Genomic DNA, 57671 nt, shown 5'->3' on the forward strand with positions numbered 1-57671 from the left:
GTTGGAGAGGGTCTCGCGGCGGCGCGCTGCCAGGGCGTGCGGGGACGCCGACAGCTCGACCTCCAGGCCGGTGACGGCGAGGACGCGGTGCAGGACGTCCATCAGCGGGTCGGCCAGGGAGCGGCGCAGCTCGCGCAGTTCGGTGGCCAGGCGGGCGAAGCGCACGCGCGCGTCGGGCGAGAAGGGCAGTCCGTCGTCGTCCCCGTGACCGTCCAGCGGCGTCTCCAGGAACGTGTCGAGGGCGTCCGCGAGCGAGATCACCTCGGAGGGGTCGACTCCCTCGACGGCCTCGGCGAGCCGGCGGTCCGGGTCGTCGTCGCCCTCCACGCGCGCGTGGGACACCAGGAGCCGGGCGCGCCGCCCCAGCAGGGCGAGGTCGCGGGGGCCGATGCGCCATCGCGGGCCGGTCAGCAGCCGGACCAGGGAGGCGTTGGCGCCGGGGTCCTGGAGGACCTCGCAGACGGCGACGAGGTCGGCGATCTCGGGCAGGTGCAGCAGCCCGGACAGGCCGACCACCTCGACCGGGATGTCCCGGGCCACCAGGGCGGCCTGGATCTCGGCGAAGTCGGTCGCCGTGCGGCACAGCACGGCGATCTCGCCGGGTGCCGTCCCGGTCCGTACGAGGTGGGCGACGGAGTCGGCGGCCCAGTCGATCTCCTCGGCGTGGGTGGGCAGCAGGGCGCAGCGCACCATGCCGTCGCGTTCCGCACCGGCGGCCGGGCGGAGTGCCTCCACGCCCGCGTGCAGGGCACGCAGGGGCTCCGCGAGGCCGTTGGCGAGGTCGAGGAGGCGGCCGCCGCTGCGGCGGTTCTCGCTGAGCGCCTGCCGGGTCGCGGGACGGCCGTCGGCGTGGGGGAAGTGCTCGGGGAAGTCGTCGAGGTTGGCGACGGAGGCGCCGCGCCAGCCGTAGATCGCCTGGCAGGGGTCGCCGACGGCGGTGACCGGGTGGCCGGTGCCCTCGCCGAACAGGCCGGCCAGGAGGACGCGTTGGGCGACCGACGTGTCCTGGTACTCGTCGAGCAGGACCACCCGGAACTCGTCGCGCAGGTCGCGGCCCACTTCGGGGATCTTCGCGAGCCGGGCCGAGAGGGCGATCTGGTCGCCGAAGTCGAGCAGGTCCCGCTCGCGCTTGGCGGCCCGGTAGCGGGTGACCAGCTCGGCCAGTTCGCGGCGGGCGGCCGCCGCGTCGGGGACCTTGCGCAGGTCGGCATTGGTGAGCTTGGCGCCGCGCAGGGTCAGCAACAGCTCGGCGTCGTACGCGCGCAGCGATTCCGGGCGTACGAGGTGCTCGGCGAGCTCGGCGTCGAGGGCGAGGAGGTCGCCGACCAGGTCCGGGAAGGAACGGGTCAGGGCCGGATAGGTCCCCGGGGCCTCGCGCAGCACGCGCGCGGCGAGCTGGAAACGGGTGGCGTCGGCGAGCAGCCGGGACGTGGGCTCGAGGCCGATGCGCAGGCCGTGGTCGGTGAGCAGGCGGCCCGCGAAGGCGTGGTAAGTGGAGATCACCGGCTCGCCCGGCGGGTTGTCCGGGTCGATGGCGTCCGGGTCGGTGACGCCGGCCTTGACGAGCGCCTTGCGGACGCGCTCGGCGAGTTCGGCGGCGGCCTTGTTGGTGAAGGTGAGGCCGAGCACCTGCTCGGGTGCGACCTGGCCGGTGCCGACCAGCCACACCACGCGTGCCGCCATCACCGTCGTCTTGCCCGAGCCGGCTCCGGCCACGATCACCTGCGGGGCCGGCGGCGCCGTGATGCAGGCCATCTGCTCAGGGGTGAAGGGGATACCGAGGAGGTCTTTGAGCTGTTCGGGATCGGCGATACGGGCGGACACGTCAGAGAGGCTAGCGGCGGCCACTGACAGTGGCGGCCGGATCTCTTTCCCGGGCAGAAGAAGCGCAGGTCAGCACAGGTGGTGCGATAAGTCACTCCACGACATGACGACCCTCCTGCCGCGCGCTGCACGACGCCCGGAACGCGCAGTGCGTGCAGTGCTGGCCGGCGGTCGGGGTGAACCGTTCGTCGAGGACCTTGCCGGCCGCGGTGGCCAGCAGGTCGCCGACCCACTCCCCCTCCAGCGGCTCCTGGGCCTGCACCTTGGGCAGGGTCTCGCCGCCGTCGCGCTGGGCGGCGCCCTGGCGCAGGTGGACGAGCTCGGCGCCGCCCGGCTCGGGTCGCGGACCGTCGAAGACGTCGTCGACGGCGCCCTCGCGGACGGCCAGCTGGTAGACCGCGAGCTGCGGGTGGCGCTCCACCTCCTTGCCGGTGGGCGCGTGTTTGCCGGTCTTGAAGTCGACGACGTAGGCACGGCCCTCGCCGTCCGCCTCCACACGGTCCATCTGGCCGCGGATGCGCACCTGGTAGTCGCCGGCTTCGAGGGTGACGTCGAAGTCGTGCTCGCTGGCCACCGGGGTACGCCCGGTGCGGTCCATCACGTGCCACTTCAGGAACCGTTCGAGCGCCACGCGCGCGTTGTCCTTCTCCTGGTCCGACTTCCACGGCGCGTCGAAGGCGAGGGCGTTCCACACGGAGTCGAGCCGTTCCATGAGGACGGAGAGGTCGGCCGGGGTGTGCCCGGAGGCGACCTCGTCGGCGAGGACGTGCACCACGTTGCCGAAGCCCTGGGCGGCGGTCGCGGGCGCGTCGGCCTTCACCTCGCGGCCCAGGAACCATTGCAGGGCGCAGGTGTTGGCGAGCTGGTCGAGGGCGCTGCCGGAGAGCACGACGGGCTGGTCGCGGTCGCGCAGCGGCACCTTGGACTCGGTCGGCTCGAACATGCCCCACCAGCGGTAGGGGTGCGCGGACGGCACCAAGGGGCGGCCGTCCTCGTCGGCGAGGGCGGCGAGCCGGGCGAGGCGGCGGGCTGCGGCCTCCCGGAGTACGTCGGAGACGCGCGGGTCGACCGTCGTGGCGCGCAGTTCGGCGACGAGTGCCGCTACGGACAGCGGGCGGCGCGGGCGTCCCGTGACGTCCTTGGGTTCGACGCCGAGTTCGGCCAGGAAGCGGGAGGGCTGGTCGCCGTCGTCCGCCGGGGCCTTGACGGCGGTCACGACGAGACGTTCACGCGCGCGCGTGGCGGCCACGTAGAACAGGCGGCGCTCCTCGGCGAGCAGCGCGCCGGGGGTGAGGGGTTCGGCGAGTCCGTCGCGGCCGATGCGGTCGGCCTCCAGCAGGGAGCCGCGGCGGCGCAGATCCGGCCAGAGGCCCTCCTGGACGCCCGCGACCACCACGAGGCGCCATTCCAGGCCCTTGGAGCGGTGCGCGGTCATCAGGCGGACGGCGTCGGGGCGGACGGCACGGCGCGTGAGGGTGTCGGCGGCGATGTCCTCGGCCTCGATCTCCTCCAGGAAGTTGAGGGCGCCCCGGCCGCCGGTGCGCTCCTCGGCACGGGCCGCGGTCGCGAACAGCGCGCAGACGGCGTCCAGATCGCGGTCCGCGTTGCGCCCGGCCGCGCCGCCCCGGCGGGCGGACCGCTCCAGCCGCGTGGGCCACGGTGTGCCCTCCCACAGGTCCCACAGCGCCTCCTCGGCCGTGCCGCCGCCCGCCAGCCGCTCACGTGCCTTGCGCAGCAGCGCGCCGAGGCGCTGGGCGCCACGCGCGTACGTGGGGTCGTGCACGGCGAGGCGCTCCGGCTCGGCGAGTGCCTGCGCGAGCAGCACGTCGGAGGGCGGCGGCAGCGGGTTGCCCCCGGCCCGTTCCTCGTCGCGCAGGGCCCGGCCGAGGCGGCGCAGATCGGCGGCGTCCATGCTCGCGAGCGGGGAGGTGAGGAGGGTGAGGGCGGTCTCGGTGTCGAGCCAGGAGGTGCCCGGCTGCGCGGAGGGGGCGTCCTCAAAAGAGGTGCCCGGCTGCGTGGAAGGAGCGTCCTCAAGGGATGCGTCCGGCTGCGTGGAAGGGGCGTCCTCAAGGGATGCGTCCCGCTGCGCGGAAGGAGCGTCCTCAAACGAGGTGTCCCGGGTGTCCCCCTCGGAGTCCTGAGGCTCGGCAGCTGCCGTCCCGGAAGTCCCCGCCTCCGCCGTGGCCACCGCCCGCAGCGCCGTCAGCAGCGGTGCCACCGCCGGTTCGTGGCGCAGGGGCACGTCGTCGCCGTCGACGTCGACGGGCACGCCGGCCGCCGTGAGGGCGCGGCGGACCGTCGGAACGGTGCGGGAGCCGGCGCGCACCAGGACGGCCATCTCGCTCCAGGGGACGCCGTCTTCGAGGTGCGCCCTGCGGAGGATGTCGGCGATGTTGTCCAGCTCCGTCCCGGGCGTCGGGTAGGTGTACGCCTCGACGCGGCCGCCGTCCCGTTCGGGGGCGAGTTCGCGGTGGGCGCGCACCTTCTCGGCGGGCAGTCGGGTCAGTGGCATGCGCTGCGTCAGCAGCCGGGTGGCGGCCAGCAGGGCGGCACCGGAGCGGCGGGACGTGCGCAGCACCGCGACGGGGGCCGGGCGGCCGTCCGCGCGCGGGAAGGCGTGCGGGAAGTCGAGGATGCCGTTCACGTCCGCCCCGCGGAACGCGTAGATCGACTGGTCGGGGTCCCCGAAGGCGACGAGGGTGCGGCCGCCGCCGGCCAGCGCGTGCAGGAGTCGCACCTGAGCGGGATCGGTGTCCTGGTACTCGTCGACGTAGACGGCGTCGTACCGGGCGGCGAGCCAGGCGGCGACCTCGGGCCGGCGGGTGAGGAGCACCGCGCGGTGGACGAGTTCGGCGTAGTCGATCACACCCTGGAGGTCGAGCACGTCGAGGTACTCGGCGAGGAAGGCGGCGGCGGCGCGCCAGTCGGGGCGCCCCGTGCGGCGGGCGAAGGCGTCCAGCGCGTCGGGGCCGAGACCCAGTTCACGGGTGCGGGCGAGGACCGCGCGGACCTCGTCGGCGAAACCACGCGTGGTCAGGCAGGCGCGCAGCTCGTCCGGCCACCGCACGTGCGCGAGGCCCAGCCGCTCCAGGTCCACCTGGCCGGCGAGCAGTTCCCGGACGGAGACGTCCTGCTCTGGGCCGGACAGCAGCCGCAGCGGCTCCACGAACAGGTCACTGTCCTGGTGGGCGCGGACCAGGGCGTAGCAGAACGAGTGGAAGGTGGTCGCCTGGGGAGCGCGGGCCGCGCCGCTCCGCAGGGCCATGCGGTCGCGCAGTTCCACGGCCGCCCTGCGGCTGAAGGTGAGCACCAGGACGCGCTCGGGATCTTGGCCCCGGGCGATGCGCTCGGCCACGGACTCGACCAGCGTCGTGGTCTTGCCGGTGCCCGGGCCTGCGAGAACGAGCAGCGGGCCGGTGGTGTGGTCAACCACGGAGCGCTGCGAGGCGTCCAAAAGAGGGGGGTCCACCCGGACAGGAGGGGTACGTACCAATCGGTAAGCGCCACGGCTCCCCCGGCGCACACGGGGGTGCGACAGGCCGCTGATGGAGGAAGAGGAGCTCACGTGGTTCGCCGGTCCTGGTGGAAGTGCTGGTTGGCGGGCCACCGCGCGTGGCGGGCGGTGACCGCGGGGTGACGGGGACGCGTGCAGCCGACGCTACGCCGACGGATAAGGCGGAAGCAGGGCTTCCCCTTCTTCCCGCCGGTCACTCGTGGCGCTCATGGCACTCATGTCCCTCATCTCACGAACGTACGTCATACCGACTCCGTGCCCAGGTTCCCCCGTACGGATCACGGGTCACACGGGAGGGCCTCCGATGGCGGAAGCTGTCAGGTGTGACCCTCCGCGCGTTCGCCGCCGTCCCAGCGCGCCCGTCTCATGTCGAGGCGCGGCAGGTGGCCCTCGGTGGCCCGGCTCGCCTCCTTCAGGGGGGTGCCCTCCGCTCGGTAATGGCCGAGCGCCCGCTGTTCGTGCCCCGGGAGCAGGACGCCGTCCGCGCGGACGACGCGCCACCACGGAACGGCCCCGCCGTAGAGGGCCATCACGCGGCCGACCTGCCGCGGACCGCCCTCCTCCAGCCACTCGGCGACGTCCCCGTATGTCATGACACGGCCCGGCGGGATCAGTTCGGCGACGTCCAGAACCCGCTCGGCGTACGCGGGCAGCGCTTCCCCGGGCTCCTCACGGGTGCCGTCGTACCCCGCGCGGGCGCCCTGCGCGCCGGCGTCCTCCGGAAGGCTCAACTCGCTCATCCGCCCCATCCTGCCGCACCCCACCGACAACGGGACGGGTGTGCTCCGGAGCGTTTCCCTCACCCGGAGGGAGCACGTCGGGCAGACTGTCCGCCCCCGCATGTGCACCCTGATGCCCCCGTGTGTCGGTGCGGCATGCCACCATCGTGCGGGCGGTGACCGGTGATACGAGACCAAGAAGAGACGATGAAGCAGCAGGGTGCGCACCCCGAGGACACGGAGGGCACCTCCGACGCTTCGTCGCGCCCGGGCACTCCTGACGACGGCCCCGAGCCGGCCGGCGAGAAGGCCGGGACGGCCGCCGAGAAGGCACCGACGGCAGCCGGAAAGTCCGCCGAGCAGGCTCCCACGGCAGCCGGAAAGTCCGCCGAGCAGGCTCCCACGGCAGCCGGGCAGTCCGGCAAGAAGACCCCGGCGGCAGCCGAGGACGAGGACACCGTGCACATCGACGAGGTGGAGGGCGACGAACCGCTGCTCCCCGCGCGCGTGCACCGCCCGTCCGATCTGATGCGGCTCCTGGTGGGCGTGCTCGCCGTCGCGCTGCTGATCGGGATCGCCGCGTTCGCGCACGGCACCACCTCGGGCCTCGAACAGGACATCAACAAGGGCACGGGCCAGGCGCCCGACCTGCTCATCAAGATCGCGGGGCTGGCGTCCAGCATCGCGATCCTGCTGGTGCCGGTCGCCTTCGCCATCGAGCGGCTGATCAAGCGGGACGGGCTCAGAATCGCCGACGGCGTGCTCGCGGCCGTCCTCGCCCACGGTGTGACCCTCGCCACCGACCTGTGGGTCGCCCGTGCCGCCCCCGGCTCGATCCAGGAGGCGCTCACCCAGCCCTCCCCCGGCGACATCCACGCGCTGACCGACCCCGTGCACGGCTATCTGGCGCCGGTCATCGCGTACATGACGGCCGTCGGCATGTCACGCAGGCCCAGGTGGCGCACGGTGCTGTGGGTCGTGCTGCTCCTCGACGCCTTCTCGATGCTCGTCACCGGGTACACGACACCGTTCTCGATCATCCTGACGGTGCTGATCGGCTGGACCGTGGCCTACGGCACGCTCTACGCGGTCGGCTCGCCCAACGTCCGGCCCACCGGGCAGACCCTGATGGCGGGCCTGCGGACCGTCGGCTTCCGACCCGTCAGCGCGTCGCGCGAGGACACCCCGGACCACAACCCGGACACCGGGGACCGCGGGCGGCGCTACTTCGTCACGCTCGAGGACGGCCCGCCGCTGGACGTGACGGTCGTGGACCGGGAGCAGCAGGCCCAGGGCTTCTTCTACCGCGCCTGGCGCAACCTGACCCTGCGCGGCTTCGCCACCCGCAGCAGTCTCCAGTCGCTGCGCCAGGCCCTGGAGCAGGAGGCGCTGCTGGCGTACGCGGCGATCGCGGCCGGTGCCAACGCGCCGAAGCTGATCGCCACCTCCGAGCTGGGTCCCGACGCGGTGATGCTCGTCTACGAGCACAGCGGCGGCCGCACCCTTGACTCGCTGCCGGACGAGGAGATCACCGACGACCTGCTGAGCGACACCTGGCACCAGGTGAAGGCGCTTCAGTCCCGGCGCATCGCGCACCGCAGGCTGGTCGGCGACGCGATTCTGGTGGATCGTTCCGGCACGGTGATCCTCACCGACCTGCGCGTCGGCGAGATCGCGGCCGGCGACCTGCTGCTGCGCATGGACACGTCCCAGCTGCTGGTGACCCTCGGCCTCCGGGTGGGCGCGGAGCGGGCGGTCGCCTCGGCGGTGGAGGTGCTCGGCCCCGACGCGGTGGCGGACTGTCTGCCGATGCTCCAGCCGATCGCGCTCAGCCGCTCCACGCGCGCGACGCTGCGCAGACTGGCCCGGGAGCGGGCACAGCGCGAGCGCGAGGCGGTCCTGGAGGCATCCCACCAGGCCAAGCTGACGCGTCTGGAGGACACCTCGGACGACGCCGTTCCGGTCCTGGAGAAGCCCGACAAGAAGGCCGTGAGGGCGGAGCAGCGGGCCGAGAAGCGGGCCATCGACGAGGCCCTGGAGGAGGCGCGCGAGGAGGACCTGCTCACCCAGATCCGGCACGAGGTGCTGCGGATCAGGCCGCAGGCGCCGGTCGAACCGGCCCGGCTGGAACGGGTGCGGCCACGCACGCTGATCAGTTTCATGGCCGGCGCCATCGGCGCGTACTTCCTGCTGACGCAGCTCACGCACATCGAGTTCGGGCCGCTTATCGCGAACGCCGAGTGGGGCTGGGTCGCCGCAGCCGTGCTGTTCTCGATGGGCAGCTACGTCGCGGCCGCGATGGCTCTACTGGGGTTCGTGCCCGAGCGGGTGCCGTTCGTGCGGACCGTGGCGGCGCAGGTCGCCGGTTCGTTCGTGAAGATCGTCGCCCCGGCGGCGGTGGGCGGGGTCGCCCTCAACACGCGCTTCCTCCAGCGCGCGGGAGTGCGGCCGGGGCTCGCGGTGGCGAGCGTCGGAGCGTCACAGCTGTTCGGGCTCGGCTGTCACATCCTGATGCTGCTGTCCTTCGGCTATCTGACCGGCACCGAGAAGACGCCGTCGCTGTCGCCGTCCCGGACGGTCATCGCCGGTCTGCTGACGGTGGCGGTGCTCGTGCTCGTGGTGACCTCGGTGCCGTTCCTGCGGAAGTTCGTCGTCACGCGCGTGAGGTCGCTGTTCGCGGGTGTCGTTCCGCGCATGCTGGACGTGCTCCAGCGGCCGCAGAAGCTGGTCACCGGCATCGGCGGCATGCTGCTGCTGACCGCCTGTTTCGTGATGTGCCTGGACGCGTCGATCCGCGCGTTCGGTGACGAGTCCACGTCGATCAGCCTCGCCAGCGTCGCCGTCGTCTTCCTCGCGGGCAACGCCCTGGGGTCCGCGGCACCGACCCCCGGCGGTGTGGGCGCGGTCGAGGCGACCCTGACGGTCGGTCTGATCGCCGTCGGCCTGCCGAAGGAGGTCGCGGCACCGGCGGTCCTGCTGTTCCGTCTGCTGACACTGTGGCTGCCCGTGCTGCCGGGCTGGCTGGCCTTCAACCACCTCACTCGCAAGCAAGCCCTCTGACGGACCGGCCCAGAAGCAGGCCCTTCGGCACCACCAGCCCCTCTTACCTCGTACGGCACGCGTCCCGCGCGGGCGGCCCCCCGCCGCCGCAGGATGGAACCATGCCAACGCTCCTCCGGCTGCGCGCCGCCGCCCTGACCGTCACCGCCGTGCTGCTGTCCACCGTGCTGGCCGGCTGCGGTGACGACGGCGCCGAGGACGAGGACCTGACGCGGCAGGAGCTGAGCTGGGAGGACTGCCCGACGCCGTCCGATGCCCAGGGAGGAGGCGCCGCGCCCTCACCGCTCCCGGAAGGCGGCGAGTGGCAGTGCGCCACCATGAAGGCCCCGCTCGACTGGGACGACCCCAAGGGCGACACGATCGGTCTCGAACTGATCCGGGCCGGGAGCACCGGCGACGCGGGCGCACGCATCGGCTCGCTGATCTTCAACTTCGGCGGCCCCGGCGGCTCGGGCGTCACCTCGCTGCCGTCCTTCGCGGAGGACTTCGAGACCCTGCGCACCCGCTACGACCTGGTCAGCTTCGACCCCCGGGGAGTCGGCCGCAGCGCCCCCGTGGTCTGCCAGAACGACCAGCAGCTCGACGCGTACTTCCAGCAGGACGCGACCCCCGACGACGCCGCCGAGCGCACCGAACTCCTGGACAGGATCAAGGAGTTCAACGACGCCTGCGAGCAGAACTCCGAGAAGGTGCTGCCGCACGTGCGCACCACCGACGCCGCCCGCGACCTGGACCTGATGCGCCAGGTCCTCGGCGACGACAAGCTCCACTACTTCGGCATCTCCTACGGCACCGAACTCGGCGGCGTCTACGCCCACCTGTTCCCCAAGAAGGTCGGCCGTGCCGTGTTCGACGCCGTCGTCGACCCCACGAAGAACGGCGAACAGGGCTCGCTGGCGCAGGCCAACGGATTCCAGCTCGCGCTCGACAACTTCGCCGAGGACTGCGTGTCGAAGACCGAGGAGTGCCCCGTCGGCGACAGTGCGCAGGACGTGAAGGACCGTATCGCCACGCTGCTGAAGGACCTCGATCGCAGGCCGATTCGGGGCGTCTTCCCACGCGAACTGACCCAGACCGCGGCGACCGACGGCATCGTGCAGGCGCTGTACTCGCAGGAGCTCTGGGAGTACCTCACCCAGGGTTTGCAGCAGGCGTACGACGGTGACGGCACGATTCTGATGCTGCTGTCCGACTCGATGAACGGGCGCAGTGAGAACGGCGAGTACGACAACTCGACCGCCGCCCACACGGCCATCAGCTGCGCCGACGCCAAACCCCGCTACGACGCCGCCTACGTGGAGCGGAAGCTGCCCACGTTCCGGGCCGCGTCCCCCCTGTTCGGCGACGCCATGGCGTGGGGCATGATCGGCTGCACCGACTGGGCCGTGGCGGGCGCCGCCGACCATCCGGACGTGAGCGCGCCGGGCGCGGCGCCGATCCTGGTCGTCGGCAACACCGGCGACCCGGCCACCCCGTACGAGGGCGCACGGAAGATGGCCGACGAGCTGGGCAAGGGCGTCGGTGTCGAGCTGACGTACCGGGGGCAGGGACACGGCGCCTACACCAGCAAGAACAAGTGTGTGCAGGGCGCGGTGAACGGCTATCTGCTGGACGGAAAGGTGCCGCGGGCGGGGACCGTCTGCACCTGAGATGAACCCCGGTTCGGCGAACGCGCAGGTCAGAGGGTTATCCACAGGCTGCAACGGCCGAGGCGGGATCTGCCTACCATGGCCTGACCGCCATCCGCGGCCTGTGCGGACGGCCTGCGAGGGGGGATGGGCACATGACGCGTTTCGCACGGTGGACCGCTCTGGCGGCCGCCTCGGCACTGCTCGCCGCGGGGTGCAGCGGCGGCTCGCCGGACGACGGCAAGGGCAAGCTCTCCTGGGGCCGCTGCAAGGCCACCACCGACGGCCCCGCGCCGAGCAGCGACTGGCAGTGCGCGACGCTGAAGGTGCCGCTGGACTGGTCCGAGCCGGACGGCGAGACCATCGGGCTGGCCCTGATCCGCGCCAAGGCCCGCGGTGGCGACCGCGTCGGCTCGCTCCTGTTCAACTTCGGCGGCCCCGGCGCCTCGGGCGTGTCCATGATGCCGTCCTACGCCCCGACCGTCTCTCGACTGCGTGAGCGGTACGACCTGGTGAGCTGGGACCCGCGCGGCGTGGGTGCCAGCGAGGGCGTGCGCTGCCGCGGCGACAAGGAGATCCAGGCGGCCGAGTCGGTGGACGTCTCGCCGGACACACCGGCCGAGGAGAGGGCGTACTTCCAGGACGCCGCCGACTTCGGCAAGGGCTGCCAGAAGGACGCCGGGAAGCTGATGGCGCACGTGTCGACCGCCGACTCGGCCCGCGACATGGACCGCATCCGGGAGGTCCTCGGCGACAAGAAGATGCACTACTTCGGCATCTCCTACGGGACCGAACTGGGCGGCACGTATGCGCACCTGTTCCCGAAGAACGTGGGGCGGATGACCCTGGACGCGGTCGTCGACCCCGGCGCCGACGCGGTGGGGCACGCCAAGAACCAGGCCAGGGGCTTCCAGCGCGCGTTGAACGGCTACCTCGAGTCCACGGGCCAGGACCCGGCGGAGGGCTCGCGGAAGATCGCGGACCTGCTGCGGCGGATCGACGCCCGGCCCCTGCCGGCGGGCACGCCCGGACGGAAGCTGACGCAGACGCTCGCGGCCACCGGCATCATCCTGCCCTTGTACAGCAAGGACAGCTGGCCCACGCTGACCAGCGCCCTGGATGCGGCCGAGCGGGGAGACGGCTCGGAGCTGCTGGCCCTCGCCGACGGCTACAACGAGCGCGATTCGTCGGGGCGTTACGGCACGACGACGCATGCGCAACGGGTCATATCGTGCCTGGACGACCGCCAGCGGCCGACCGCGGCGACCACCAAGAAGCTGCTGCCGGAGTTCGAGAAGATCTCCCCCGTCTTCGGGACGTTCCTCGGCTGGGACACGGCCGGCTGGTGCCACGACTGGCCGGTGCCCGGGCAGCGCGACACCCCGGAGGTGAGCGCCCCCGGCGCCGCACCGGTCCTGGTCGTCGGCAACACCGGCGACCCGGCCACCCCCTACGAGGGCGCGCGGAGGATGGCCGACGAGTTGGGCAAGGGCATCGGAGTGATGCTCACCTGGCGGGGCGAGGGACATGGCGCGTACGGCAGTGGCAGCGACTGTGTCGACTCCACGGTGGACGCGTACCTGCTGGACGGGACGGTGCCGAAGGACGGCAAGGTCTGCTCATGACGACGGCGGGGGCTCCGGGCACCCGTGGTGCGCGAAGCCCCCGCCGCTCGGGAAGGAATGCCGGATACGGCCCGGTATGCCGGCCCGTCCGGTCAGTACACCGGCTTGTCCGGCTCGATCTGGTTGACCCAGCCGATCACGCCGCCGCCGACGTGGACCGCGTCCGAGAAGCCCGCGGACTTCAGGACCGCGAGGACTTCCGCACTGCGGACACCCGTCTTGCAATGCAGGACGATCTTCTTGTCCTGCGGGAGGCTCTCCAGGGCGGTGCCCATGAGGAACTCGTTCTTCGGGATCAGCCGGGCGCCCGGGATGGAGACGATCTCGTACTCGTTCGGCTCGCGGACGTCGATGATGTCGACGCTCTCGCCGTCGTCGATCCACTCCTTGAGCTGCTTGGGAGTGATCGTGGAGTCGGCGGCCGCCGCCTGGGCCTCCTCGGAGACGACGCCGCAGAAGGCCTCGTAGTCGATGAGCTCGGTGACGGTCGGGTTCTCGCCGCAGACCGCGCAGTCCGGGTCCTTGCGGACCTTGACCTGGCGGTACTGCATCTCCAGGGCGTCGTAGATCATGAGTCGGCCGACCAGCGGCTCACCGATGCCGGCGAGCAGCTTGATGGCCTCGTTGACCTGGATGGAGCCGATGGACGCGCACAGCACGCCCAGGACGCCGCCCTCGGCGCAGGAGGGGACCATGCCGGGGGGCGGGGGCTCCGGGTACAGGCAGCGGTAGCAGGGACCGTGCTCGGACCAGAAGACGGAGGCCTGGCCGTCGAAGCGGTAGATCGAGCCCCACACGTAGGGCTTGTTCAGCAGCACGCAGGCGTCGTTGACCAGGTAGCGGGTCGCGAAGTTGTCCGTGCCGTCGACGATGAGGTCGTACTGGCTGAAGATCTCCATCACGTTGTCGGCCTCGAGCCGCTCCTCGTGAAGGATCACGTTCACGTACGGGTTGATGCCCTTGACGCTGTCGCGGGCGGACTCCGCCTTGGGGCGGCCGATGTCGGCCTGGCTGTGGATGATCTGACGCTGCAGGTTCGACTCGTCGACCTCGTCGAACTCCACGATGCCGAGGGTGCCGACACCTGCGGCGGCCAGGTACATCAGCGCCGGCGAGCCCAGGCCGCCGGCGCCCACACACAGCACCTTGGCGTTCTTCAGCCGCTTCTGCCCGTCCATCCCGACGTCGGGGATGATCAGGTGGCGGGAGTACCTGCGGACCTCGTCTACGGTGAGCTCGGAAGCCGGCTCGACCAGGGGTGGCAGCGACACGGGGACTCCGTTGGTCGGTCAATCACTACGGTTGTTCTCCCCGTAACAGTGCCATGCGCTTTTTCATTCCGAGACACCTGTTCCGACCAGCGAGACGATTTCGTCCCAGTAGCCGGGCATGGCCTCCCAGGGGTCGGTGCGGCCGCCCTGGTCCGTGCGGTCGGTGCGGTCGGTGAACCAGATCGTCGCGGCGCCCTGCCGACGGGCGATGCGCAGTGCCTCCTTCAGGTGCGAGCGGGGCACGCTGTGGACGAAGTGGCAGAAGCGCTCCGGCGGATGGTCGGCGGTCCACTCGGCCACCGGCGACCAGCGGTAGTCGCTCCACGGGCCGGAGAAGGTGACCAGCTGGTCGGCGAGCTGGGCGTAGCCCGGGTGCGGGTGGATGCCGTGTCCGAGGACGATGTGGGCATCGTCACGGATCACGCGGAGCGTCGCGACCGTGCGGCGTACCTCGGGCAACCCGCCGTGATCCGCCGGGCAGCGGTCCAGGAGGAAGCCGTCGACCTGGTACCAGTCGACGAACCGGTGCGCGCCGGAGACCAGCTCCTCGAAGTTCCGGGTGCCGTACCGGGTGTCGAGGTGGCCGAGGACCCGGATCCCCGCGTTGCGCAGGCGGCCGGCCGCCTCCAGGCAGTGCGGGTCGGGTCGGGCGCCGGGGCCGTCGGCCACGTTGAGGACCACCCAGTGCAGCGGGGTGCCGGGGCGGGCGAGTTCGCCCCACTCGGTGCGGGCGAGGAGGGGGTGCGCGTAGCCGGGGACGCCGACGCCGGGGCGGAGTTCCGTGCCGGAGGTGCGAGGTCGTGTGCTGGTCAGATGCGGCATGCCGCCTCCATCCAGATGTCGGCGAGGGACTCCTCCAGGCCGATCCGGGGACGCCAGCCGAGCCGGTCGCGGGCGGTGCGCACATCGGCCTGCTGCCAGCTGCCGCAGCCGTCCGGGTACGGGTACGCGACCGGGGGCGCGTGGTCCGGGTCGGGTCGGGGGTGGCCGATGGCCGGGCGCAGGGCGCCGGGAGGACCGTCGAGTTCGTGGAGGGCACCGCCGTATCCGGCCACGCGGGCGAGGACCGCGGCGGCGTCGCGCAGGCGTACGGCACGGCCGGAGCCGATGTTGATGACGCCCTGCGCGGCGGAGAGCGAGGCGGCGTGGACGGCGCGGGCCACGTCGCGGACGTCGACGAAGTCGCGCTGCGCGCCGAGGCCGCCGAGTTTCAGCTCGCCGTCGCCGGACTGCATGGCGCGGCGCATGGCCTCGGCGAGCCGGCCCAGCGGGGAGCCGGCGGGGGTTCCGGGTCCGGCCGGTGAGAAGACGCGCAGGACCACGGCGTCCAGGCCGGAGCCGAGGACCAGTTCGGTGGCGGCGAGTTTGCTGACGCCGTACGGGCCGCCGGGCCGGGGGACGGCGTCCTCCGCCGTGGAGGAGCCGGGCTGGCTGGGGCCGTACTCGGCGCTGCACCCGATCTGCACCAGCCGGGCACCGCAGCCGCTGCGGCGCAGGGCCTCGCAGACGGTGGCGACGGCGACGGTGTTGTGGCGGGTGAGCTCCCGGGCACCGCCCCTGGTGGCGCCGGCGCAGTTGACGACGACGCCCGGGTGGACCGCGTCGAGGAAGCGGGTGAGGGCGCCGGGGCTGCCGGACGCGAGGTCGAAGCGGACGTCGGCGTCGTCACCGCGGCCGAGGGCGGTGAGCTGCACGGCCGGGTCGGCGAGCAGGCGGTCGGCGACGAAGCGCCCGATGTAGCCGTTGGCTCCGATCAGCAGGACTCTCATCGCGCGGCTCCCGGGGCGGCAGGGGCTGCTGGGCGGGTGGTCATGCGCGTTCTCCTTGAGGCGGAAGGAAGGGATGTGACGAGTGCTGCCGTGGCGACGGGGCCGGTGGCGAAGGGGCCGGTGGCAGCGGCATGGTCACCGGGAGGGTTCCGGTGGCGCGTGGGCCGAGGCCCTGGTCAGCTTGCGGCCCGCGTGGATCAGGAGGGCCAGGGCCGCCGCGCCGCAGGCGAGGGTGGGGACGCTGCCGGCACCCCAGGCGGTGACGAGGGTTTCGACGGGGGCGGCCAGGAAGCCGCAGCCGGGCAGGCGTGAGGTGAAGACCGCGGCGAGAGCGGCCGCCTGGATCGTGGCCGTGGCGGTGAGGACCACGGCCGGGGCGTAGGCGAAACCGTGCGTGGTGAGGAGGCGGGCCAGGAAGAGGAGGGCGCCGAGGGTGAGGGCCTCCGCGTAGGCCGCGGGCTCGTCGAGGACCGCGGCGCAGAGGGTGAGCAGGGCCGCCAGGGCACCCAGGAAGAGGGCGAACGCGCCGAGCAGGAGCGGTCGTACCGCGGCGGCGAAGTCCTCCAGGCCGCGGCTGGCCGCGAGTTTGCGGCGGGCGCGCGCGGTGAAGAAGTGGGCGGTCCAGGCGGCGGGCGCGCAGGCCAGGGCAAGGGCCAGGACGGGGGAGGCCGTGAGGGGCCAGGGGCCGTCGGCCGTGCCGGTGGGCAGACCGTCGGGGCCTCCGGCGATGGCGCTGCCGAGCAGGCCGTTGCCCAGGACGGCGTAGGCGAGGAGCCATGCGGTCCAGGTCGTGCCCCTGCCCGGGGCTGAGCGGTCGGGTCTGCTCAGGGGGCCGCGGCGCAGGGCCGCGCGGAGGGCCAGGGCCACGGCGAGGGCGCCGGCCGCCGCCGCGAACAGGCGCGACTGGCCGTGGGTGAGGTGCACGGCGGCCACGGCGGCGGCGCACAGCGTGCCCGGCAGGAGCGTCAGCAGGGCCCAGTCGGCGCGTGCCCGTGGAGCGGCGGGCGCGGAGGACGGGGGCGCGTCACCGTCGCGGGAGACCCGCGCGTACATCTCCTCCGCGAGGGAGAAGACGTCCCGGTGGCGGAATCGGGCGGCGGTGCGGTCGGTGATGCCGTGCGCCTCCAGGCCCGCCGCGATCTCGAGGGGATCCACCGCGCGTTCGCAGAGCTCCCGGTGACGGTGCATCAGCGCCTTCACGGGATCGGCGGCACCGCGACGCGGGGAGGAGGGCTTGCGGTCGGCGGCCGCCTCCGGTGCGGACGCGGGCGTGGTCGCGGGCGTGGCGGCGGGGCTCAGCGCCTGTTCCGAGCCGGCGTCCCACGCCCCCGGGCTCGTCGGGGTCTCCGGGCGGTCCAGTTCGCCCAAGCCGGTCATCGTGCTCCCTCCGGGGCGGGGACGGGAGTGGTCGCGCGTACGGGTCTGCCCGTCGCCCAGCCGGGGCCGTCGCGGGTGACGAGGCTGGGCGACGGGGCGGCCCAGCGGATCGGGACGTGGTCCTCGGCGGGAACCGCGAAGGGCAGCGGCGCCCCTGCTGCGTCGAGGACCACGCGGCGGATCGGTGCCCGCGAGACGATCTCCAGGTAGATGCCGTGAAATGCCTCGATGTTCTGCTCGACCGTGAACAGTTCGAGGGCGCGGGCGCGGGCGGCGGCACCCAGACGCGCACGGCGCTCGGGGTCGCGCAGCAGCGCCACGCACGCCTCGGCGAGCGCCCGCGGATTGCGCGGCGGTACGACGAGCCCGGTGCCGCCGATCACCTCCACGACCGCGCCGACATCCGTCGACACCGTCCCGCGTCCGCAGAGCATGGCCTCGACGAGGTTGACCGGGAAGCCCTCGACGACGCTGGAGAGGACGGTCACGGCGCCCGAGGCGTAGGCGTCGGCGGGGGCCGGGAGTTCCGGCCCGCCGATCTCCTCGAAGGACACCGGGTTGTCGCCGTCGGCGTGCGGCCCCTCGGCCTCGTCGGGGAAGAGCTGGGCGGCCAGGGTCCGGCAGTGGCCGAGGTAGGCCGTGCCCTCGGAACCGGCGGGGGTTCCGACGATGCGCAGACGCGTCTTGGGCTGCCGCTTGCGGATCTCCGCGAAGGCGTGCAGCAGCGAGACCAGGTCCTTGGCGGGCTCGACGCGTCCGACCCAGACGAGCGTGTCCGGGTCGGCGCACTCGGGCGATTCGCCGGCCTCGGCGAAGGGCCGGGCGTCCATGCCGGGGTAGACCGTGCGGAGCTTCTCGCGGTCGGCGCCGCAGCGCTCCTGCCAGCGGCGGGCGTGCGTGTTGCCGGACGTGACGATCTCGGCCCGTGCGTAGGCCTCGGCCGCGAGCCTGCCGTGGAAGGCCGCCAGCAGGGACCGTACGGCGGGCGGGTCGTCCGGGGCGGTCAGGTAATGGGTGCGCAGGCGCACGCCGTACTCGGTGACCAGCAGGGGCACGCCGGTGAAGTGGCGGGCCATCAGGCCCGGCAGGGCGGCCGGGCCGCCGGACGCGGCGTGGCAGAGGTCGACCGCGCCAAGTCCGGCGTCCTCGTACCAGTCGAGGGACAGGGGGCGCAGGGCGCGTTCCAGGTGTGCGGCCACGGCGAGCAGATCCGGTACGCGTGCCTCGCGCGCCGCGCGATGGGCGCCGGGCGCACGGCAGGCGCGCTCCAGGGTGCGTACGGCGGCCTCGGAGCGGAGTGCTCCCACCAGGCCGCCCTCCTCGCGGGCGAGTTCGGCGAGCCCGTACAGAGCGTTGGCGAAACGGTCCGCCTCAGGGGTCGACGTACCCGCGGAGGAGCCCTTGGCGGCGGTCGGCGCACCCCCGGTACCCCCACTCAGCACGGCCGCCAGTTCGCCGAAGCACTCGGTGAACCGCCGGCGCGCGCGGCGGCCCAGGACCGCTTCGTCGTCCTCGGCCATCCACAGCGGTGCGGTGCGCACCCTGCGGACGTTGGGCGGCAGCGGGATCCAGCCCTCGTCCTCCTGGTGCTGGCTGCGGCTGAGTGCGTAGACGTCGAACTCGTGTTGTCCGAGCCCGCGCACGAGCCGGTCGCACCAGAGCCTGGCGTCACCGCTCACGTACGGATAGCCACCCTCCGTAAGCAGTCCGATGCGCACGAGTGCACCCCCGATCTCCCGTATGGGGAGCCGCCGTTGCCCGGCGGCTCGCAGCGGGACGAACGTATGCGGACAAGGCGGTGGGGGGGGGGGGGGGGGGGGGGGGGGGGGGGGGGGGGGCCGGCGCTCGGGCTCACGGACGGCCTTCGGGGGTGGCTGTCGGGGCGACTGCCTGAGGGGCTGCAGTCGACTCCGAGGACGGTCTCCCACTCCGGGTCGGGCCGACCGTCGCACGTCGTGACGCGTACGAAGTCGCCCTGGCTGCGCAGCACGCCGGCCAGGGCATCCGCGACGACGACGGCACGGACCTCCGCCGGGCACCGGAGCCGCACGATGGTCCCGCTGAACCCCTCGACGTGGCCGTACCGCCGCCCGCGCCGCAGGATCTCCTCGACGAGGAGCGCGGAGGCGTTGCGTTCCAGGCTGAAGTTGAGGAAACCGGGCCCCGTGACGACGACGTCGCCGATGAAGGCCTCACCGGCGAGCCGCGCCCTCAGGATCTCGGCCACGCGCCGCGGCGGCTGCCCTGCCGCGCCGGCCAGCTGGAGGGCGATGTTGGTGGCGTAGTCGCCACAGCCCCCGGGCCCGGGCGGAGTGACCACGGCCCGTCCCGGCACGGTCACGCTGAGCTCACCCTCGTCGACAGCGCGACGCACGGCGTGCAGCACGGTGCGGGAGAGCTCGACGGGGGTCACGGAGACAAGCGTATGGGAGGAAGGGGGTGGGTATGCGAACCGGTTTTGCAGAGGGTCCGGGATGTGGACGGGACCCTCCACCACCGACCGATGAGGGAGCGATCCGCAGAGGACGGATCAACCGCCGGCACTCCCGGCCCGCTCGGTCTCCCCCGCGCCGAGGACGGACCCGTAGGCGGGCGCACTCCCACCACCGCCCCCTTGCCTCCCCCCGCTCCGCTCCCGCTCGATCAACTGCCGGACCATCCTGACGAGTTCAGCAGGATCGAACGGCTTGGCGAGGAAGGCGTCGACGCCCACTTCCAGCCCGGCCTCGACCTCGTACTGGGTGCAGGCACTGATGATGGCGAGGGGCACGTCACGGGTACGCGGATCGGCCCGCAGCCGAGCGGCGGTCCGGATCCCGTCCAGCCGGGGCATGGCGACGTCGAGGGTCACGACATCGGGCCGCACCTGATGAACGACCTCAAGACACTCGGCACCATCGGCCGCGGTCACGACCTCCAGCCCCTCCAGCTCGAGGTTGACCCTGATCAACTGCCGGATGACCTTGTTGTCGTCCACAACAAGCACCCGACCCGACGCGCCTGGCACAACTCGAGAGTAGGTCGGCCCCGGCCACCGCGTCCGGGTTTTCCCCACTTCCACCCCGACCGGGCGACCCACAACCCCGCCCCCGACAGCGGAAACCCGTTCATGACCACCCGGGGGGAGCTGGTAGTGTTCTACCCGTCGCCGCGAGCAACGCGACCGACACGCCCCCGTAGCTCAGGGGATAGAGCAACGGCCTCCGGAGCCGTGTGCGCAGGTTCGAATCCTGCCGGGGGCACCCTGTATGAGGTGCCCAGAGACCCCGTCATCAGCGGAAACGCTGAGTGCGGGGTCTTCGCGTATGTGCAGGCGTGTGCGGCCCGGAGCGGGCGTATGTCGGGGGCTGTGGACGAGGCGTGGACGGGATCTTGGGGCATCGCCGCAGGTCCCGCGCATCTTTGGGACATCGGTACGCTTCCAGCCCGCGACTCACAACTAACGAGGGGTAGACGTGAGCGTTGATCGCGAGCACGACGAGGATGACCGCGAGAGCGTCGATAGTTTGTACAAGAACTGGGAAGTGATGCACTCCCGATTGCGCAGGACCGGTGATGAGGTCCGCGCCCTCCACGCGCGCACGACCCTCTGGCACGGCTCAGAGCCGCGCTACGCGTCCGACTGGCACTGGATCATGCAAGCATTCGCCCGAGAAGTGGCTACCGCCAAGCGCAGCGACTTCGAGAGCTTGATCCTCCAGACAACAGAGCTACACCACCGCGGTACCGGGGTCCTCAATCCGGATCGCGGCCCTGAACCCATCCCATCGCCGTTCGTTCGACACATGCCTCCGGACCAGGACGAGATCGAGGCGAAGCGCCGTCAGCGCCAAATCCGTCACGTGCTTGCCTACCAGCAGCACATCCGGCAGTGCCTCAAGCACTTCGTCACCGCTTGGACAGCCCTCATTGACGGCTGCTTGATCTGTGACTGGGAGATGATTGATGACGAGTTCCCAAAGCTCGCGCAGTTGCTGGAAGAAGCCCAGCGCGCCTTTGACATCTGGGTTTCCCTCGATCGGTAGCAGAATTCGGCAGGCGTCCTGGGCGTCTTACCGCTTCCAGCGCGTGACCTTTGGCTCCGCGAGCCCCCTCATCTGATCTCCACTCGAAGCAGCAGGTACACGAGAGGGGCCCCGGACAAGATGCCCGGGGCCTCGGTGGATTGCAGCGTGCCTCACTCGTATTCGCGAAGCAGGTCCTCGATACGCCGGTTGGCGACGTCCTGCCGTCCGTCGAGGCACTTGGCGTAGCGGGTCAGCAGGACCTCCACGCTGTTGCCGGCGCGCTCGGCCACCTCGGTTGGGTCGACACCGGCGTTCAGCCACGTCGACAGCGCCGAGTGCCGGAGGTCGTACGGCCGACTCGCGAGCGGCGAGGCCGCGACGGCCGGCGGCAGCGCGAGAAGCCGAGCTTCCTGCCACACGCGGTAGTAGGTCGACGGCGGGACGACCGAGCCCTTCTCACTGAAGAAGAGCCGTCCGTCGTCCGCCGTGCCGAAGGTGGCCAGGTGCTCGCGGAGCACGGCGACGAGGTGGGGCGGGATGGGCACCCGCCTGACGTCCTCGGTCGGCCGGTTCTTCAGCCCGCGGTCGTCATGGGTCTCCCTCGAGTCGGTCCACTGCTTGCCGACGGACGGACGGGTCCGGTGGAGCAGCGCCGAGCCCCAGCCCTGCTCGGGCAGCTTAAGGTCCGTCTCGACGATGCCGACCGCTTCCGCCGGCCGCAGGCCACCGAAGTACATGGCGGCGAACAGACCCACCAGGCGACGACCGCGGGCGCGCCGGTACCCGCCCACGTAGGAAACCGCCGCCAGGAGGTTCCGTGCCTGCTCCGGGTTGGCGACAACCCGCGGATCGACCTGGTTGGACACCTTCGGCTTCTGCCAGCGGACAGCCGTGATGGGGTTCTCCCGCAGCTCCCTCAGGTCGACGGCGTAGTTCGCGGCGTTGACGAGTGTCCGCCGCCTACGCCGCGCTGTCTCCGCCGCTGCTGCCGTGCTGTCCATCCTGAGCTTGAGCGAGTCGAGGACCGCCCGGGCCGTGGCTGGTTCCGCGAGATCGGCAAGCGGTCGAGACGCCTTAGACACCCAATAGGGAACGTTCCGCACATCGCCAGCACGGCCATGAGGAGGGGAGAACCCCGTTGTGGCTGGGGCGGTCGGCTCCGCGACTTTAGCCAGCCACTTTGGCGCGAGCCTCGAAGATCATGGCCCCAACATCGTGCTTTAGCGGGCAGGTCCACAGACTGCCCGACGCGCCGGAAGCTTACGGGGCCATGATCACTCGCGCCAAAGCAGCTCCCGGCCAAAGTCGCTACGCCGACCTAGGTGCGCAGGTCACTTACCTATCAGGGGCTTCACCCGTCTGTCAGCCCAACTCACGATGCGCTGAGCCAGGGCGCCACTACAATATTCCCCCAAACCAGAGGCAAGCGCCGCGCCTCGCCAGTTCCTGCTTACGCTCGTCGTAGTCCGGCATGACGCGGGCGAGCAACTGCCAGAATGTGGGGCCATGGTGAGGCTCGCGCAGATGCGCGAGTTCGTGCGCCAACACATAATCAACGAGTGGTGGGGAGAGCTGGAGCGTCGCCCAGTGGATGCGCACCCGTCGTCCGGCCGTCGCACTTCCCCACTTGTGGCCGAGGTCTGCCACCTCAATGGGCCCCGCATCGACTCGCAGTCGCTCTGCCCATGCCCGAGAGCGGGGTCGTAGCCAGGCCTCGCCGCAGCGCTGGTACCAGGCGATCAGGCTTGCCTGTCCCACGCCGAGCAGCTGTCGCGGCAGGACGAGTCGGCCTCGCTCCAGGCGGACAGCGCCGTCCACTTCATCGATCTTCAGTCGATGGCTGCGCCCCAAGTACAGAAAGCCCTCACCGTCGACGAGCTCCTTGGTAATGGGCTCGTGCTGCAGAACTTCCTTCTCGACCAACTTGCGGTAGACCCACTCGCGCTTCGACGCCAGGAATTGCTGCAGCTCCTCGGTCGCCACGTCAGCGGCGGCCTTCAGACGCAGCGATCCGTCGACCTCGATGGTGAGCCGAGCCTTACGGCTGCTGCCGCCGATCTCGACAGGTACGCGCAGATCGTCAAGCTGGAGGACAGTGGTCATGAGCGCCCTCGGGTACGGAGTTGCTCCCTGATCAAAGACTGGTTGGAGCGCGCCAGCTCCATGAGGCGGTCAGCAATGGCCGCCTGCTCGGAGAACGGAAACAGGTCGCAGTCGTCCAGCTTATGGACGATGGCCTTACGCAGCTCGTCCTGGGCGTGCGGGTTTTGCCAGAATCGCACGATGCTGGCGTGCCGCAGCACCTCACCGACGATGTCTTCGGCCAGGTGCAGGATGTCCGCCCGCGCCTCGTCTGGCAGGGTGGCACTGGTGGCGAACTCGCTCTCCAGAAGGCCGTAGAAGCGGGAAACGAGCGGGTTTTCGTGGACGCGCGACGAGCTGGACTCGTCGGTTATGTCACCGAGCAGCACCTCGAGCGCGAGGCTAAGCTGGTCCCATTTGCCGGTAAGCGACTTCAGTATCTCGTCGAGGCGCTCGGAGAGCTTGGTGTAACGAGCGGGGTCCTCGTCGAAGTTCGTCCGGATGTGGAACCGCAGGGCGTGCTCCATCTCCGAGGCCTTCGCCTTGTCGGAACTAAGACCCTTAACCTTCGCGAGGAAGTCCGGGTCAGTGACCGAGACGGGTGCGATCTTCGTCGCGATATCGAGCGCCGTGACGTGCTCGTCGATCAGGGCACGCACCTTCTCGCCGTACAGCGAGGCGTTGAAGTCTCCGAGGCCGTCGTCCCGGTAGCGTCGCCGGGCGGCCTTTTGGATCAGGCCGAGCCGCTTGGCGTCAGCCACGAAGGGCAGCGCCTCGGGACGGGGCAGGATGGTGTCGAGCGTGGTGAGGAAGTGCTTGAGCAGCACGCCAAAGCGGGCCCTAAGAGCGTCGTCTGAGAGCAGGTCGACGCAGGCCTCGATGTCCTCATCCAAATCGAACGTCTCGATACCCGCCTGGGCGAAGAGCGCCACCACCCGGGCGTGCCGGTCGCGCAGCTTCGGCACCTCGTCCGCAATCGAGGCCAGCGCCCCGATGGCATCCTCGGCGTCCTCGGGCCCGTAGGCTTGGAGCGCCTTTTGCAGATGGGCGCCAACGCCGAAGTAGTCGACCAGCAGGCCGGCGGCCTTACCCGGGCTGGTCCGGTTGACACGGGCAATGGCCTGGAGCAGTTCGGCGTCCTGGATAAAGCGGTCGAGGTAAAGCGCCTGCTCGACTGGGGCATCGAAGCCGGTCAGCAGCATGGTGCGTACCAACAGGAAGGCGGCGGGACTCGTCTGCTCGCCCGGGAGGCCCAGCGGCTTCTTAAACTCGGCGATGACCGCTTCCTGACGAGCCTTGTCGGTCCACTGCAGCCAGGTCGGGGCATCGTTGTTACTGCCCGAGATCACCGGGACGAAGTCCAGAATCCGGATGAGCTCAAGGTGCGGCAGGGCGCGGACCAGGACCTGCTTGCGGCGATCGAGCCCGTCCACGTCCAGACTGCCGTCCTCGGCCCCGCGCACGAGGTGCCCCGGCAAACGCTCGATCTGCGCGACGAGGTCGTCCCGGGCGCTAAGGAGCGCCTCGCGGTACCGCACCGTCGCCAGGCGGCTGGTAGCTGACAGCTGCGCCTTAAAGCCGCCGGGAAGCACTGTCGACACGTAGTGCCAGAGGATCGACTTCGCCTTGGCGGCGATGAGTTTCGGGGCTTCCAACACGGCGCCGGTCGTGGCGTAGCGCGCCTTGAGTTTCTCGATCTCCTCGTCGGTGTGCTCGGCGAACATGTCCTCGAACAGTTCGTCCAGGTCGCTGCCGCCGACCACCGCCCCCTTGGCGGTGCGTCCCTCGTAGAAGATGGGAACGACGGCGCCGTCGTGCTCGGCCTGGCGGATCGTGTACTTGTCGATGAACGACCCGAAGATGGCGTCGGTGCGCTTTTTCCCTTCCCGCATGATCGGGGTGCCGGTGAAGCCGATCTTGGCTGCGTTCGGCAGCGCCGCCATGAGGTTGGCGTGCAGCGTCGAGGTCTGGGAGCGGTGCGCCTCGTCGACGAGGATCACGACGGTCTCGTCAGTATTGAGGACGCCGAGTGCCTCGTTCTTCTCGTCCGCGGCCATGCGGCTCTCGCCGGCGCCAGCGGCATCCGTGTCCCGGTACTTCTGGATCATGGCGAAGACCAGCGCAGGGCCCTTCTCAGCCAGGACGGTCCGCAGCTGAGCCGTGCGCCGTGCCCGGACGACGCCCTCACCGGAGAGCTTGGCGGTCTCGGAGAGCTGCTTTTCGAGGTCGGTCCGGTCAGTGATGACCACGACCTTAAAGGCGCGCAGTAATGGATCCGAGCGCATCGCCCGGACCAGAAACACCATGGTCAGAGACTTACCCGATCCCTGAGTGTGCCAGATCAGACCGCCACGGCGGTCGCTCTCGCCATCGTGAGCTCGTGTCTTGCCGGTCCGGAGACGCTTGAGCGCCCGGCCGACGGCGCGGTACTGCTGGTAACGGGCGACGATTTTGATCCGCCGGCCGTTGACCTCTGTAAACAGGGTGAAGTGCCGGATGAGGTCGAGCAGGTTGGACGGCGCCAGCATCCCGGCAGTGAGTAGCTCTTGACCCGTCAGCTCCGCCGCGGGCTTGCCGAGCCATATCGCCAGCTCGTCACCGGTAAGCGGGAAAGCGTCCTTCCACTCCAGGTAGTGCTCCGGCCCCGCGGTGAAGGTCGCGACGCGTGCCTTGTCGCCGTAGGTCGAGACCACAAATTGGTTCGTCCAGAACAACTGGTCGTTGCCCTCGGGGAGGCCGAGGTGACGCTGGTTGGCATAGCGACGTAGCTGTGTGATGCCCTCGGCCATGGGATCGGTGATGTACGGGCTCTTACACTCGATAACCACCAGGGGGATGCCGTTGACAAACAGCACGACGTCGGGAGCGACGAACTTCTTGGCCTGAGCGCCGGGCTCATCCACCCGGAACTGGCTGATCGCCAGGAAGTCGTTGCGCTCCGGGTGGTCGAAGTCGATGAATCGGACGCGCTGAGAGCGGCCCTGATCCCAGTTCGGCAAGCCCGCCACGGACACGCCCTCAAGGAGGCGCCCGGTCATCCTCTCGTTGAGCTCTATGAGCTTGCCAACTTCAGCTCGCGTCAGCGACGACACCACCTCAGCGAGGCGCGCATCGTCCAACCACGGCGAACCGTCCGGCCCAGGATTGATCTTGAGCAGCGCGGTGCGAAGCCTGTGCTCAAGGATCGAGCCGCGAAAAGAGTCGCGCCCCGTGACTGACGGGTCTGACTTCGACCCCTCGACTACCTGCCAGCCGAGACCTTCCAGCTGGCCAAGTAGCGGCTTCTCAACCTCGGTGTACTCCGAGCCCTTGCTCATGACGCAGCCTCCACAGGCACGCGGACTCGTCCGGTAAGGAGATCGGCGATCAGCCCTTTTCTAAGTGCAGTGAGCTTCATCAGCTCTCTAGCCTCGTCCGCGAGACGTCGATCGACAGCTGCAGCCCGACTGGCAATGACCGCTTGTTCCGCCAGCGGCGGAACAGCAACAAGGAGCGACTTCATTTCCGACACATTGAAGTGCTGTTGCGCCAGTCCGCCTTGCGCGCGCAACACTTGCCCTTTACCTCGATCGGAATTTACCCAGAGAGCAAGATAATCTGAGCACACTTCCGAGCCTGGACGGGTGATGATAATGTCTACGCAATTAGCAGACGGAAGCGATTGAGGAATAACGGCCGTCGTGCCAGGATAGCCCGTTCGAACGGTTACCAGATCACCCGGTTTAACGGCACTCTTAGCCATCGCCGCATGATCAGCAAGAGACATATAAACTACATCACTGACATCCAAGCCGCTCGCGCGAACATTCGCGGAGCGCAGAACTGGGACACCTGATGAACGGTAGTACTGTGTTGGACGAATGACGATGCCGACGACGATGTCTCGGGCCAGAGCGCCACACGTAGCAACTCGCCATCCACGCGGAATTAGACCAAGTGCAGTCTCCCTAAATTCGCTTGGCTCCACGCGCGGATTACGTAGGCGACCATCGCCGTTGACTCCACATGAGAGAAGATCTCTTACCAGACCCTCCCTAGCAAGGTTGAGTTTTTCTATAGTTCGCTCAACTAGATAAATCTGAGCATCCAGCGCGTCTAGGATCTCTACGATGCGCTGCTGCGCGGGCAACGGTGGCAGCTTAATTCGAAAATCGCTCAAGGCAGGCAGATTGATGTTCTGAAGCCCCGTGCTGCCGCGCATGGTCACCCTCAGATACGACCGAATGTCGTCAGAGTTCAACAGCCTGAGCAGATATCGACCAAGTACCCGACGCTGGTCGCATTTAACGCCCACAAGAAATGAGGCAAAAAGGAAATCGCTTTCATCTTCAATAATGATCGCGTTTCCGATTCGATCGGGATTACCATTCGAGCCAACAGCCAGAATCCAACCTTTGGATGCAGCCGTACGCTCCCGCACACTATCAGGGATGCCCGACAAATACACTAGGTCACTAGTTGTCAGGTTTTCTTGAATATTTGGAATCCTTAGCACGGGAACTCTTCCAGCCCCGGGATCGCGGTGTTCCTGATCAGCAGACCAGCTCACGCCTCGCTGGAAACGGACGACATCACCAATGCGAACGCTATTCATAGCCCAGCTCCTTAAGGAACCCGGCCAGCCTCGTAGCGGCAGCATCTCGCTCTGCCTCCAGTGTCGCGAGCGGCGTCTGGTATTTATCCCACCAGGTCTCAAAGGCCGCGATCACCGCCCGGCGATGACGGACAATTCGGTCGTTTGCATCGGCCACCAGGTCACGCTCCATGGCATCGAGCACGACCTGACGCGCGAACGTGTCGTCGAGAGCGCTACTGGCCGCCGCGAGACGGTCGGCGAACGCTGCCTTCTCAGCCTTGAGTTGCTTCTTCGTGGCCGTCAGCTTCGTCCTCAGTTTCTTCAGTTCGGCCGGCGACAGCGTTTCCTCGCCGGGCTCGACGTCCTCCTCTTCATCCAAGGCAGTAGCAGCCTTGATCGTGCTGTCCAGCTCGGCCATCTCGGCTTCCAGGGCGGCCAGCCGGTCTAGGTACTCGGGTAGCAGCGCCCGAGCCACCTTGTGGTCGAGCGGGTCGACCTTCGCCTTCTCTTCGGCGAGCGCGTCGAGCACCGTAGCAACCCAGGCCTCGATGAGTCCGCGGTAACCGTGGGTCGCGAGCGCCTTGAGGTCGGGCAGGCTCTCGCCCCACCAGGAGGACACAATGCCGCGGATCGCGAACGGGTCAAGCAGAGGCGTGGAGACCAGCGTGTCTTGGAAGGTCTCGATCAGGTCCTTACGTAGATCGATGAGATCGCCAGGCGACTCCAGCCTGTCGAAGCTCGCTTCCTGCGCCTCCCACCAAACCCGGATGGCGTCGAGCACGGCGCTCTCTGTGGCGACCACTCCGCAGTCAGCCTCGATCAGGCGACGGAGGTCGCGTCGCTCGGTCACGACGTCGGTGAACTGCAGGTAGTCGTTACTCTTCGAGGCCAAGAGGTGCTCTGGGGTCAGACCATGGGCGGCGAAGAGATCTGCCTTGGCGCTGACCTCGGTCTTCGGGATGCCGCCGTGCAAATGCGCCCGCACGTCCTGCGGCTCGGGGGGCGGTGTGGTGTCGACGTAGCGGCGGATATTGAGGTTGTCGTCGTCCTCCGCCAACTCGCCGCGGGAGACGACGCGCGCGAAGTCGGGAATGTCCTCGAAGGAGCGGTAGGCCGAGACGATCTTCTCAATGTGCTCGGGCTCCAGGTAGTTCTGCGCCCGGCCCTCGCGGAAGTCTCGGTCAGCGTTGATAAATAGCACCTTGCCCGCGCGATCCTTCGGCTTCGAGCCAAGGGGCCGCAGCACGAGGATGCATGCCGGGATGCCCGTGCCGTAGAAGAGCTGGGGGCCGAGACCGATGACCGCCTCAATGAGGTCGTCGTTCAGGAAGCCTCTGCGAATCTTTGCCTCGTCGCCACCCCGGAACAGCACGCCGTGCGGCATCACCGTCGTGACGAGCCCGCCAGGCCGGGTAACCGCCAGCATGTGCTGGACGAACATCAGGTCGGCCTTCTTGCCCTTCTCGGGCGTGTAACCGTAGCGGAAGCGCTCGGGGAACGGAATGGCGTCGGCTGAGTAGTTCATCGAGAACGGCGGGTTGGTGATCACCCGGTCGAAGCGCTGCAACTCCCCGCCCGTGATGTGCGCTGGGTCTTCGAGCGTCCCGTCATCGTTGTTCCGAAGATCCGCATCGGGGATGCCGTGGAGCAGCATGTTCATCTTAGAGATGGCCCAGACGCTGCCGTCCTTCTCCTGGCCGGCAAGGGCGAGGTTGCGGCCGTCGCCGCCCGACTCCTCGACGTACTCCTTGGAGAGGATCAGCATGCCGCCAGATCCCGTACACGGGTCGTAGACGCTCATGCCGGGACGCGGGTCGGCGATCTGCACCATGAGGCGGACGACGTCACGCGGCGTGTAGAACTCGCCGCCTTTCTTGCCGGCCGAGTCGGCGAAGTCCCGGATCAGGTACTCGTAGGCGGCGCCGAGGAGGTCGGGGAACTCGAAGTCCTGCTGCCGAAGCGGCACCTTGTTGAAGTGCATGATCAGCTCGCGCAGCTTCTTGTCGGACATCGACGACTGACCGATCTTGCGGTTGAAGTCGATGTGCTGAAGCACCCCGTCGAGGGATCGGTTGCTGTGCTCCAACTCCTCCAGGGCCTTGTTCAGGCCACTGCCGACCGACTTATGTAGATGATCGCGGACCTGGTCCCAGCGGGCCCGCTGCGGAACGTAGAACGTCCGGTAGAACGAGGGCGACTCGGCCCGCTGCTCAGCCTCGGCCTGAGAGCGGCCCCGTGCCCGCTGCTCCGAGATGACCTGCCACCGCTCGGCCTCGAACTGGTCGGAGGCATATTTCAGGAACAGCATCCCGAAGATGTACTCCTTGTAGGCCGAGGCCTCCATGGAGCCGCGCAGCACGTCGGCAGCGGCGAAGAGGTGCCGCTCCAGCTGCGGCAAAGTCAAGCGAGGCATCCGACAGTTCGTCCTTCCTGGCGTGCGTCAGCCCCTCGCCCCGGAGACCGAGTCGGACCAGGAGGAGCTACATCCTGCAACCTTAGCTGTGAGGACCGATAGCACATTGCTGCTTCCCTGGGCCCACGGCGGCTCGGCGCCGACACGCTTGTGGTCCGCGAGGTGCTGTCCAGTGCGACCGCCCCGGACAGGCTGGTCTTCGCAAAGCTGCCCCGAGCCCTCGGTTTCGAGGGGATCACTCCGAGAACCCCGAAGCGACGGAGGCTTACGCAGCGCGCCTCGCCGCGCTCAACGACCTCACCAGCGCCAGCTGGGGGCTACGTGGTCGAAACCCTGGCGAAGGAGTTCCGAATCCCAGCGTCCAGCAGAGCAATGCCCCGATCGTCCTGAACATCGGCATGGCTTTGGCCCAGCAGCTTAGAAGCATGGCGAAGGCTGCATCGAGCACATACTGACTGGGCGAGAAGTCACGGTCACAAGTCGGCGTTCGGAAGAGAGCCTTCTTGAATGACCGCTGTGCGAAGCTGTGGACCATCCGTGGACGGCCTGCACTTTCCAAACCATACGCAGGCCGCTGAGCAGGCCTAACGCATGAGACGCATAGGGCCTCCGAAGCCGTATGCGCAGGTTCGAATCCTGCCGGGGGCACCCTGTATGAGGTGCCCGGAGACCCCGACCAGCGGAAACGCTGCGTGCGGGGTCTTCGCGTACGTCCGGGCCCGTGCCGCGCGGAGCGGGTGCACGCCGGGGTCTGCGGGCGAGCTGGGGACGGGACCCTGGGCCATCGCCGCAGCTGAGACTGCTGGGTACGGCCGATCAGCGAAGAGAGCTTGTCGCACAGCTAGCCTCAGCCCCGCTGTCCCCCGCCGAGGCCTCAACCCCCCAGTCCCACAGCGCCTGGAGGACAGGGCCGAGGCGGTGTCCACTCGGGGTGAGCGCATAGCGCACTCGCGGTGGCCAGCCCGGTCGGCGGTCGCGCTCGACGACTCCGGCCTCGCCAAGCTGTGCCAGCCGGTCGGACAGCACCTTGTCCGACAGCATGGGCAGGGCCGCGCGCAGCTCGCTGTAGGAGCGGTCGCCGCGCAGCAGTTCGCGAACCACCAGCGTGGTCCAGCGGCCGTGCAGGGCCGCCAGCGTGATCTCCACGGGGCACTCGGGATCGGGCGCGGTGACGTTCGCGCGCGGGTCGTCGGGCAGCCCTGCCGGGTGACCAACCGTTCGGTGAGTCACGAGACCGCCTCCTAACGTGGTCGGCACTTCAATTGTCCCTGAACGGAAGGATGTTCGTCGATCATGCGAGAACTGGCCGATCGGCCCGAAGAGGTGCCCGCGGTGTTCGCCGAGCGGTTCAACAGCGGCGACGCCGCGGCGTTGGCGCAGGTCTACGAGCACACGGCTGTGCTGGTCCCGCAGCCGGGAACGCCGGTGACCGGCCCGGATCTGCACGCCGCCAACAGGCGCCTGCAGAAGTTGGGAGTTCCCATCTCGGTTCGTCCGCGGCACGTGTACCGCAACGGGGACCTGGCGCTGCTGATAGTCGACTGGGTCATCGACGGGACCGGCCCGGAGGGACAGGCTGTGTACGTCGAGGGCACTGCCACCGACGTCGCCCGGCGGGGTTCGGACGGTCGTTGGCGGTACGTCATCGACAACCCCTTCGGCTATGTCATCGACAACCCCTTCGGCACCCGTGCACAGCAACTCCTCACCGAGGAAACGCCGGAACCGTCCTGAGTGAGCACACCTGCCCGGTGCTCAAGCCCCACGGCCCTTCGCGTAGCGGCGCCGTGCCGCCGTCGCCAGCAACGCCGCGCCCGCGCAGCCGACGAGCAGAGTCCCCCACTCGGGGACGTCGGCCGCCCGCAACAGGCCCGCGACACCGAAGCTCGTGTTCCAGCCGGCCTCTGTGATGGCGGAGCCGAAGCCCTGGATGGACAGGATGGCGCCGAACAGCCAGAGCAGACCCTGGCCTGGCTTGGTTTCCGAGGTGTTGAGCTGCTGCCGCTTCCGCATGGCGGGTCCCTTCGAGGAGTTTTTTCGATGCGGTCGCATCACATCGTGCAGGCTCGACGGATATGATGCAAGTGCATCGGAAAACGGGGAGCCGGACCGGAGAGCCAGAGAGGAGCGGCGCGTGCCCAAGCAGGTCGACTACGAGGAGCGGCGGCTGCGGATCGCGGAGGCGGTGTGCGCTCTGATCGCGCGTTCCGGGATGGAGGCCGCCAGCCTCCGGGACGTCGCCGCCGAGGCGGACGTATCCATGGGGGCCGTGCAGCGGTGCTTCCGCACCAAGGAGGACATGCTGCTCTTCGCACTGGAGCACATCTCACAGCGCGTCAGCGAACGCGCCGAGCAGCGCATCGCCGCGACCTCCACACCACAGGCCGCGGCCACCCTGCTGTCGCACACCCTGGCCGAACTCGCCCTGCTGGACCAGGAGTCGAGGCTCCAGGCGCATGTGTGGCTGGCCTTCGTCAGCCAGGCTCCCGCCAGCGAGAGGCTCGCCGCCGTCCTGCACGAGACGTACGGCAAGCTCCATGACCTCGTCGTGTGGCTCATCCGCTACGGCCAGGACACCAAGGAGATCCCGCAGCATCTCGACGCCGCCCAGGAGGCGCATACGCTCCTCGCCGTGGCCGACGGTCTCACCGTCCACGTCGTCGCGGGGCATCAGTCCCCGGAGGCGGCGTCGGCCGTCCTCCAGCGCCATGTCGACTCGCTGCTGAGGTGAGTAGACGCTCGGGAGTTTTATGGCTTTCGCCCCATATGCCCCAGTGTTCTACGGTGGATACAGGTGGACAAGTACGACGCTGCTCACCCCGCACGGACATCGAGGGGACGGCCATGACGGAGACCACACAGCGCAGAGACACCACTGACGGCACGGGAAAGCAGGACCGCACCGCTCCCCCGGAGGCCCGCGGAAGCACCGCGATCGCGGACACGGTCGTGGCGAAGATCGCGGGCATGGCGGCCCGGGAGATCCCCGAGGTGTACAACCTCGGCGGAGGGATAACCAGGGCCTTCGGGGCCGTGCGCCAGCGGGTGCCCGGTGGGGGCACCGGGGTCACTCAAGGAGTCAAGGTGGAGGTCGGTGAGCGCCAGGCCGCCGTCGACCTCAACGTCGTCGTCGAGTACGGCGCCGCCATCGCCGACACCGCCGCGGACATCCGGACCAACGTCATCAACGCCGTGGAGCGGATGACCGGGCTGGAGGTCGTCGAGGTCAACATCGCCGTCGACGATGTCCATCTGCCGGACGAGGAGGAAAGCGAGGGCGGGTCCGAGCAGGAGGGGCGTCGCGTGGCCTGAGGATCCAGGTCTGCCGGAAGGAAGTTCACGGGACAGGAAGTTCACGGGACCCCCGCCCATCGCAGCAGTGCCGTCGCGCCCGCCGACGCCAGCACGACGACGAGGAACGGGGCCCTGCGCCAGGCGAGCACTGCGCCGGTCAGGACCCCGAGCGGTCGGGCGGGGCCGGTGAAGGTGTGGTCCTCGGTGAGGGCGGACGTGGCGGCCAGGGCGGCGAGCAGGAGGACCGCCGAGACCTCCAGCAGTTTCCCGGCGCGCTCCGGGAGCGTGAACCTCGCCCGCAGGGCCGGTCCGGAGAGGCGGAGCAGGAACGTGCCGGCCGCGAGGGCGAGCATCGCCGCCAGTGCCGGCGGCAGCGGTATGGCGTCGGCGGCGCTCATCGCTTCGCCTTCCGCGCGGTCTTGCCCGCATGCAGGGGCAGGGCGGCCAGTGCCAGCAGGACCGGCAGGCCCGCCGGCAGGAACGGGGTGACGGTCAGGGCCAGGGCCGCGCCCGCCAGTGCCGTGCGCCGCAGGGGTCTGTCCTTCAGCGCGGGCAGGATGAGCGCCAGGATCACCGCGGGGAACATGGCGTCCAGGCCCAGCGCGCCGGTGTCCCGCACGACGCTGCCGAGCAGTGCACCCAGCGCAGCGCCGACGGGCCAGCAGACCAGGATGCCCAGACCGCAGAGCCAGTACGCGGCCCGCTTGCGCTCCGGCTCGTCCTGGGCGAGGGCGAAGACGACCGTCTCGTCGTTCATGAGATGTGCGCCGAGGGCTCCGCGACGGCCCCGCCCGAGGACGTCGGGTACCGCCAGACCGAACGGCAGATGGCGGGCGTTGACGAGCAGCCCGGCCAGCAGCGCGGCGATCGGGCTGCCGCCGGTGGCGATGATCCCGACGAACAGGAACTCGGACGAGGCGGCGAGGACGAGCACCCCCGTCAGGACCGGGAACCACCAGGCGAACCCGGACGTGACCGCGACAGCTCCGTAGGACAGGCCGACCACCCCCACCGCCAGACAGACCAGCGCGATGTCGCGGAGCAGCGGGCCGTCCAGTGTCCGACCCTTCGGTGTTCTCCATAGCGAACGCATGATTTTTATAGTGAACATGGCCTACGATGTTCGTCAAGACGAACGAATGACCTCTGGAGCGAACACCCCATGTCCGACGCCGAGCCCGCCCCCAAGCCCCCGATCGAAGTGATCGCCGCGTCGCTGCGGTCGGAACGCGTCCGGGCGGGCCTGTCCCTCACCGAGGTCGCTCGCCGGGCCGGGCTCGCCAAGTCCACGCTCTCCCAGCTGGAGTCGGGCACCGGGAATCCGAGCCTGGAGACGCTGTGGGCGCTCTGCGTGGCCCTGGAGATCCCCTTCTCGCGGCTGGTGGCCGTGCCGCGGCCGCAGGTGCAGGTGATCCGGGCCGGGGAAGGGCCGGCCGTCGGGTCGGAGCAGAGCGACTACCGGGCCACGCTCCTCGCCGCCTCCCCGCCCGGGGCCCGGCGGGACGTCTACGGCGTCGCCGCCGAGCCGGGGCCGCAGCGCTCCTCGGCGCCGCACCCGCCCGGCGTCCTCGAGCACGTCGTGATCAGTGCGGGCCGGGCCCTGGTGGGCGTCGCCGACGAGCCGGTGGAACTCCACCCGGGCGACTACATCTGTTATCCGGCCGACGTCCCGCACGTCTTCCAGGCGCTGGAGCCCGGCACTCGTGCCGTGCTCGTCTCCGAGCACCACTGACCGCCCACGTCCGCCGACGCCCCACCGGTTGCCCTCCATCCAGGCGGGCATGGCCGGGCCGCCCCGGCCGGACATCGCCTACGCGCCGCGAGGGGTGCGGCCGGGTGCGGGGCCGGGTGCGGGTCAGGCTGAGCGCTTGCGCGGGGTCGCCTTCTTCGCGGGCGTCTTCTTCGCGGTGGTCTTCGACGCGGTGCTCTTCGACGCGGTGCTCTTCGACGCGGTCTTCTTCGTGCCCTGGCCGGACTTGGCGGTCGACTTCTTCGCGGATGCCGTCGTCTTCTTGGCCGCCGTCTTCTTCGCGGTGGACGCCGACTTCTTGCCCCCGGTCTCCTTTGGCGCCGCGCGGGCCGTCTTGCGCTGCGGGAGCGACTTGACCTCTGCGTGCTCGTCGGCCTCCTCGCCCCGGGATTCGCGTGCCGCGCGGACGCTGTTCTCCAGGGCCGCCATGAGGTCGAGGACCTTGCCGCCCGCGGCCGGCTCGGGGGCCTGGGGCAGGGCCTCGCCGGAGGCCTTCGCGGCGATGACCTCCTCGACGGCCTCGCGGTACTCGTCGTGCAGGTCCTCCAGGTCGACCTCGCCCAGGGTGTCCATCAGGGCGTCGGCAAGGTCCAGCTCCTTGTCGCGGACCGTGACGTCCGTGTCGGGGGCCAGGCCCTCGGGGGCGCGGACCTCGTCCGGCCACAGCAGTCCGTGCATGGCGATGGCGTCGCCGACCACCCGGAGCATGCCGAGGCGTTCCCGGCCGCGCAGGGCGAACTTGGCGATCGCCACCTTGTTGCTGCGCTTGAGTGCCTCCCGCAGCAGGGTGTACGGCTTCGCCGCCGGGGCGCCGCTCGCCTGGAGGTAGTACGCGGCGTCCATCTGGAGCGGATCGATCCGGTCGGCCGGGACGAAGGCGACGATCTCGATCGTCTTGGCCGTCGGGATCGGCAGGCTGGACAGGTCCTCGTCGGTGATCGGGATGATCGAGCCGTCCGCGTCCTCGTAGCCCTTGCCGATCTCCCCCTGGGTGACCTCCCGGTCCTCCAGCTCACAGAACTTGCGGTAGCGGATGCGGCCGCCGTCCTCGGTGTGGATCTGGCGGAAGGAGATCGAGTGGCTCTCGGTGGCGTTCACCAGCTTGATCGGAATACTGACCAGGCCGAAGGAGATGGCGCCGTTCCATATGGATCTCACGTGCAGCACCCTTCCGGTCACTCTCGGGAGTGTTTGTCACGATTCGCGTGGGATTCTTATCGTATGGCGCCTATCACAGTGGTGGAGGGGCGACGGCTCCCGCTCAGCAATCTGGAGAAGGTGCTGTATCCCGCCACCGGCTTCACCAAGGGCGAGGTGCTGCACTACTACGCGACCGTCGCCGAGGTCCTGCTGCCCCACCTGCGCGATCGGGCGGTGTCCTTCCTGCGGTATCCGGACGGGCCGGACGGACAGCTGTTCTTCACGAAGAACGTCCCGCCGGGTACGCCCGACTGGGTCACCACCGCCGAGGTGCCGCGGGTCGAGGGACCTTCGCGGATGGTCCTGGTGCAGGACCTGCCGAGCCTGATGTGGGCGGCCAACCTCGTCGCGGAGTTCCACACGCACCAGTGGCTCGTCGACTCGCCGGACGAGGCCGACCGCATCGTCTTCGACCTGGATCCGGGAGCGCCCGCGAGCATCGTGCAGTGCTGCGAGGTCGCGCTGTGGCTGCGGGAACGGCTCGCGGCGGACGGCATCGAGGCCTACGCCAAGACCTCCGGGTCCAAGGGGCTGCATCTGCTCGCCGCCGTGCGCGGGGCGTCCTCGGAGCGGGTGTCCGAGTACGCCAAGGAGCTGGCCGTCGAGGCGGAGAAGGCCATGCCCCGGCTCGCGCTGCACCGGATGACCAGGAACCTGCGGCCCGGAAAGGTCTTCGTCGACTGGAGCCAGAACGCCGCGCGCAAGACCACCGCGACCCCCTACACCCTCAGGGCCCGCCCCGAGCCGACCGTCTCGGCGCCCGTGACCTGGGAGGAGGTCGAGGAGTGCGGCTCGCCAGGGCGCCTGGACTTCCACGCGACCGACATCGCACCGCGGGTGCAGGACTACGGCGATCTGCTCGCGCCGCTCCTCGAACCGGGCGGCGCGGGCCGGCTGCCCTAGCCGGCCAGAGGCCTGACGGCAAGCCCTCAGCCAGGGGGCTTTTACAGCACCCCCCTCACACCCGCGTCCACGTGTTCCGGTCCCGTGCCATCGCGTGCAGGGCCTCCACGTCCGCCGGCTTCAGGACGCCGCCCTGGCGGGCCAGGGTCTGCACCTCCAGGTCCGTGAGGACGCGGACTTCGCGGGGCGCGGCCGGGACCGACACGGCCGTCGGGCCGACGAGGGCGAGCACGGGACGGACCTCCGCCGTCAGGGCGTGGGAGGCGCGGTCGGCGTCGGCGCGGACGCGGCGGAGCAGGGCGGCCGGTTCGCGGCGGCCCAGGGTGACCAGGGGGTCGGCGACCGTCACCCGCTGCTTGCGGGCGTACAGGGTGTGCAGGGCGAACAGCCCGCCGGGGCCGATGAGCAGGTGGTGGATGCGGCTGCCGCCGGGGAGCGGGACGGAGTGCACGGCGTGCCAGCCCGAGCCGTCCAGGTGGTCCAGGGCGTCCCCGACCGTCTGCTCCGCCTCCAGGGCCCGGCGGCGCGGATCGGGGCGCAGCCGGCGGGCCGGGCCGGGGTCACGGTCGAGGGCGACGAGGAGGGCCTCGCCGGGGCGGTTGGGGGCCAGGTCGTCGTCGGGGTGCAGGGTCAGACGGGCGAGTTCGGCGGGGGTCGGAACCGGGGGCGGCCCCACCGTCACCGGGCCGGTGATGAAGGGCCCGAGGGCCCGGAGCACCTCGTCCTCACGGTCCTCGCCCAGCAGGTTGACCCGGCCCGCCTCACGGTCGTACCAGGCGATGTTCCTCCCGTCCGGGAGGCAGACGTACAGCCGTTCCTGACCGTGCCGCCAGGTCGGTATGACGCGCAGTCGGTCCATGCACCATCACCCCTCTCCATGGGAACAGGCGGGGTGCTGCGGGGGCAAGAACCCGGTTACCTTTGAGAGGAGTTGGGCAGGCCTTCGGGCTCTGATGCCGGGGAGGCGCCGTTGCGTACCCGCAGGAAACCCGATGTGCCGGCTCCGGAGAGTCCCTGGAACGAGGTCGTCCCAGGGCTGTGGATGGGCGGCCACGAGTACACCGGGGCCTTGGGCCACCCGGAGTTCGCCGTCGTACGGGACGAGTTCCACCTCGTGCAGACGCTGCTGCGGCTTCCGGGGCACGGGCCCGATCCTGCCGTCCGGCACCACGTCTGGCCCATACCCGACGGGCCGCTCGACGGGACGCAGCTCGCCGGTGTCATCCGGCTGGCCGAGGCCGCGTGCGAGGCGCTGGACGAGGGCCGCAAGGTGCTCGTCCGCTGTTACCACGGGTACAACCGCTCCGGCCTCGTCGTCGCGCACGCGCTGATGCGGCGGGGAAACTCCGCCGACGCGGCGATCCGGTTGATCCGGGACCGTCGTTCGCCCTGGGCGCTGCACAACGAGCTGTTCGTCGAGTATCTGCGGGCCGGGCTGGTGACGGCCCGGCTGCTGGAGGAGCTCACCGAGTAGGGCGGCGAACGGGCTCCTCGCGCGCAAATAGGACGTCCCTGCGAATAAGGTGTACGGGGCCGACGGTCGGTCCGAGCCGTGTGATCGCCCTCGAACCCAGGAGTGCAGTGCCCGTCAGCCGCCCCGGAAGCCGTGTCGACAGCCTTGCCGGTTGCCCCGAGGGCCTCCCCGGCCGCTCGGACGGCCCTTCCGGTCGATCGCATGACCCTCGTGACCGCCCGGACGGCCTCCGCGGCCGTCCTGACAGTCCTTGCGGCCGTCCCGGACGCCGGAACCCCGGAAACGTCGCCCGTCGTGCCGCCGCCGTCGCCCTCCTGCTGGCGGCCGCCGTCGGCTGCGGGGACGCCGGTGGACTGGAGGGCGCCGGTGAGACGGCGACGGCCGTCGGGCCCGCCCGGCTCTGGCCGGAGCTGACGCCGGCGTCCAGTCCGGCCTTCGAGATCGGTGAGGTGAACACCGAGGTGGTCAAGGGCGTCAAGGTCCCCGGCGACGACATCCGCCGGGTGGATCCGGTCGGGGTCGTCCGGGCCGAGATGGCCGCGAGCCCGGGCGACTACGACGGCGACAAGGCGCCGTACCGCGACACGAACAGCAGGATGGCCGACTGCGGCAAGGGCCCGGAGCACGGCCGGTGCCCGGTTCTCAGGCCGTACTACCGGGACCTCACCGGCGACGGGCGCGACGACCTGACGCTGGGCTTCCGGCTGCTGCCCGGCAAGACCACCGCGGTGCGCGTCTACACCGTCGACGAGCACCGGCTCGTGCGGGTGATGGCCTGGGAGGACGCGCTGAGCGGCGTCGAGCTGGCCGGGCGTTCCCTCGTCATCCGCTCGCCCTCCGAGGTCGCGGGCTACGAGTACCGCCTCCAGTGGACCTGGGACCGGGACCAGCGGGCCATGCTCCTCACCCAGGACGAGATGCTGCGCACCGGCCCTCGGAAGCCCTCCCGGTACCCCTCCGCCCCGCCCTCCGCTTCTCCCTCCCTCTCCCCCTCGGCGAGCACCGGATGAGACCCACGCTTCCGCAGTGGTCCGGGACGCTCGCCGCGAAGGCCGCCGCCTTCATCACCGTGATGTGCTGCGCGCTGGCCGCCCTGCTCGGCGTCCTGGTGCACGTGCAGGTGACGAACCAGACCGTCGGCCAGGCCCGCGACCAGGCGTTGCAGCGGCTGACGCAGGCGACGGAGCGGTACGAGGCCGGGGACTCGCTCAAGCGTGGCGCCGGCGTGGATCCCCCGGGCCTGCCCCGCTCGCTGCGGAACCTCGCGGTCGGCGGGGACCGCGGCACGATGGTCTCCGACTTCCGGGGGCGCCCCACGATGTGGGCGGCCGGGCCCGCCGACGGCGACCGGGCCCTGGCCGTGGCGGTCGACTACTCGCAGCAGGCCCGCACCATCCAGGGCCTGGACCGGGCGATCCTGTGGTCGTCGGGGCTGGCGATCGGGGCGACGCTGCTGGTCGGCGCCTTCGCGGTGACGCGGGTGACGCGGCGGCTGCACACCACGGCGCTGGTGGCCCGGCGGATCAGTGCGGGCGACCTGGACGCGCGCGTGAACGACCCGCGTACGGACCCGCGTACGAAGGACCCGGCGCGCCCGCAGGACGAGGTGGCCGCGGTCGCCGCCGCGCTGGACTCCATGGCGTCGTCGTTGCAGGGCAAACTGCTCGCCGAGCAGCGGTTCACCGCGGACGTCGCGCACGAGCTGCGCACTCCGCTGACCGGACTGCACGCGGCGGCCGAACTGCTGCCCCCGGGCCGCCCGACCGAGCTGGTGCGGGACCGGGTGGCGGCACTGCGCACCCTCACCGAGGACCTGCTGGAGATCTCCCGGCTGGACACCGGCCGGGAGCGGCTGGAGCTGGACACCGAGCAGTTGGGGCCGCTGACCGAGCGGGCGGTGCGGGGCGCGGGGAGCGACACGGAGGTCAGGGTCGTACGGGACGTGGCCGTGGAGACGGACCGGCGGCGGCTGGAGCGGGTGCTGGGGAATCTCGTGGCGAACGCGCACAAGCACGGGCGGGGGCCGGTCGTGCTGACCGTGGACGGGCCGGTGGTCACGGTCCGGGATCACGGGGACGGCTTTCCGGAGTACCTGGTGGCGCACGGGCCGCAGCGGTTCCGTACCGAGGGTGGGGCCAAGGGGCATGGGCTGGGGCTGACCATCGCGCTGGGGCAGGCCGAGGTGCTGGGGGCGCGGCTGGAGTTCGGCAACGCACCGGACGGTGGGGCGGTGGCGACCCTGAGACTGGCGGCGGAGTGAGAGCTCGGGGAGGCCGGGGCGCGTTCTCCTATGGCCCACTGTGACGGGCGGGGGCCACAGGGCGCTCCTAATGTGGCGATTAGTCAGCTTCAGTACCTTCGCCCCCACATGGAGGTAACCCCCGTGTCTCTGCGCTCCCGCCTCTCCATAGCAACCGCCGCCGGGCTCCTCGCCGCCGCGGCCGCCGTCACGCCCGCCGCAGCCGCGCACGACGTCTGGGACCCGAGCGGTGGCAACGGGAACCACCACGACCCCAGCGGCGGCAACGGGAACCACCACGACCCGAGCCTGTTCAGGGGCGTCGTCACGGCGAACACGCTGGCCCTGCGCAGCGCCCCGAACCGCGGCTCGCAGATCATCCGGCACGCCCACAAGGGCGACATCGTCAGCATCTTCTGCAAGACCGGCGGCGAGACCGTCCAGGGCAACCCCCTCTGGTACCTCCTCACGGACGGCACCTGGGCCTGGGGCGCGGCCCGCTACATCGACAACATCGGACCCGCGCCACGCTGGTGCTGACATTCGGTCACCCAAAGGCACACAAGATGCACTGTTTGGGTAGGTTCCGGACATGAGCAAGGCCGGAATCACCGTGGCGACGGCGGACCCGCCCGCGCCCGCCGTCCGCCGCCTCCCCCGGCGCCGGGGTATCGAACTCGCCCTCATCGTCCTGGCCGTACTGCTGTCCGTGTACGGCTACTGCGCCGTCGGCCTCGCCCAGCACGGCACGCTCCCGCCCGGTGCCGCCGGCTACGGCGCCGGGCTCGGCGTGCTCGCGCTGCTGGCGCATCTGGCCGTACGCCTGCGGGCGCCGCACGCCGACCCGCTCCTCCTGCCCATCGGCGTGCTGCTCAACGGGCTCGGCCTGGTGCTCATCTACCGGCTCGACCTGGAGACCCCGGGCGACCGGGCGGCACCGGCCCAGCTGATCTGGTCGACTCTCGGCGTGACGCTGTTCATCCTGGTCGTCCTGCTGCTGCGGGACCACCGGGTGCTCCAGCGCTACACGTACGTCTGTGTCGTCGCCGCGCTCGTGCTGCTCACCCTGCCGATCCTGTTCCCGGCGGTGAACGGCGCCCGCATCTGGATCCGGATCGCCGGGTTCTCCATCCAGCCGGGCGAGTTCGCGAAGGTGCTGCTGGCGGTGTTCTTCGCCGCGTACCTGGCCGCCAACCGCAGCGCCCTCGCCTACACCGGCCGCCGCGTCTGGAGGCTCCAGCTGCCCACCGGCCGGGTGCTCGGCCCGATCGTCGCCGTCTGGCTGGTGAGCGTCGGCGTCCTGGTCCTGGAGCGTGACCTGGGCACGTCCCTGCTCTTCTTCGGCGTCTTCGTGGTCCTCCTCTACGTCGCCACCGGCCGCACCGGCTGGATCGCCGTCGGCCTGCTGCTGGCCGCGCTGGGGGCGGTCGCCGTCGGCCGGCTGGAGCCGCACGTGCACAGCAGGATCGAGACGTGGCTGCACCCGTTCGCTTCGATCGAGGCGGGCGAGGGCCCGGGCCAGCTCGCCCAATCCCTGTTCGCCTTCGCGGAGGGCGGCATGCTCGGCACCGGCCTCGGACTCGGCCACTCGATCCTCATCGGCTTCGCCGTGAAGTCGGACTTCATCCTGGCCACGGCGGGCGAGGAACTCGGCCTGGCGGGGCTCTCCGCGATCTTCCTCCTCTACGGCCTGCTGGTGGAGCGCGGCTACCGTGCCGGTCTCGCCCTGCGCGAGCCCTTCGGGCGGCTGCTCGCCGTCGGCCTCTCCTCGCTCGTGGCGCTCCAGGTGTTCGTGATCGCGGGCGGGGTGACCGGGCTGATCCCGCTGACCGGCATGGCGATGCCGTTCCTGGCGCAGGGCGGTTCGTCGGTGGTGACCAACTGGGCGATCGTGGCGCTGCTGGTCCGGGTGAGCGACTCGGCCAGGCGGCAGGGCGACGGGCAGGACACCCGGTGACGCGGCACATCCGGCACGCCGGCCTCTTCTGCGCCCTGCTGCTGGTGGCGCTGCTGCTGAACGCCGCCCGCGTCCAGGTCGTCCAGGCCCCCGAGTACGACCGCAACCCCGCCAACCGCCGCCCCGACATCGCCCGTTACGAGGAGCCGCGCGGCGACATCCTGGTCGGCGACCGGCCGGTCACCGGCTCGAAGGACACCCGCGAGCACCTGCGCTACGAACGGACGTACACGGACGGCCCCTTGTACGCCCCGGTCACCGGCTTCGCCTCCCAGCTGTACGGGACGACGCTCCTGGAGAAGGCGGAGGACGGCATCCTTTCCGGCACGGACCCGATGCTCGCGCCGTTCCCGCTGTGGAACGACTTCACGCGGGCCCGGAACTCCGGCGGGGACGTCGTCACGACCCTCGACCCGGCCGCGCAACGGGCGGCGTACCAGGGACTCGCCGGGCTCAAGGGCGCGGTCGCGGCGCTGGAACCGTCGACCGGCCGGATCCTGGCCCTGGTGTCCCGCCCGTCCTACGACCCCCAGCCGCTGTCCGGGAACGGGTCGGCGGCGGCGAAGGCGTGGAAGCGGCTGAACGCGGACCGGGACCGCCCGATGCTCAACCGGGCGGCACGGCAGACGTATCCGCCGGGCTCGACCTTCAAGGTCGTCACCGCGGCGGCCGCGCTGGACGCCGGCGTGGTCACGGACCTCGAGGCGCCGACGGACTCCCCCGACCCGTACACCCTGCCCGGGACGCGGACCCGCCTGACGAACGCGTCCCGGGGCTGCCGGGACGCCTCCCTGCGCGAGGCCTTCACCCTCTCCTGCAACACCGTGTTCGCCAAGCTCGGCGTGGAGGTGGGCGGGACGGACATGACGGCCACGGCCCATGCCTTCGGCTTCAACAACCCGGCGCTGCGGATTCCCTTCCCGGTGGCCCGGTCCACCTTCGACACCTCGCTCGACCGGGCGCAGCTCGGTCTGTCGTCGATCGGTCAGTACAACACCCGCGCCACACCGCTCCAGATGGCGATGGTCGCGGCGGCCGTCGCCAACGGCGGTCAGGTACGGGAGCCGTACCTGGTGGAGCGCACGACCCGGCCGAGCGGCAGCACTCTCGCGACATCCGGTTCGCGCGGGGTCCGCCAGGCGATGTACCCGTCGACCGCGGTCCGGCTGCGCGCGCTGATGCGGGAGGTGGTCGAGAAGGGCACCGGACGCCGGGCCGCGATCCGGGGCGCCAAGGTGGGCGGCAAGACCGGCACCGCCCAGCACGGCCTCGGCAACTCCGGCATGCCGTACGCCTGGTTCATCTCCTGGGCTCAGGGCGACCGCGACCCGGCGCCGCGGGTGGCGGTCGCGGTGGTCGTGGAGGACGCGGAGGCGGAGCGCCGGGACGTCAGCGGGGGCGGCGACGCGGCGCCGATCGCCCGGGCGGTGATGGAAGCGGTACTGGCCCACACGAGGTAGACGCCGGGTCAACAAGTCGCGCACAGGGGATTGACGAGCTTGCTGACAGGCAGTCTCATAAGGGGAACAGTGACGTGTGCACAACGAGGTGGGCAGCCATGACGACCCTGACGGAAGCCGACGCGCTCAACGGCCTGCGCGATGCCCTGGGCCTGCTCAAGGACCGGGAGCAGGTGGCCCAGCGGCTGCTCGACTCCTCCGCCAAGCACTCCTTCGACCCGGACAAGGAACTGGACTGGGACGCGCCCTTCGAGGAGGGCAAGTGGTTCTGGCCGCCGGAGCTGGTGTCGCTCTACGACACGCCGCTCTGGAAGCGGATGGGCGAGGAGCAGCGGATCCTGCTCTCCCAGCACGAGGCGGCGGCACTGGCCTCCCTCGGCATCTGGTTCGAGATCATCCTGATGCAGCTGCTGGTCCGCCACATCTACGACAAGGCGGCGACGAGCGCGCACGTGCGCTACGCGCTCACCGAGATCGAGGACGAGTGCCGGCACTCCAAGATGTTCGCCCGCCTGATATCCCACGGCGGCACACCCTGGTACCCGGTCAGCCGCGCCCACCAGCACCTGGGCCGCCTGTTCAAGACCATCTCGACCACCCCGGGTTCCTTCACGGCGACCCTGCTCGGCGAGGAGGTACTCGACTGGATGCAGCGCCTGACGTTCCCCGACGAGCGGGTCCAGACCCTCATCCGCGGCGTCACCCGCATCCACGTCGTGGAGGAGGCCCGCCACGTGCGCTACGCCCGCGAGGAACTGCGCCGCCAGATGGTGACGGCCCCCAAGTGGTCCCAGGAGTTCACCCGCATCACCTCCGGGGAGTTCGCCCGGGTGTTCTCGGTGGCGTTCGTGAATCCCGACGTCTACACGAACGTGGGCCTGGACAAGCGGGAGGCCCTCGCACAGGTGAGGGCGAGCGGCCATCGCCGCGAGGTCATGCAGAACGGGTCCAAGCGGTTGACGGACTTCCTTGACGACATCGGGGTGTTGCGGGGGGTCGGACGGCGGCTGTGGAAGTCGTCGGGGTTGCTGGCGTAAGGGCACCGGGAGGGGCGTCGTGGTGTCACTGCCGCATCACGAAAGCGAACCCGGGTCACGTCATGTCCATGCAGGGTGACTACTGTCCTCCTTGAACTCGTCACCCTCCGTGGCCCTGAAGGAGATCACCACCGCATGTCCCCCCGCACCCGCCTCACACGGCTCGCCGCCCTCGGAGCCACGACCGCTCTCACCCTGACCGCGTGCGGCGGCCAGGCCGCCTCGGACTCCGGCAGCGAGGACACCCCGCAGGGCGTGGTCAGCAAGGCCGCCGCCAAGAAGATCGCCGATCACTACGAGGCGGTCAACAACAAGGCCAACGCGGCGCAGGACGAGAAGCTCCTGGGGACGGTCGAGGCAGGTCAGGTCTACGCGATGGACAAGGCCACCTACACCCTCTTCGAGACCTGGCCGAAGAAGGAGCAGCAGGCCTATGCCAAGCCCTTCTCCTACCGGGACCGCGAGTACGTGATCCCCGAGAAGGGCACGGCCACCTGGTTCGCCGTGCGGGCCAAGTCCAGCGAGAACAGTGAGAACAGCGTGCTGCTGGTCTTCGACAAGGTGGGCGGCACCTACAAGATGGTGCTGTCCTTGTGGGCCGACGGCGAAGAGCCCCCGAAGCCGGCCCTCGACCGCCACGGTCTCGCCGAGGCCGTCGACCCCGGCACCAAGGTCGGCAAGCTCGCCCCCTCGGACATCGGTGCCGCCTACGCGGACTTCCTCGAGACCGGCGGCAAGAAGAAGGGCAAGGCCCTGACCTCCACGAAGCCGCTCGAGAACGCCAAGAAGACCTACCAGCGGAGCAGCACCGAGGGCGCGGCCGGCGGCAAGGCCACCGAGAGGTTCTTCGCCAAGACCCCCGCCGACCCGAGCGTGTACGCCCTGCGGACCGCCGACGGTGGCGTCCTCGCCCTGTTCCCGGCCGCCCACAAGCAGGAATCCCTGCTGAAGGAGTCCTACCGCTCCATCGCGGATCTCGTCCCCAACGACGAACAGTCCGCTCTCGGCGCCACCAGGGGCGCCCTCATCACCGACGTGTTCGAGGGCCAGGGCCTGGCCGAGCTGACCCCGAAGTCCGCCAGGATCACCGCCGTCGACTTCCAGCACGTCGACGCGCGATAGCAGGCGGCCCACTCCGCCGCACCCGCCGACGGCGAGAAGAGGCCGTGTCGGGGGTCCGCCCGCAGCGGTTGGCGCGTCAACGGACAGTGAGCCGGTTCGCAAGCCCATCGCGCCGTTCCGAGGACGGGCACCCCCGGCGCGGCCCCGACCCACCGCACCCCGGCAGGCGCTACGCGCACCCCCACCGAAGCGGCCACAGGCCGCCGCAGGCACCCCCGCCCCACAGCCGGAGGATTACCCTGCGAGTCATGACACCAGCCGCCCCCACCCCCGCCTACCGGCGACTCAGCGTCGAGGAACGCCGCAGTCAGCTCCTCACCTCCGCGCTGAACCTCTTCGCGCACCGCGCCCCGGAGGACGTCTCCCTGGACGACGTGGCGGAGGCGGCCGGGGTTTCGCGGCCCCTGGTCTACCGGTACTTCCCGGGCGGCAAGCAGCAGCTCTACGAGGCCGCCCTCCGCTCCGCCGCCGACGAGCTCCAGCACTGCTTCGACGAACCCCGCGAGGGCCCCCTGCTCCCCCGCCTGTCCCGCGCCCTCGACCGCTACCTCGCCTTCGTCGACGAGCACGACACCGGCTTCAGCGCCCTCCTCCAGGGCGGCAGCGTCGTCGAGACCTCGCGTACGACCGCCATCGTCGACAGTGTCCGCCGCGTCGCCGCCGAGCACATCTTCCGGCACCTGGAGGTCACCGGGCCCGGTCCGCGACTGCGGATGACCGTCCGGATGTGGATCACCGCCGTCGAGGCGTCGTCGCTCATCTGGCTCGACGAGGAGAAGCAACCGCCCGCCGAGGAGCTGCGCGACTGGCTCGTCGAGCAGTTCGTGGCCATGCTCTCGGTGACCGCCCGCCGCGACCCACAGGCCGACGCCCTGGTCCGGGCCCTCGCCGAGGATGTCTGACACTGGTCCCGTGAAGAGCGAAGACACCCCCTTCGAGGGCGGCCCCATGGACGGCAGGGTGCTGCCCGTCCTGCTCGGCATCACCGGCCACCCGCCCAAGACGTACCGCATCCCCGTCCCGGACCCCGCCGGCGGCCCGCCCACCGTCCTGGTCTACCGCCGCGTGCCCCGGGCAGCGGGCAAGGCCGGGCTGTCCCACCGCTGGAAGTACGAGTACGCCCCCGAGGGCGCACCGACGCGCCGGCTCAACTGGCCCTGGTCGAAGCCAGACGCCACGCCGCCCGGCAAGCGGGACGACGCCGACGGGTGACCCCGTTGCGCCGAACCGCGCACACCCACCGCGCGCACCTGGCGCGCACGCCTGATCCTCACGAGTGTCCGGTGGCCAAAGGGCCGCCCTCACACCGGAGGTGATGGCATGTCAGGAAGGCTCGTGCGGATGGTCTGCGCCGCGGCGGCGGCAACCACCGTCCTCGCTTCCGCCCCCGCCGCGGCGGCCCCGGAGCCCGGCCCCGCCCAGGACCCCGCCTCCGCCCAGGACGCCGCCTCCGTCGCCGGTCTCCTGACGGACCTTCAGCAGCTGTACCGGAAGGCCGAAGAGGCCACCGAGGCCTACAACGCCACCGAGGAGAAGCTGAAGAAGCAGCGCGCCGAGACCGACCGCCTCGACCGCGCCCTCGTCCGCACCCGGCTCTCCCTGCACGACAGCCGGGGCGCGGCGGGCCGCCTGGCCCGGCAGCAGTACCAGAGCAGCACCGACATCTCCCCGTACGTACGCCTGCTCCTGGCCCGCGACCCGCAGCACGCGATCGACCAGGGCCATGTGATCGGGCGGCTGGCGCGGGAGCGGGCCGAGACCGTCGGACGGCTGACCGGCAGCGAGCGGAAGTCCCGGGAGCTGGCCCGCGAGGCCCGCAAGGCACTCGACCAGCAGCTCGCCCTCATCGAGCGGCGGAAGAAGGAACGGGACGAGGTCCGCGAGCGGCTCCACGACGTCGAGGAACTGCTCGCCTCCCTCAGCCCCGACCAGCTCACCGCCCTCGCCACGTTCGAGAAGAACGGCATCGAGAAGGCACAGAAGGAGTTCATGGCGTCCGGCGCACTCGGCAGCAGCGGCGCCGGCGGCAGCAACGGCGCCCGGGCCGGCAGCGTCCGCAGACCGTCCGCCGCGGGCGGCCGGGCCGTGGACTACGCCGTGCGGCAGCTCGGCAAGCCGTACGAGTGGGGCGCGGAGGGCCCCACGTCGTACGACTGCTCGGGCCTGACCTCGCAGGCCTGGGCGGAGGCCGGGACGCCCGTTCCGCGGACCAGCCAGGAGCAGTGGAAGCGGCTGAAGCGGGTCCCGCTCTCCGAGCTGCGGCCGGGGGACCTGGTCGTGTACTTCCCGAAGGCCACGCACGTGGCGCTGTACCTCGGCGACGGCATGGTCGTACAGGCGCCCCGGCCGGGCGCGAAGGTGAAGGTGTCGCCGATCGCGGCCAACCCGGTCCTGGGCGCCGTACGCCCGGACCCGGACGGGAAGCCCCTGCGGCGCTACGAGCCACCGGAGCTTCCCGAGGGGGCCACGGACGGGTCGGACGAGGGATACGACGGATACGGCGATGACGAGGGATTCGCGGACGGGGCCGACTACGCGGCGCCCGCGCCGGACACCTCGACCAGGTAGGCCTGCGTCTTCTCCGGGTCGTAGAAGAAGTTCTCGAAGTCGGCCGGGTCGTTGAAGCCGTTGGCGAACCGGTCGGCGACCGGCTGGAGCTCACCGGCGGCGCCGATCAGGTTCAGGATGTGCTCCGGCGGCGGCGCGAGCATCGCGTTGGTCCACTTGGTGACGTGCTGCGCGGTGGCCCAGTAGAGGTCGAAGGTGGCCCGCATCCACTCCTCGTCGAACGGCTTGTCGCCGCGCTCGACGATCGAGGAGAGGTAGGCGGCCGCGCACTTCGACGCGGAGTTGGAGCCCTGGCCGGTGATCGGGTCGTTCGCCACGACGACGTCCGCCACACCCAGCACGAGCCCGCCGCCGGGGAGGCGGCCGACGGGGTTGCGGACGGTGGGGGCGTAGCGGCCGGCCAGCGTGCCGCCCGCGTCGGTCAGTTCGACCTTGGTGGCCCGCGCGTACTCCCAGGGGACGTACCGCTCCATGAGTTCCAGGGTCAGGGAGAGGTGCTCCGCCGGGTCCTTGACGCCGTTGAAGACGTCGAGCGGGCCGCCGGGTATGCCCTCCCAGAACAGGATGTCGGCGCGGCCCGAGGTGGTCAGGCACGGCATCACGAACAGTTCGCCGACGCCCGGCACGAGGTTGCAGCGGACCCCTTCGGTGTCGGGGTGCTCGGGGCGCGGGCCCAGGCCGTGGACGTACGACACGGCCAGCGCGCGCTGCGGCTCGCTGTAGGGGGACCGCTCCGGGTCGCGGGCGAACATCTGCACCAGCTCGCCCTTGCCCGCCGCGACGAGCACCAGGTCGTACGTGCGGGAGAAGTAGTCCAGGTCGCCGACGGCCGCGCCGTGGATGACGAGCTGCCCGCCGCGCTGGGCGAACGTCTCCATCCAGCCGGCCATCTTCACGCGCTGGTCGATCGACTGCGCGTACCCGTCGAGCCTGCCCAGCCAGTCGATCGCACGGGCCGCGGGGCCCTCGGCCCAGGAGCCGGGGGCGGCGACCGAGACGCCGAGTCCCTCGATCTTCGGGGCCTGGGACTCCCAGAAGTTCAGCTGGAGATCGCGCTCGTGCTGAAGTGCCGTGTGGAACATGCACTGCGTCGACATGACCCGGCCGGTGCGGATCTCGTCCGCCGTCCGGTTGGACATCAGGGTGACCTCGTACCCCTGCGACTGGAGGCCGAGAGCTATCTGGAGCCCGGACTGACCGGCTCCGACGACGAGTATCTTCCGCATGCGGGGTTGTCCTCTACTCGGGGGTTTCGTCGAGCGCGTGGCCCACCAGGACCAGGAGGGTCTCGATCACGGAGATCCGGCGACGCGCGTCCATGATCATGACAGGTATGTGTTTCGGGATGGTCAGGGCCTCCCGTACGTCCTCCGGCTCGAACAGCTCGCTGCCGTCGAAGTGGTTGACCGCGACCACGTACGGCAGCCCGGAGCTCTCGAAGTAGTCCAGGACCGGGAAGCAGTCCTTCAGCCGGCGCGTGTCGGCCAGGACGACGGCGCCGATCGCGCCGCGCACGATGTCGTCCCACATGAACCAGAACCGCTGCTGGCCCGGCGTGCCGAACAGGTAGAGCACCAGGTCGTCGTCGAGCGTGATGCGCCCGAAGTCCATGGCCACGGTGGTGGTGGTCTTGCCCGGCGTGGCGGTGAGGTCGTCGGTGGCCTCGCTCGCCTCGGTCATCAGCGCCTCGGTCTGCAGGGGCGTGATCTCCGAGACGGCGGTGACCAGCGTGGTCTTGCCCACGCCGAAGCCGCCGGCCACCACGATCTTCGTGGCGATGGGGGCACGGGTGCGGTCCGTCTCCCAGGCGTGCATGCTCTCGCCGGGCTGGACGAACGGGGATGAACCAGCGACGCCGTGAGCGGCGTCAGAGACGACGGAGTCCACTCAGCACCCTTTCCAGCAGAGCTCGGTCCGGGCGGCCCGTGCCATGGCCGGTGCCCGTCCCGTACACACGGATCTTTCCCTGGTCCGCGAGGTCGCTGAGGAGCACGCGGACCACGCCGAGCGGCATCTTCAGCAGCGCGGCGATCTCGGCCACCGTACGCATCCGGCGGCACAGTTCGACGATGGCCCGCAGCTCCGGCATCACGCGGGTGGACAGGGAGCCGTTCGTCAGTTCCCTGCGTTCCTCCGGGGCGTCGAGCGCCGCCGTGCTCGCCACGAACGTCTCCACCAGCAGGACGTGACCGAAGCGGGTACGGCCGCCGGTGAGCGAGTAGGGGCGGACCCGGGCGGGTTTGCGGTCACCGCCGCGGACCGGGAGGTGCTGCTTCGGCGCACTGCTCATCGGGCACTCCCCGTGATCTCGGAATCCTCCAGGGATTTTCGGAGCTCGCTGCGGAGTTCGGGCGTCAGGACGTGACCGGCCCGGCCCACGAACAGAGCCATGTGGTACGCCACCACGCTCATGTCGCAGTCCGCGGAGCCGTGGACGCCGAGCAGCGAGCCGTCGCTGATGGACATCACGAACAGGCTGCCCTCGTCCATCGCGACCATCGTGTGCCGGACCCCGCCGAAGTCCATCAGCTTGGCGGCGCCGACGGTGAGGCTGCCGATGCCGGAGACGATGGTGGCCAGGTCGGCGGCGGAGCCGCGCGGACCGGTCCGCTGGGTCCCTCGGGCTTGAAGGGCCTGACGGGCCTGCTGGTTGCGGTGGTCGTCGGAGGACAGCAGGAGCAGTCCGTCGGACGAGACGACCGCGACCGAGAGGATGCCGGGTACCTCCTCGACGAGGTTGGTCAGCAGCCAGTGCAGATTGCGGGCCTCACTGCTCAGTCCGATCAGTCCGAAGGTACTGGGAGCGGTCAACTGCTTGCCTCCTCGACTGTGCCCCCCGTGGCTTCTTCGGATCCAGCTGGTTGTGCTGTGCCGGTGTCCGGCCGCTTGTGCGAGGCCGTCTTCTCGGCGATCTCCGCCTCCACCTCGCGGTAGCCGGCCTGGGCGCCCTGGCGGAAGCCGCCGAGACGGCGGCGGAGGGCTTCGGCGTCCACGGAGCCGCTGCGCTGGCGCGGGGCGGTGGTCGGAGCGGTGATCTTGGGTGTGCGCTTGGGGAGGCCCTTGTCGGTGACGCGTTCGTGCTCGACATCGGCCTCCGCCTCGGCTTCGCCTTCGGCGTCGTGGCTCCCACCCGCACCCCCCGTGCGGGTTTCGTCGTCGCGTGCGGATGGCTCCTGTGGGGCGGATACGCCGTCGGTGGCCGCGGGCTCGTGCTCCGCCGGCACCGGGTCGTCCTGCGGTATCGGGGCCAGCACCATCGTGGTCTCGGCGGGGGTTTCCGCCGGTGCCGTCACCTCTGCCGCGGGTGCGGCCGGCTCCGCCGCTTCCGCGGGTTCCGGATGTCCGGCGGCCGTCGCGTGCTCCGCGGACTCCTCCGCCGTCTCCTCGCGCCGTACCGCCTTCTCCGCCAGCGCCACCAGCGGGTCCCCGTTGCCCGCGCGGCCGTGCAGGACGTTGGAGTTGGCCTCGGCGTCGGCACCGGGGAACGCGACGGTGTGGGTGGTGCCGGCCAGAGGACCGGAGGCCGGGACTGCGGCGGCCGGGGCCGCCGCCAGCAGGGTGCGGGGCAGGACGACGACCGCCGCGACACCGCCCTGCTTCTGCTCGCGCAACTGCACGCGCACACCGTGCCGGTGGGCGAGGCGGGCCACGACGTACAGGCCGAGGCCGAGACCGTCCTCGCCCTCCTGGTCGTACGGCGCCTCCGGGTCGAAGTCGGCGAGGCGGGAGTTCAGGCGCTCCAGCCGGTCCTCGGTCATGCCGATGCCCTCGTCCTGGACCGAGAGCATGACCTCGCCGTTCTCCAGCAGCCAGCCGGAGACCTCGACGGGCAGGTCGGGCGGCGAGAACGAGGTGGCGTTCTCCAGGAGTTCGGCCAGCAGGTGGGACAGGTCGTCCGCGGCGAACCCGGCGATGTGCGCGTGCGGCGGCAGCGCGGCGATCCGGACCCGCTCGTACCGCTCGATCTCACTGACCGCGGCGCGGACGACGTCCACGAGCGGCACGGGCCCGGCGGCGTGCTGGACGTGCTCGGTGCCGGCGAGGACGAGGAGGTTCTCGCTGTGCCGGCGCATGACCGTGGCGAAGTGGTCGAGCCTGAACAGCGTGGCGAGGCGGTCCGGGTCCTGCTCGCGCTCCTCCAGGTTCTCGATGACGGCCAGTTGCCGCTCGACCAGGCCCAGCGTGCGCAGCGCGAGGTTGACGAACGTGCCGCCGATGGCCGTGCGCAGCCGCTCCAGCTGGGCGGCGGACTCGGCGAGTTCGCCGCGCAGCTCCTCGCGGGCGTCGGCCATCTTCTGGCGCTGGCCGACGAGGTGCTTGCGGTCGGACTCCAGCGTGGCGATCCGCTCGGTGAGGGCGACGGCGTGCGCGTGCAGGGCGTTGACGGAACGGACGACCTGGGCGAACTCGTCGTTGCGGCCGGTGAACTTGACGGGTTCCTCGGCCGTCGGAACCTCCGCCTCGGCCAGCCGCTTCGAGCCCAGGCGCAGCACCGCGAGGGGACGCGTGAGACTGCGGGCCATGCCCGTGGCGACGCCGACGGCGAGCAGCATCAGGACGCCGAGGACGGCGATGCGGATCTCCAGCGCGGTGACGTCGTCGTCGCGCAGCGCCTCCAGGTCCTTGGTGCGGCGGTCGTAGAGGGCCGACTCCACGCCGCGCATCAGGTCGATCCGGGCGGAGAGGGCCGCGTCCAGCTTCCTGGCGTTGGTGGAGAGTTCGCCGTTGGAGAGCGTCGGCTGGTCGGTGAGCGTGGCGAGGTACTTCTCGGCGGAGTTGACCTCGGTGCCGGTGACCGTGTTGTCGAAGGAGGTACGGGCCGGCTTGGGCGCGGTGTCGCGGAAGTCGGCCAGGGCCGCGTCGGAGCGCAGCCGGGCCTGCTGGGCGGCGGCGCTCAGGGCGTCGCGCTGCCGGGTGTCGGCGTCCGAGGAGGTCTCGGTCGGCAGGCCGGTGACCGGGTCGATGACCGTCTCGGTGCCGCGCGGCACGCTGAGGGCGGCGAGCAGCAGGCCCCGGGCCGCGGCGGCCTGCTGCACGGCGGAGTCCAGTTCGGCCATGGCCTGAGCGCCGGAGCCCGCGCGGGGCGGGGTCTGCTGGGCCAGCTCCTCGGCGAGCCGGTGGAGTTCGGTGATGGCGGCGGAGTACGCCTGGTGCGCTTCGAGGGCGCTGCTCTTGCCGGTGAGCGCCGCCCGGCGTACGGCCGCGATGGCGTCGAGGTCGGAGCGGAGCGAGGCGGGCGTGTCGGTGTCGGCCCGCAGCTCCTCGACATGCCGGTCCACCCGGGCGCTGCGCTGCTCGGAGGGCGCCTTGGACTTGGGGCGGCCGGCCGCGATGTAGGAGGTGACGTCGTCGCGCTCGTCGGCGAGGGAGTGCGCGAGGGCGAGGGCGTCCTGCGTCTGCCCGGCGAGCGTCACCAGCTCCTGCGAGTCGTGGAGTTGCCCGGAGGCGGCGAGGACGGACGGGGTGCCCGCGCCGGCGATGGCCGCGGCGACGACGGCCACGGCCACGATGAGCCGGTTGCGTACATGGGTGGGGCGGCCCTTGCCGGTGGGGGGCGTCGACTCAGCGCCCTGAACGGGGGCCGTCTGCTTGCCTGTGCGACGAGGCCGCGACATCTGCACCGGTGCTCGCATTCCTGACTCGTGAACTCATGGGCCCGGATGACGCTCCGTCAACTGGCGCGTACTCCAGGTACACCTCCCGACCCTCCCAGCGCCGGTGGGCAGCGCACGCGCATCACCTGACCCGCCACCCGAAGGAGTGAACCCCGGAGGTGAGTTGGGGAGCAAGTTCCGCTGGCCCTTGCAGCGGCCTTGCGCGGCGGGCCGGTTGGACGCCGCGGGCGGGTGGTGGCAATATTCGCCGCCACGCCTTCCCGGAGCAAAGCATTCCATCCCAAACAGGGCGTCTGACCTGCATGGCTGCACCGGCCCGGCAACCATTGCCAGCCTTTTGCGGACCTTGTGAAGGGCTCGTGCAGACTGGCTGGATGCGTACTGAACTCGCCTCGGAGCCGGGAGACGCGGACCGCCCCAACGAGGACTTCGCCAGTGTCGGACTACCGGCCTCCGGACAGGGCGGTTCGGTCGTCGTGCTGGATGGTGTCACACCGCCGAAGGCCGGGACGGGATGTCTGCATTCCGTCCCCTGGTTCACCGCGCGCCTCGGTGGAGCGCTGACCGAACTGACCGTTTCACTCCCGGATGTTCCTCTGGTAGACGCCTTGTCCCGTGCCATCGCGCGTACCGCCGAGGCACATGCCTCAACCTGTGACCTTTCTCACCCCCGCACACCTCAGGCCACGGTGGTCGTGGCCCGCTGGTCCCCGGAGACGGTGGAGTACCTGGTCCTGTCGGACTCGGCTCTTCTCGTGGAGTCCCCGGACGGCGTGGTGACGCCCCTCCTGGACGACCGTCTGGCCCTTCTCCCCCGCTCCGCCCTGGCCACGGACGCGCTGGTGGACGCCACGCTCCGCAACAAGGAGGGCGGCTTCTTCACGGCGGCCGCCGATCCCTCGGTGTCCCGCCGGGCGGTGACCGGAACCTCGCCCCGCCGTGAGGTGCGCGCCCTGGCCGCGCTGACGGACGGGGCGACCCGCTGGGTGGAACGGTTCGAGGAGGGCGACTGGACGGGCTGCTTCCACCTTCTGCGCAAGGAGGGGCCGCAGGCGCTGGTGGACCGGGTTCGGACGCTGGAACGGGCGGATTCGGCCGGATCGTTCCTGGGCCGGAGCAAGACGCACGACGACGCGACGGTCGTGTACGTCGAGTTCTAGACGACCGGCCATTGTCTCGCCGGGCGCTGGTGCTACTTCTCCATGCCGCGGTTGAGCTGGTGCAGCAGCCGGGCCAGTTCCGTGACCTCCTGGGTGTCCCAGTCGGCCAGGCGGCCGGCGTAGCGGGCGCGGCGGGCCTCGCGTACCCGGCGGACCCGGTCGTGGCCCTCCTGGGTGAGGGCGACGAGCCAGGCGCGTCCGTCTGCGGGGTCGGGTTCGCGCGCGACCAGGCCGAGTTCCTCCAGGGCGCGCAGCTGGCGGGACATCGTGGCCTTGCCGACGCCGATGTAGCCGGCGAGCTCGGTGGCCCGCTGCTTGCCGCACTCGTCCAGCCGTACGAGCAGGCCGTACGCGGAGGACTCCAGGTCGGGGTGGACCTCCCGGGCCATCTCGCCCTGGCTGGCCCGGGCCCGCCGCAGCAGCACGGTCAGCTCCCGCTCCAGCGCCAGAAAGGCCGGCTGATCCACACCGGTTCCGGCCAGAGAGGCGTCCCGGTGTCCGTCGTCGTTGCCGTCCTGGTGCACGTGAGCCCTGCCTCGGTCGTCGCCCGCTACCTGCATTTTCCGCCACCCGCGGCCATCGCCGCAGCTCGGCAAGTATTCCGCAGGTCACGGGGTGCGCGTCCACGGGCCGCCACACGGTGAAGGCCCGGGTCTCCCTCACGGGACCCGGGCCTTCCCTCATCCGGTGACCTCCGTCACGCGGCCACCGGAACCTCGGGCGCCGCCTCCGCCGTGGCGGGCGCGAGCGCCAGCTGAAGGACCTGGCGGACGTCGCTGACGGCGTGGACGTCGAGCTTGTCCAGCACCTCCGCAGGGACGTCGTCCAGGTCGGGTTCGTTGCGCTTGGGGATGATCACGGTGGTGACCCCGGCGCGGTGGGCGGCCAGCAGCTTCTGCTTCACGCCGCCGATCGGCAGGACCCGGCCGGTCAGCGAGACCTCGCCGGTCATCGCCACGTCCGTGCGGACCAGCCGGCCGGACAGGAGCGAGGCGAGGGCCGTCGTCATCGTGACGCCGGCGCTGGGGCCGTCCTTGGGGACCGCGCCCGCCGGGAAGTGGATGTGCACGCCCCGGTCCTTCAGATCGCCCACCGGCAGTTCCAGCTCGGCACCGCGGGAGCGCAGGAAGCTCAGCGCGATCTGCGCGGACTCCTTCATCACGTCGCCCAGCTGACCGGTGAGAGTCAGCCCGGCCGCGCCCGTCTCCGGGTCGGCCAGGGACGCCTCGACGTACAGCACGTCACCGCCGGCGCCCGTCACCGCGAGGCCCGTCGCCACGCCCGGCACGGACGTCCGGCGCTCGGCCGGGTCCTGGGCGGACTCGGGCACGTGGTGCGGCCGTCCGATCAGAGAGCGCAGGTCCTCGTCCTGGACGGTGAACGGCAGCTCCCGCTCACCCAGTTCGTGCTGGGCCGCGACCTTGCGCAGCAGCCGTGCGATCGACCGCTCCAGGGTGCGCACGCCCGCCTCGCGCGTGTACTCACCGGCGAGCTTGCGCAGCGCGCCCTCGTCGATGGCCACCTCGTCCTTGTCGAGCCCGGCCCGCTCCAGCTGGCGCGGCAGCAGGTGGTCGCGGGCGATGACGACCTTCTCGTCCTCGGTGTAGCCGTCCAGGCGGACGATCTCCATCCGGTCGGCCAGGGCCTCCGGGATCGCCTCCAGGACGTTGGCGGTCGCGAGGAAGACCACGTCCGACAGGTCCAGCTCGACCTCCAGGTAGTGGTCCCGGAAGGTGTGGTTCTGCGCCGGGTCGAGCACTTCGAGCAGGGCCGCGGCCGGGTCGCCCCGGAAGTCCGGGCCCACCTTGTCGATCTCGTCGAGCAGCACGACCGGGTTCATCGACCCGGCCTCCTTGATGGCGCGGACGATCCGGCCGGGCAGGGCGCCGACGTACGTACGGCGGTGACCGCGGATCTCGGCCTCGTCGCGGACGCCGCCGAGGGCGACGCGCACGAACTTGCGCCCCATCGCGTGGGCGACGGACTCGCCCAGGCTGGTCTTGCCGACGCCGGGCGGACCCACGAGC

The 57671-nt window shown here is 70.7% G+C and carries 47 protein-coding genes, 1 tRNA gene and 2 pseudogenes (1 of these 50 running past the window's edge); 22 read left to right on the forward strand and 28 right to left on the reverse strand.

The window, feature by feature from the left end:
* The 3 genes from QC385_RS34185 to QC385_RS34195 all read right to left on the reverse strand — a co-directional run.
* On the reverse strand, positions 1 to 1824 hold a 1824-nt coding region (locus QC385_RS34185; RefSeq protein WP_279545244.1), incomplete at its 3' end, for an ATP-dependent helicase.
* A gap of 91 nt (positions 1825 to 1915) precedes the next feature.
* The gene (locus QC385_RS34190; RefSeq protein WP_279545245.1) at positions 1916 to 5389 is read right to left on the reverse strand and encodes an ATP-dependent helicase; all 3474 of its coding nucleotides are present in this window, start codon (positions 5387 to 5389) and stop codon (positions 1916 to 1918) included.
* Positions 5390 to 5655: 266 nt separating this feature from the next.
* Positions 5656 to 6078 (reverse strand): MGMT family protein, encoded by a 423-nt coding sequence (locus QC385_RS34195; protein ID WP_279545246.1) that lies wholly within the window; start codon positions 6076 to 6078, stop codon positions 5656 to 5658.
* Between the two features lie 186 nt (positions 6079 to 6264).
* Between QC385_RS34195 and QC385_RS34200 the strand changes: the two genes are divergently transcribed.
* From QC385_RS34200 to QC385_RS34210, 3 genes are all read left to right on the forward strand, one after another.
* A complete protein-coding gene (locus QC385_RS34200) occupies positions 6265 to 9117 on the forward strand; it encodes a lysylphosphatidylglycerol synthase transmembrane domain-containing protein (RefSeq protein ID WP_279545247.1) in 2853 nt (950 codons plus the stop codon).
* Between the two features lie 101 nt (positions 9118 to 9218).
* The gene (locus QC385_RS34205; protein ID WP_279545248.1) at positions 9219 to 10766 is read left to right on the forward strand and encodes an alpha/beta hydrolase; all 1548 of its coding nucleotides are present in this window, start codon (positions 9219 to 9221) and stop codon (positions 10764 to 10766) included.
* Between the two features lie 134 nt (positions 10767 to 10900).
* Positions 10901 to 12370, forward strand: coding sequence for an alpha/beta hydrolase (locus QC385_RS34210; protein WP_279545249.1), 1470 nt, complete (start codon positions 10901 to 10903; stop codon positions 12368 to 12370).
* Positions 12371 to 12462: 92 nt separating this feature from the next.
* Here the strand turns inward: QC385_RS34210 and moeZ are convergent, their stop codons facing one another.
* From moeZ to QC385_RS34245, 7 genes and pseudogenes are all read right to left on the reverse strand, one after another.
* Positions 12463 to 13641, reverse strand: a complete 1179-nt coding sequence (gene moeZ / locus QC385_RS34215; protein ID WP_279545250.1) for an adenylyltransferase/sulfurtransferase MoeZ — start codon at positions 13639 to 13641, stop codon at positions 12463 to 12465.
* 63 nt (positions 13642 to 13704) lie between these two features.
* A complete protein-coding gene (locus QC385_RS34220; RefSeq protein WP_279545251.1) occupies positions 13705 to 14463 on the reverse strand; it encodes a spherulation-specific family 4 protein in 759 nt (252 codons plus the stop codon).
* A complete protein-coding gene (locus QC385_RS34225; RefSeq protein ID WP_086560583.1) occupies positions 14451 to 15410 on the reverse strand; it encodes an NAD-dependent epimerase/dehydratase family protein in 960 nt (319 codons plus the stop codon). The genes QC385_RS34220 and QC385_RS34225 overlap by 13 nt, the downstream gene beginning before the upstream one ends.
* A gap of 135 nt (positions 15411 to 15545) precedes the next feature.
* Positions 15546 to 16787 (reverse strand): hypothetical protein, encoded by a 1242-nt coding sequence (locus QC385_RS34230; protein ID WP_279545252.1) that lies wholly within the window; start codon positions 16785 to 16787, stop codon positions 15546 to 15548.
* Complete coding sequence (locus tag QC385_RS34235) at positions 16784 to 18505, reverse strand: DUF3492 domain-containing protein (protein ID WP_279545253.1); 1722 nt, start codon at positions 18503 to 18505, stop codon at positions 16784 to 16786. Before QC385_RS34235 ends, QC385_RS34230 begins: the two co-directional genes overlap by 4 nt.
* 107 nt (positions 18506 to 18612) lie before the next feature.
* A pseudogene (locus QC385_RS34240) lies at positions 18613 to 19200 on the reverse strand (ArgS-related anticodon-binding protein NrtL); the annotation flags it as partial.
* 117 nt (positions 19201 to 19317) lie between these two features.
* Positions 19318 to 19848, reverse strand: coding sequence for a response regulator (locus QC385_RS34245; RefSeq protein ID WP_279545382.1), 531 nt, complete (start codon positions 19846 to 19848; stop codon positions 19318 to 19320).
* A 109-nt stretch (positions 19849 to 19957) separates the two neighbouring features.
* Here QC385_RS34245 and QC385_RS34250 point away from each other — a divergent pair.
* Both QC385_RS34250 and QC385_RS34255 read left to right on the forward strand, forming a co-directional pair.
* Positions 19958 to 20029: transfer RNA gene (locus tag QC385_RS34250), tRNA-Arg, on the forward strand.
* Positions 20030 to 20242: 213 nt separating this feature from the next.
* Positions 20243 to 20812, forward strand: a complete 570-nt coding sequence (locus QC385_RS34255) for a hypothetical protein (RefSeq protein WP_279545254.1) — start codon at positions 20243 to 20245, stop codon at positions 20810 to 20812.
* A gap of 152 nt (positions 20813 to 20964) precedes the next feature.
* On the opposite strand, the pseudogene QC385_RS34260 reads toward QC385_RS34255, so the two are convergent.
* The 6 genes and pseudogenes from QC385_RS34260 to QC385_RS34285 all read right to left on the reverse strand — a co-directional run.
* Positions 20965 to 21900 (reverse strand): annotated as a pseudogene (locus QC385_RS34260) (tyrosine-type recombinase/integrase); the annotation flags it as partial.
* Between the two features lie 292 nt (positions 21901 to 22192).
* Positions 22193 to 22897, reverse strand: a complete 705-nt coding sequence (locus tag QC385_RS34265) for a M48 family metallopeptidase (RefSeq protein WP_279545255.1) — start codon at positions 22895 to 22897, stop codon at positions 22193 to 22195.
* The gene (locus QC385_RS34270; RefSeq protein WP_279545256.1) at positions 22894 to 26193 is read right to left on the reverse strand and encodes a type I restriction endonuclease subunit R; all 3300 of its coding nucleotides are present in this window, start codon (positions 26191 to 26193) and stop codon (positions 22894 to 22896) included. The genes QC385_RS34265 and QC385_RS34270 overlap by 4 nt, the downstream gene beginning before the upstream one ends.
* Positions 26190 to 27470, reverse strand: a complete 1281-nt coding sequence (locus tag QC385_RS34275) for a restriction endonuclease subunit S (RefSeq protein WP_279545257.1) — start codon at positions 27468 to 27470, stop codon at positions 26190 to 26192. Before QC385_RS34275 ends, QC385_RS34270 begins: the two co-directional genes overlap by 4 nt.
* On the reverse strand, positions 27463 to 29850 hold the full coding sequence (locus QC385_RS34280; RefSeq protein WP_279545258.1) for a type I restriction-modification system subunit M: 2388 nt from the start codon (positions 29848 to 29850) through the stop codon (positions 27463 to 27465). The genes QC385_RS34275 and QC385_RS34280 overlap by 8 nt, the downstream gene beginning before the upstream one ends.
* 831 nt (positions 29851 to 30681) lie before the next feature.
* Positions 30682 to 31095 carry a winged helix-turn-helix transcriptional regulator gene (locus QC385_RS34285; protein WP_279545259.1) on the reverse strand — a complete coding sequence of 138 codons (414 nt, stop codon included), beginning with the start codon at positions 31093 to 31095 and terminating at the stop codon, positions 30682 to 30684.
* 63 nt (positions 31096 to 31158) lie between these two features.
* On the opposite strand from QC385_RS34285, the gene QC385_RS34290 reads away from it, so the two are divergent.
* Positions 31159 to 31599, forward strand: coding sequence for a YybH family protein (locus QC385_RS34290; RefSeq protein WP_279545260.1), 441 nt, complete (start codon positions 31159 to 31161; stop codon positions 31597 to 31599).
* A gap of 21 nt (positions 31600 to 31620) precedes the next feature.
* Here QC385_RS34290 and QC385_RS34295 read toward each other — a convergent pair whose 3' ends face one another.
* The gene (locus tag QC385_RS34295; RefSeq protein ID WP_086852218.1) at positions 31621 to 31878 is read right to left on the reverse strand and encodes a hypothetical protein; all 258 of its coding nucleotides are present in this window, start codon (positions 31876 to 31878) and stop codon (positions 31621 to 31623) included.
* 121 nt (positions 31879 to 31999) lie between these two features.
* Here QC385_RS34295 and QC385_RS34300 point away from each other — a divergent pair, with 121 nt between their 5' ends.
* The gene (locus tag QC385_RS34300; protein ID WP_279545261.1) at positions 32000 to 32596 is read left to right on the forward strand and encodes a TetR/AcrR family transcriptional regulator; all 597 of its coding nucleotides are present in this window, start codon (positions 32000 to 32002) and stop codon (positions 32594 to 32596) included.
* A gap of 113 nt (positions 32597 to 32709) precedes the next feature.
* Entirely contained in the window at positions 32710 to 33177 is a 468-nt protein-coding gene (locus QC385_RS34305) for an Asp23/Gls24 family envelope stress response protein (protein WP_279545262.1), read from the forward strand.
* Positions 33178 to 33218: 41 nt separating this feature from the next.
* On the opposite strand, the gene QC385_RS34310 is transcribed toward QC385_RS34305, so the two are convergent.
* Together QC385_RS34310 and QC385_RS34315 are read right to left on the reverse strand one after the other, a co-directional pair.
* Positions 33219 to 33557 carry an AzlD domain-containing protein gene (locus QC385_RS34310; RefSeq protein WP_279545263.1) on the reverse strand — a complete coding sequence of 113 codons (339 nt, stop codon included), beginning with the start codon at positions 33555 to 33557 and terminating at the stop codon, positions 33219 to 33221.
* Positions 33554 to 34252, reverse strand: coding sequence for an AzlC family ABC transporter permease (locus QC385_RS34315; RefSeq protein WP_279545264.1), 699 nt, complete (start codon positions 34250 to 34252; stop codon positions 33554 to 33556). Before QC385_RS34315 ends, QC385_RS34310 begins: the two co-directional genes overlap by 4 nt.
* A gap of 69 nt (positions 34253 to 34321) precedes the next feature.
* On the opposite strand from QC385_RS34315, the gene QC385_RS34320 reads away from it, so the two are divergent.
* On the forward strand, positions 34322 to 34891 hold the full coding sequence (locus QC385_RS34320) for a helix-turn-helix domain-containing protein (RefSeq protein WP_279545265.1): 570 nt from the start codon (positions 34322 to 34324) through the stop codon (positions 34889 to 34891).
* A gap of 123 nt (positions 34892 to 35014) precedes the next feature.
* Here QC385_RS34320 and ku read toward each other — a convergent pair whose 3' ends face one another.
* Entirely contained in the window at positions 35015 to 36067 is a 1053-nt protein-coding gene (gene ku / locus QC385_RS34325; protein WP_443033063.1) for a non-homologous end joining protein Ku, read from the reverse strand.
* 63 nt (positions 36068 to 36130) lie between these two features.
* On the opposite strand from ku, the gene ligD reads away from it, so the two are divergent.
* Positions 36131 to 37012: a non-homologous end-joining DNA ligase gene (ligD, locus tag QC385_RS34330; RefSeq protein WP_279545266.1), complete on the forward strand. Its 882-nt coding sequence runs from the start codon at positions 36131 to 36133 to the stop codon at positions 37010 to 37012.
* A 55-nt stretch (positions 37013 to 37067) separates the two neighbouring features.
* On the opposite strand, the gene QC385_RS34335 is transcribed toward ligD, so the two are convergent.
* Positions 37068 to 37871, reverse strand: coding sequence for a nuclease-related domain-containing protein (locus tag QC385_RS34335; RefSeq protein WP_279545267.1), 804 nt, complete (start codon positions 37869 to 37871; stop codon positions 37068 to 37070).
* A gap of 111 nt (positions 37872 to 37982) precedes the next feature.
* On the opposite strand from QC385_RS34335, the gene QC385_RS34340 reads away from it, so the two are divergent.
* From QC385_RS34340 to QC385_RS34390, 11 genes are all read left to right on the forward strand, one after another.
* Positions 37983 to 38486 carry a protein-tyrosine phosphatase family protein gene (locus tag QC385_RS34340; protein WP_279545269.1) on the forward strand — a complete coding sequence of 168 codons (504 nt, stop codon included), beginning with the start codon at positions 37983 to 37985 and terminating at the stop codon, positions 38484 to 38486.
* Positions 38487 to 38800: 314 nt separating this feature from the next.
* Entirely contained in the window at positions 38801 to 39496 is a 696-nt protein-coding gene (locus QC385_RS34345; protein ID WP_279545384.1) for a hypothetical protein, read from the forward strand.
* Positions 39493 to 40746 (forward strand): HAMP domain-containing sensor histidine kinase, encoded by a 1254-nt coding sequence (locus QC385_RS34350; protein ID WP_279545270.1) that lies wholly within the window; start codon positions 39493 to 39495, stop codon positions 40744 to 40746. Before QC385_RS34345 ends, QC385_RS34350 begins: the two co-directional genes overlap by 4 nt.
* A gap of 123 nt (positions 40747 to 40869) precedes the next feature.
* A complete protein-coding gene (locus QC385_RS34355) occupies positions 40870 to 41265 on the forward strand; it encodes an SH3 domain-containing protein (RefSeq protein WP_443033064.1) in 396 nt (131 codons plus the stop codon).
* Positions 41266 to 41317: 52 nt separating this feature from the next.
* Positions 41318 to 42682: an FtsW/RodA/SpoVE family cell cycle protein gene (locus QC385_RS34360; protein ID WP_279545272.1), complete on the forward strand. Its 1365-nt coding sequence runs from the start codon at positions 41318 to 41320 to the stop codon at positions 42680 to 42682.
* A complete protein-coding gene (locus tag QC385_RS34365; RefSeq protein WP_279545273.1) occupies positions 42679 to 44142 on the forward strand; it encodes a penicillin-binding transpeptidase domain-containing protein in 1464 nt (487 codons plus the stop codon). The genes QC385_RS34360 and QC385_RS34365 overlap by 4 nt, the downstream gene beginning before the upstream one ends.
* Positions 44143 to 44240: 98 nt before the next feature.
* The gene (locus QC385_RS34370) at positions 44241 to 45179 is read left to right on the forward strand and encodes an AurF N-oxygenase family protein (protein ID WP_279545274.1); all 939 of its coding nucleotides are present in this window, start codon (positions 44241 to 44243) and stop codon (positions 45177 to 45179) included.
* A gap of 135 nt (positions 45180 to 45314) precedes the next feature.
* Positions 45315 to 46301 carry a hypothetical protein gene (locus QC385_RS34375; protein WP_279545275.1) on the forward strand — a complete coding sequence of 329 codons (987 nt, stop codon included), beginning with the start codon at positions 45315 to 45317 and terminating at the stop codon, positions 46299 to 46301.
* Positions 46302 to 46549: 248 nt separating this feature from the next.
* The gene (locus tag QC385_RS34380) at positions 46550 to 47203 is read left to right on the forward strand and encodes a TetR/AcrR family transcriptional regulator (protein WP_279545276.1); all 654 of its coding nucleotides are present in this window, start codon (positions 46550 to 46552) and stop codon (positions 47201 to 47203) included.
* Positions 47204 to 47213: 10 nt separating this feature from the next.
* Positions 47214 to 47513, forward strand: a complete 300-nt coding sequence (locus tag QC385_RS34385; RefSeq protein WP_279545277.1) for a hypothetical protein — start codon at positions 47214 to 47216, stop codon at positions 47511 to 47513.
* Positions 47514 to 47621: 108 nt separating this feature from the next.
* Entirely contained in the window at positions 47622 to 48869 is a 1248-nt protein-coding gene (locus tag QC385_RS34390) for a C40 family peptidase (RefSeq protein WP_279545278.1), read from the forward strand.
* Here the strand turns inward: QC385_RS34390 and QC385_RS34395 are convergent.
* The 5 genes from QC385_RS34395 to QC385_RS34415 are packed head-to-tail and all read right to left on the reverse strand — an operon-like array spanning position 48833 to position 54502.
* Positions 48833 to 50095, reverse strand: coding sequence for a styrene monooxygenase/indole monooxygenase family protein (locus tag QC385_RS34395; protein ID WP_279545279.1), 1263 nt, complete (start codon positions 50093 to 50095; stop codon positions 48833 to 48835). The two genes, QC385_RS34390 and QC385_RS34395, sit on opposite strands and share 37 nt — an antisense overlap.
* A 13-nt stretch (positions 50096 to 50108) precedes the next feature.
* On the reverse strand, positions 50109 to 50756 hold the full coding sequence (locus tag QC385_RS34400) for a GTP-binding protein (protein ID WP_279545280.1): 648 nt from the start codon (positions 50754 to 50756) through the stop codon (positions 50109 to 50111).
* Positions 50737 to 51159 carry a DUF742 domain-containing protein gene (locus QC385_RS34405; protein WP_279545281.1) on the reverse strand — a complete coding sequence of 141 codons (423 nt, stop codon included), beginning with the start codon at positions 51157 to 51159 and terminating at the stop codon, positions 50737 to 50739. Before QC385_RS34405 ends, QC385_RS34400 begins: the two co-directional genes overlap by 20 nt.
* Positions 51156 to 51680, reverse strand: a complete 525-nt coding sequence (locus QC385_RS34410) for a roadblock/LC7 domain-containing protein (protein ID WP_279545282.1) — start codon at positions 51678 to 51680, stop codon at positions 51156 to 51158. The genes QC385_RS34405 and QC385_RS34410 overlap by 4 nt, the downstream gene beginning before the upstream one ends.
* A complete protein-coding gene (locus QC385_RS34415) occupies positions 51677 to 54502 on the reverse strand; it encodes a sensor histidine kinase (RefSeq protein WP_279545283.1) in 2826 nt (941 codons plus the stop codon). The genes QC385_RS34410 and QC385_RS34415 overlap by 4 nt, the downstream gene beginning before the upstream one ends.
* A gap of 356 nt (positions 54503 to 54858) precedes the next feature.
* Here QC385_RS34415 and QC385_RS34420 point away from each other — a divergent pair, with 356 nt between their 5' ends.
* Positions 54859 to 55644 (forward strand): protein phosphatase 2C domain-containing protein, encoded by a 786-nt coding sequence (locus QC385_RS34420; RefSeq protein WP_279545284.1) that lies wholly within the window; start codon positions 54859 to 54861, stop codon positions 55642 to 55644.
* Between the two features lie 32 nt (positions 55645 to 55676).
* Here the strand turns inward: QC385_RS34420 and QC385_RS34425 are convergent, their stop codons facing one another.
* Together QC385_RS34425 and lon are read right to left on the reverse strand one after the other, a co-directional pair.
* A complete protein-coding gene (locus QC385_RS34425; protein ID WP_279545385.1) occupies positions 55677 to 56168 on the reverse strand; it encodes a MarR family winged helix-turn-helix transcriptional regulator in 492 nt (163 codons plus the stop codon).
* Positions 56169 to 56341: 173 nt separating this feature from the next.
* Positions 56342 to 57671, reverse strand: the 3' portion of a protein-coding gene (gene lon / locus QC385_RS34430; protein WP_279545285.1) for an endopeptidase La. 1085 nt of this gene lie beyond the right edge of the window; only the last 1330 of its 2415 coding nucleotides appear in the window; its start codon lies beyond the right edge, outside the window; the stop codon is at positions 56342 to 56344.

It is taken from the genome of Streptomyces sp. DH10, assembly GCF_029813805.1.
Lineage (GTDB): Bacteria > Actinomycetota > Actinomycetes > Streptomycetales > Streptomycetaceae > Streptomyces > Streptomyces coeruleofuscus.

Coding starts and splice junctions, on each gene's coding strand:
- QC385_RS34195 (WP_279545246.1), bottom strand. CDS start 6,078: ATGAGCGAGTTGAGCCTTCCGGAGGACGCCGGCGCGCAGGGCGCCCGC.
- QC385_RS34200 (WP_279545247.1), top strand. CDS start 6,265: ATGAAGCAGCAGGGTGCGCACCCCGAGGACACGGAGGGCACCTCCGAC.
- QC385_RS34205 (WP_279545248.1), top strand. CDS start 9,219: ATGCCAACGCTCCTCCGGCTGCGCGCCGCCGCCCTGACCGTCACCGCC.
- QC385_RS34210 (WP_279545249.1), top strand. CDS start 10,901: ATGACGCGTTTCGCACGGTGGACCGCTCTGGCGGCCGCCTCGGCACTG.
- QC385_RS34220 (WP_279545251.1), bottom strand. CDS start 14,463: ATGCCGCATCTGACCAGCACACGACCTCGCACCTCCGGCACGGAACTC.
- QC385_RS34225 (WP_086560583.1), bottom strand. CDS start 15,410: ATGAGAGTCCTGCTGATCGGAGCCAACGGCTACATCGGGCGCTTCGTC.
- QC385_RS34230 (WP_279545252.1), bottom strand. CDS start 16,787: ATGACCGGCTTGGGCGAACTGGACCGCCCGGAGACCCCGACGAGCCCG.
- QC385_RS34265 (WP_279545255.1), bottom strand. CDS start 22,897: ATGACCACTGTCCTCCAGCTTGACGATCTGCGCGTACCTGTCGAGATC.
- QC385_RS34270 (WP_279545256.1), bottom strand. CDS start 26,193: ATGAGCAAGGGCTCGGAGTACACCGAGGTTGAGAAGCCGCTACTTGGC.
- QC385_RS34275 (WP_279545257.1), bottom strand. CDS start 27,470: ATGAATAGCGTTCGCATTGGTGATGTCGTCCGTTTCCAGCGAGGCGTG.
- QC385_RS34290 (WP_279545260.1), top strand. CDS start 31,159: ATGCGAGAACTGGCCGATCGGCCCGAAGAGGTGCCCGCGGTGTTCGCC.
- QC385_RS34295 (WP_086852218.1), bottom strand. CDS start 31,878: ATGCGGAAGCGGCAGCAGCTCAACACCTCGGAAACCAAGCCAGGCCAG.
- QC385_RS34305 (WP_279545262.1), top strand. CDS start 32,710: ATGACGGAGACCACACAGCGCAGAGACACCACTGACGGCACGGGAAAG.
- QC385_RS34310 (WP_279545263.1), bottom strand. CDS start 33,557: ATGAGCGCCGCCGACGCCATACCGCTGCCGCCGGCACTGGCGGCGATG.
- QC385_RS34315 (WP_279545264.1), bottom strand. CDS start 34,252: ATGCGTTCGCTATGGAGAACACCGAAGGGTCGGACACTGGACGGCCCG.
- QC385_RS34320 (WP_279545265.1), top strand. CDS start 34,322: ATGTCCGACGCCGAGCCCGCCCCCAAGCCCCCGATCGAAGTGATCGCC.
- ligD (WP_279545266.1), top strand. CDS start 36,131: ATGGCGCCTATCACAGTGGTGGAGGGGCGACGGCTCCCGCTCAGCAAT.
- QC385_RS34335 (WP_279545267.1), bottom strand. CDS start 37,871: ATGGACCGACTGCGCGTCATACCGACCTGGCGGCACGGTCAGGAACGG.
- QC385_RS34350 (WP_279545270.1), top strand. CDS start 39,493: ATGAGACCCACGCTTCCGCAGTGGTCCGGGACGCTCGCCGCGAAGGCC.
- QC385_RS34360 (WP_279545272.1), top strand. CDS start 41,318: ATGAGCAAGGCCGGAATCACCGTGGCGACGGCGGACCCGCCCGCGCCC.
- QC385_RS34370 (WP_279545274.1), top strand. CDS start 44,241: ATGACGACCCTGACGGAAGCCGACGCGCTCAACGGCCTGCGCGATGCC.
- QC385_RS34375 (WP_279545275.1), top strand. CDS start 45,315: ATGTCCCCCCGCACCCGCCTCACACGGCTCGCCGCCCTCGGAGCCACG.
- QC385_RS34380 (WP_279545276.1), top strand. CDS start 46,550: ATGACACCAGCCGCCCCCACCCCCGCCTACCGGCGACTCAGCGTCGAG.
- QC385_RS34390 (WP_279545278.1), top strand. CDS start 47,622: ATGTCAGGAAGGCTCGTGCGGATGGTCTGCGCCGCGGCGGCGGCAACC.
- QC385_RS34395 (WP_279545279.1), bottom strand. CDS start 50,095: ATGCGGAAGATACTCGTCGTCGGAGCCGGTCAGTCCGGGCTCCAGATA.
- QC385_RS34405 (WP_279545281.1), bottom strand. CDS start 51,159: ATGAGCAGTGCGCCGAAGCAGCACCTCCCGGTCCGCGGCGGTGACCGC.
- QC385_RS34415 (WP_279545283.1), bottom strand. CDS start 54,502: ATGCGAGCACCGGTGCAGATGTCGCGGCCTCGTCGCACAGGCAAGCAG.
- QC385_RS34420 (WP_279545284.1), top strand. CDS start 54,859: ATGCGTACTGAACTCGCCTCGGAGCCGGGAGACGCGGACCGCCCCAAC.